This is a genomic window from Sporolactobacillus sp. STSJ-5 (genome assembly GCF_024385605.1).
In the GTDB taxonomy this organism is placed as follows: domain Bacteria; phylum Bacillota; class Bacilli; order Bacillales; family Sporolactobacillaceae; genus Sporolactobacillus.
In genome coordinates this window covers 1-47,000 of the sequence record NZ_JANFOJ010000022.1, presented here as the reverse complement: position 1 = coordinate 47,000, position 47,000 = coordinate 1, and the positions used below count along the sequence as shown (strand labels likewise).

General features: G+C 41.2%; 42 protein-coding genes and 1 riboswitch. Of the genes, 28 read left to right on the top strand and 14 right to left on the bottom strand.

Annotation, left to right across the window (positions count from 1 at the left end; translation table 11 throughout):
* The first annotated feature begins 78 nt into the window (after window positions 1-78).
* Together NOM01_RS15425 and NOM01_RS15420 are read left to right on the top strand one after the other, a co-directional pair.
* Entirely contained in the window at window positions 79-216 is a 138-nt protein-coding gene (locus NOM01_RS15425) for a hypothetical protein (RefSeq protein WP_255749415.1), read from the top strand.
* Between the two features lie 27 nt (window positions 217-243).
* Window positions 244-669, top strand: a complete 426-nt coding sequence (locus tag NOM01_RS15420) for a GNAT family N-acetyltransferase (protein WP_255749413.1) — start codon at window positions 244-246, stop codon at window positions 667-669.
* Window positions 670-719: 50 nt separating this feature from the next.
* Here NOM01_RS15420 and NOM01_RS15415 read toward each other — a convergent pair whose 3' ends face one another.
* From NOM01_RS15415 to NOM01_RS15405, 3 genes are all read right to left on the bottom strand, one after another.
* Complete coding sequence (locus NOM01_RS15415) at window positions 720-3,947, bottom strand: MMPL family transporter (RefSeq protein ID WP_255749411.1); 3,228 nt, start codon at window positions 3,945-3,947, stop codon at window positions 720-722.
* Window positions 3,944-4,393 carry a MarR family winged helix-turn-helix transcriptional regulator gene (locus NOM01_RS15410; RefSeq protein ID WP_255749409.1) on the bottom strand — a complete coding sequence of 150 codons (450 nt, stop codon included), beginning with the start codon at window positions 4,391-4,393 and terminating at the stop codon, window positions 3,944-3,946. The genes NOM01_RS15415 and NOM01_RS15410 overlap by 4 nt, the downstream gene beginning before the upstream one ends.
* Before the next feature lie 342 nt (window positions 4,394-4,735).
* Entirely contained in the window at window positions 4,736-5,734 is a 999-nt protein-coding gene (locus NOM01_RS15405) for an acrylyl-CoA reductase family protein (protein WP_255749407.1), read from the bottom strand.
* Between the two features lie 160 nt (window positions 5,735-5,894).
* On the opposite strand from NOM01_RS15405, the gene NOM01_RS15400 reads away from it, so the two are divergent.
* Complete coding sequence (locus tag NOM01_RS15400) at window positions 5,895-6,380, top strand: Dps family protein (RefSeq protein ID WP_255749406.1); 486 nt, start codon at window positions 5,895-5,897, stop codon at window positions 6,378-6,380.
* 122 nt (window positions 6,381-6,502) lie between these two features.
* On the top strand, window positions 6,503-7,483 hold the full coding sequence (locus tag NOM01_RS15395) for a ketoacyl-ACP synthase III (RefSeq protein WP_255749403.1): 981 nt from the start codon (window positions 6,503-6,505) through the stop codon (window positions 7,481-7,483).
* Between the two features lie 72 nt (window positions 7,484-7,555).
* Here NOM01_RS15395 and NOM01_RS15390 read toward each other — a convergent pair whose 3' ends face one another.
* Entirely contained in the window at window positions 7,556-7,990 is a 435-nt protein-coding gene (locus NOM01_RS15390; protein WP_255749401.1) for an Lrp/AsnC family transcriptional regulator, read from the bottom strand.
* A 73-nt stretch (window positions 7,991-8,063) separates the two neighbouring features.
* On the opposite strand from NOM01_RS15390, the gene NOM01_RS15385 reads away from it, so the two are divergent.
* The 5 genes from NOM01_RS15385 (at window position 8,064) to NOM01_RS15365 (ending at window position 13,399) form a co-directional block, all read left to right on the top strand.
* Window positions 8,064-8,615 (top strand): cysteine hydrolase family protein, encoded by a 552-nt coding sequence (locus NOM01_RS15385; RefSeq protein WP_255749400.1) that lies wholly within the window; start codon window positions 8,064-8,066, stop codon window positions 8,613-8,615.
* Window positions 8,616-8,767: 152 nt separating this feature from the next.
* A complete protein-coding gene (locus NOM01_RS15380; protein WP_255749398.1) occupies window positions 8,768-9,292 on the top strand; it encodes a PadR family transcriptional regulator in 525 nt (174 codons plus the stop codon).
* Window positions 9,282-10,604, top strand: a complete 1,323-nt coding sequence (locus tag NOM01_RS15375) for an MFS transporter (RefSeq protein ID WP_255749396.1) — start codon at window positions 9,282-9,284, stop codon at window positions 10,602-10,604. The genes NOM01_RS15380 and NOM01_RS15375 overlap by 11 nt, the downstream gene beginning before the upstream one ends.
* Window positions 10,605-10,665: 61 nt before the next feature.
* A complete protein-coding gene (locus tag NOM01_RS15370; protein WP_255749394.1) occupies window positions 10,666-11,661 on the top strand; it encodes an NAD-dependent epimerase/dehydratase family protein in 996 nt (331 codons plus the stop codon).
* A 115-nt stretch (window positions 11,662-11,776) separates the two neighbouring features.
* Window positions 11,777-13,399, top strand: coding sequence for a M20/M25/M40 family metallo-hydrolase (locus NOM01_RS15365; RefSeq protein WP_255749391.1), 1,623 nt, complete (start codon window positions 11,777-11,779; stop codon window positions 13,397-13,399).
* 135 nt (window positions 13,400-13,534) lie between these two features.
* Here the strand turns inward: NOM01_RS15365 and NOM01_RS15360 are convergent, their stop codons facing one another.
* The gene (locus NOM01_RS15360; RefSeq protein ID WP_255749389.1) at window positions 13,535-14,419 is read right to left on the bottom strand and encodes a helix-turn-helix domain-containing protein; all 885 of its coding nucleotides are present in this window, start codon (window positions 14,417-14,419) and stop codon (window positions 13,535-13,537) included.
* Window positions 14,420-14,874: 455 nt separating this feature from the next.
* Between NOM01_RS15360 and NOM01_RS15355 the strand changes: the two genes are divergently transcribed.
* The 3 genes from NOM01_RS15355 to NOM01_RS15345 all read left to right on the top strand — a co-directional run bounded on the left by NOM01_RS15355 (window position 14,875) and on the right by NOM01_RS15345 (window position 17,473).
* Window positions 14,875-16,320, top strand: coding sequence for a glycoside hydrolase family 68 protein (locus NOM01_RS15355; RefSeq protein ID WP_255749387.1), 1,446 nt, complete (start codon window positions 14,875-14,877; stop codon window positions 16,318-16,320).
* A 186-nt stretch (window positions 16,321-16,506) separates the two neighbouring features.
* Window positions 16,507-17,031 (top strand): YcxB family protein, encoded by a 525-nt coding sequence (locus tag NOM01_RS15350; protein ID WP_255749385.1) that lies wholly within the window; start codon window positions 16,507-16,509, stop codon window positions 17,029-17,031.
* Window positions 17,032-17,065: 34 nt separating this feature from the next.
* Window positions 17,066-17,473 (top strand): DUF4064 domain-containing protein, encoded by a 408-nt coding sequence (locus NOM01_RS15345; RefSeq protein WP_255749383.1) that lies wholly within the window; start codon window positions 17,066-17,068, stop codon window positions 17,471-17,473.
* 69 nt (window positions 17,474-17,542) lie between these two features.
* Here the strand turns inward: NOM01_RS15345 and NOM01_RS15340 are convergent, their stop codons facing one another.
* A complete protein-coding gene (locus NOM01_RS15340) occupies window positions 17,543-17,905 on the bottom strand; it encodes a winged helix-turn-helix transcriptional regulator (RefSeq protein WP_370646163.1) in 363 nt (120 codons plus the stop codon).
* A 96-nt stretch (window positions 17,906-18,001) separates the two neighbouring features.
* Here NOM01_RS15340 and NOM01_RS15335 point away from each other — a divergent pair, with 96 nt between their 5' ends.
* Complete coding sequence (locus tag NOM01_RS15335; protein ID WP_255749380.1) at window positions 18,002-19,228, top strand: MFS transporter; 1,227 nt, start codon at window positions 18,002-18,004, stop codon at window positions 19,226-19,228.
* 229 nt (window positions 19,229-19,457) lie between these two features.
* On the top strand, window positions 19,458-20,891 hold the full coding sequence (locus NOM01_RS15330) for a transposase (protein WP_255749378.1): 1,434 nt from the start codon (window positions 19,458-19,460) through the stop codon (window positions 20,889-20,891).
* Window positions 20,892-20,997: 106 nt separating this feature from the next.
* Here the strand turns inward: NOM01_RS15330 and yidA are convergent, their stop codons facing one another.
* Both yidA and NOM01_RS15320 read right to left on the bottom strand, forming a co-directional pair.
* A complete protein-coding gene (gene yidA / locus NOM01_RS15325; RefSeq protein ID WP_255749377.1) occupies window positions 20,998-21,807 on the bottom strand; it encodes a sugar-phosphatase in 810 nt (269 codons plus the stop codon).
* 439 nt (window positions 21,808-22,246) lie between these two features.
* Window positions 22,247-22,777, bottom strand: a complete 531-nt coding sequence (locus tag NOM01_RS15320) for a phosphatase PAP2 family protein (RefSeq protein ID WP_255749417.1) — start codon at window positions 22,775-22,777, stop codon at window positions 22,247-22,249.
* A gap of 336 nt (window positions 22,778-23,113) precedes the next feature.
* On the opposite strand from NOM01_RS15320, the gene NOM01_RS15315 reads away from it, so the two are divergent.
* A complete protein-coding gene (locus NOM01_RS15315) occupies window positions 23,114-24,586 on the top strand; it encodes a nicotinate phosphoribosyltransferase (protein ID WP_255749375.1) in 1,473 nt (490 codons plus the stop codon).
* 139 nt (window positions 24,587-24,725) lie between these two features.
* Here NOM01_RS15315 and NOM01_RS15310 read toward each other — a convergent pair whose 3' ends face one another.
* Together NOM01_RS15310 and NOM01_RS15305 are read right to left on the bottom strand one after the other, a co-directional pair.
* The gene (locus NOM01_RS15310; RefSeq protein WP_255749373.1) at window positions 24,726-25,283 is read right to left on the bottom strand and encodes a DEAD/DEAH box helicase family protein; all 558 of its coding nucleotides are present in this window, start codon (window positions 25,281-25,283) and stop codon (window positions 24,726-24,728) included.
* Between the two features lie 25 nt (window positions 25,284-25,308).
* Window positions 25,309-26,565, bottom strand: coding sequence for an MDR family MFS transporter (locus tag NOM01_RS15305; RefSeq protein WP_255749371.1), 1,257 nt, complete (start codon window positions 26,563-26,565; stop codon window positions 25,309-25,311).
* Between the two features lie 155 nt (window positions 26,566-26,720).
* Between NOM01_RS15305 and NOM01_RS15300 the strand changes: the two genes are divergently transcribed.
* The 3 genes from NOM01_RS15300 (at window position 26,721) to NOM01_RS15290 (ending at window position 30,494) form a co-directional block, all read left to right on the top strand.
* Complete coding sequence (locus NOM01_RS15300) at window positions 26,721-28,493, top strand: ABC transporter substrate-binding protein (protein WP_255749369.1); 1,773 nt, start codon at window positions 26,721-26,723, stop codon at window positions 28,491-28,493.
* An 18-nt stretch (window positions 28,494-28,511) separates the two neighbouring features.
* Window positions 28,512-29,270: an exodeoxyribonuclease III gene (locus NOM01_RS15295; protein WP_255749368.1), complete on the top strand. Its 759-nt coding sequence runs from the start codon at window positions 28,512-28,514 to the stop codon at window positions 29,268-29,270.
* 93 nt (window positions 29,271-29,363) lie between these two features.
* Window positions 29,364-30,494 carry an NADH-dependent flavin oxidoreductase gene (locus NOM01_RS15290; protein WP_255749366.1) on the top strand — a complete coding sequence of 377 codons (1,131 nt, stop codon included), beginning with the start codon at window positions 29,364-29,366 and terminating at the stop codon, window positions 30,492-30,494.
* 122 nt (window positions 30,495-30,616) lie between these two features.
* Here the strand turns inward: NOM01_RS15290 and NOM01_RS15285 are convergent, their stop codons facing one another.
* The gene (locus tag NOM01_RS15285) at window positions 30,617-31,726 is read right to left on the bottom strand and encodes an iron-containing alcohol dehydrogenase family protein (RefSeq protein WP_255749365.1); all 1,110 of its coding nucleotides are present in this window, start codon (window positions 31,724-31,726) and stop codon (window positions 30,617-30,619) included.
* Between the two features lie 362 nt (window positions 31,727-32,088).
* Between NOM01_RS15285 and NOM01_RS15280 the strand changes: the two genes are divergently transcribed.
* The 6 genes from NOM01_RS15280 to comGB all read left to right on the top strand — a co-directional run bounded on the left by NOM01_RS15280 (window position 32,089) and on the right by comGB (window position 39,008).
* Window positions 32,089-33,078, top strand: a complete 990-nt coding sequence (locus NOM01_RS15280; protein ID WP_255749362.1) for a D-2-hydroxyacid dehydrogenase — start codon at window positions 32,089-32,091, stop codon at window positions 33,076-33,078.
* A 366-nt stretch (window positions 33,079-33,444) separates the two neighbouring features.
* The gene (locus NOM01_RS15275; protein ID WP_255749361.1) at window positions 33,445-34,815 is read left to right on the top strand and encodes a murein hydrolase activator EnvC family protein; all 1,371 of its coding nucleotides are present in this window, start codon (window positions 33,445-33,447) and stop codon (window positions 34,813-34,815) included.
* Between the two features lie 276 nt (window positions 34,816-35,091).
* Window positions 35,092-36,228: a glucose-1-phosphate adenylyltransferase subunit GlgD gene (glgD, locus tag NOM01_RS15270; protein ID WP_255749359.1), complete on the top strand. Its 1,137-nt coding sequence runs from the start codon at window positions 35,092-35,094 to the stop codon at window positions 36,226-36,228.
* A 142-nt stretch (window positions 36,229-36,370) separates the two neighbouring features.
* On the top strand, window positions 36,371-36,757 hold the full coding sequence (locus tag NOM01_RS15265) for a Spx/MgsR family RNA polymerase-binding regulatory protein (protein ID WP_255749358.1): 387 nt from the start codon (window positions 36,371-36,373) through the stop codon (window positions 36,755-36,757).
* A 156-nt stretch (window positions 36,758-36,913) separates the two neighbouring features.
* Window positions 36,914-38,002, top strand: coding sequence for a competence type IV pilus ATPase ComGA (gene comGA / locus NOM01_RS15260; RefSeq protein WP_255749357.1), 1,089 nt, complete (start codon window positions 36,914-36,916; stop codon window positions 38,000-38,002).
* Window positions 37,977-39,008 carry a competence type IV pilus assembly protein ComGB gene (comGB, locus tag NOM01_RS15255; RefSeq protein ID WP_255749356.1) on the top strand — a complete coding sequence of 344 codons (1,032 nt, stop codon included), beginning with the start codon at window positions 37,977-37,979 and terminating at the stop codon, window positions 39,006-39,008. The genes comGA and comGB overlap by 26 nt, the downstream gene beginning before the upstream one ends.
* On the opposite strand, the gene NOM01_RS15250 is transcribed toward comGB, so the two are convergent.
* Window positions 38,995-39,798, bottom strand: a complete 804-nt coding sequence (locus NOM01_RS15250; RefSeq protein ID WP_255749355.1) for a YqhG family protein — start codon at window positions 39,796-39,798, stop codon at window positions 38,995-38,997. The genes comGB and NOM01_RS15250 overlap by 14 nt on opposite strands.
* A complete protein-coding gene (locus NOM01_RS15245) occupies window positions 39,776-41,452 on the bottom strand; it encodes a DEAD/DEAH box helicase (RefSeq protein WP_255749354.1) in 1,677 nt (558 codons plus the stop codon). Before NOM01_RS15245 ends, NOM01_RS15250 begins: the two co-directional genes overlap by 23 nt.
* A gap of 136 nt (window positions 41,453-41,588) precedes the next feature.
* Window positions 41,589-41,679: riboswitch (glycine riboswitch) on the top strand.
* 182 nt (window positions 41,680-41,861) lie between these two features.
* Between NOM01_RS15245 and gcvT the strand changes: the two genes are divergently transcribed.
* The 3 genes from gcvT to gcvPB are packed head-to-tail and all read left to right on the top strand — an operon-like array spanning window position 41,862 to window position 45,783.
* Window positions 41,862-42,959 (top strand): glycine cleavage system aminomethyltransferase GcvT, encoded by a 1,098-nt coding sequence (gene gcvT, locus NOM01_RS15240; protein WP_255749353.1) that lies wholly within the window; start codon window positions 41,862-41,864, stop codon window positions 42,957-42,959.
* Window positions 42,960-42,971: 12 nt separating this feature from the next.
* Complete coding sequence (gene gcvPA, locus NOM01_RS15235) at window positions 42,972-44,327, top strand: aminomethyl-transferring glycine dehydrogenase subunit GcvPA (RefSeq protein WP_255749352.1); 1,356 nt, start codon at window positions 42,972-42,974, stop codon at window positions 44,325-44,327.
* Window positions 44,320-45,783: an aminomethyl-transferring glycine dehydrogenase subunit GcvPB gene (gene gcvPB, locus NOM01_RS15230; RefSeq protein ID WP_255749350.1), complete on the top strand. Its 1,464-nt coding sequence runs from the start codon at window positions 44,320-44,322 to the stop codon at window positions 45,781-45,783. The genes gcvPA and gcvPB overlap by 8 nt, the downstream gene beginning before the upstream one ends.
* Before the next feature lie 79 nt (window positions 45,784-45,862).
* On the opposite strand, the gene NOM01_RS15225 is transcribed toward gcvPB, so the two are convergent.
* Entirely contained in the window at window positions 45,863-46,240 is a 378-nt protein-coding gene (locus tag NOM01_RS15225; RefSeq protein WP_255749349.1) for a rhodanese-like domain-containing protein, read from the bottom strand.
* A gap of 193 nt (window positions 46,241-46,433) precedes the next feature.
* On the opposite strand from NOM01_RS15225, the gene mntR reads away from it, so the two are divergent.
* On the top strand, window positions 46,434-46,862 hold the full coding sequence (gene mntR, locus NOM01_RS15220) for a transcriptional regulator MntR (protein ID WP_255749348.1): 429 nt from the start codon (window positions 46,434-46,436) through the stop codon (window positions 46,860-46,862).
* The last annotated feature ends 138 nt before the right edge of the window (window positions 46,863-47,000 follow it).

Below are 47,000 nucleotides of genomic sequence, written 5' to 3'. Positions count from 1 at the left end.
ACTCATTGAGAACACACAGCTATTAATAAAGAAATGTGATAAAATAAAGCAATATGATGCAAGTCGGAGGGCGGACAAATGGACAAGAAAGAAGCAAAGCCAAGTGCTGAAAAGACAAAAAGAAGCAAGGTGGTAACGATTATCGCGGTTGTGTGTGCAATCGACGTGATTGCGACATTAATTTACTACTATGCGTCAGGCGCATTTAAGTTTTGATTTTATTTAATGCTGGAGGAATTTTGAGTGGAAATTAAGAAAGCCGATTATGATGAAATCAAGGATTGGGTCGATCATGAATTGCAAGTGAATACGGAAGAGAAACGGCCTGCCTTCGCAGACAGGAAGCTCCGAAAAATTAGTTATGCAATGTATGATGATCAGGGACAAGTGATAGGCGGAGCGGCGGCTGAATTTCATTGGAACGCACTTCACGTCAGCCTGCTGGCAGTGAGTGAAGTGTATCGGATAAAAGGAGTCGGGACAAAGCTGATTGAACGAATCGAGCAGGAGGCACGCGAGCACCATTGCGATATGGTTCTGCTGGAGACCATGAGCTATCAGGCACCGCTGTTTTATCAAAAACTTGGTTTTCAAGTGATTGGAAGAATAGGGGATTATCCAGGTAAAGGCGAATGCCAGTACATATTGCAAAAAATGCTCAATTACTAAAAAAAGCCTCGTACAGTTTATGATCACTGTATGAGGCCTTATTTTTTTATTTATATTGAATGTGAATCGTTTGAATCAATCAACTTTGTTTTATTCGGTATAAAAGGCCACCAATTGCCACGGCCGAACAATTTGACCATCACCGGAACAAAGAATGGGATAATCACCACTGCATAAAGGATCAAGCCAATAATGACGACGCTGGCAATTTCAACAAGCGAGAGCATTCCGGAAGGCATCATTGCTGCGAAGGTTCCGCTCAGAATGAGCACAGCTGAGAAGATTACGCTGCCCATATGCCACAGCGTCAGCAGCATACGTTCTCGTATTGCCCGATTTGCGTACTCGTTGAATCGCTCCATGACAAAGATTGAGTAATCAATGCCAAGTGCGACGAGTACAATAAATCCGAAAAATTGCGTTGTCCACGTTAGTCCGGAGAAATGGAACAGTTTTGAGAAAATTAATTCCGAAAAACCCATTGCCGAGAAGTAGGTCAAAAGGAGAGATGCCATTAAATAAATCGGCATAGTCAATGACCGCAAGACAATGACGAGTGCGATGAACACACCAATGATGACAAAGGTAACGGCTTTTTGATAATCTGAACTTGAGAGCTGCTTTAAGTCACTATTAAAACTAGAGATGCCGCTGATCCCCACATGTGCATTTTCGAGCTTCGTTCCTTTCAAAATAGACGGAAGTTCCTTTTTGAATTCTTGAAAATGAGCAATCCCTTTATTTGAGTAAGGATCATCTTTCAAAGTCACTTGAATGCTTGTGATTTTGCCATCTTTACTCATATATTGATCAAGGGCATCTTTAAAACTCTTATTTGTGAAGATTTGATCCGGCACATAGATCCCTGACTGTTCATAGGAAACCTTGGTCCAGTTGCCGATAAAATCATTCGCTGAATTAACACCGTTCTTAATTTTCTTTGCACCATTTGCACCTTTTGCAAGCCCACCGGACAGTGTCTGCATTTGATCTTGCACATCACTGAAGCCGCTCCTTAACTGCTTTTGCCCGGAAGCAATTTGTGTGAGTGCATTGGTCAACTGTGGTGTGTTTTGGATGACTTGGTCTTGACCGCTGCTTGCCTGATTTAATCCGTTTCCCAATTTGCCAAGACCGTCGTTTAGTTGAGTGAGCCCGGATTGAAAGCTGCTGATTCCCTGCGACACTTTTGCGGACTGAGCGTTCAATTGCTTCATCGCATCAGCCAATTGTTGAATGCTGCTGTTCAGCTGAGTGATTTGCGCTTTAGCTGTTTTCGTTTGATTGGTAATCTCAGTTTGGATATTGTTCTGAAGATTTTCCATAACGGTCGGTAACTGCTTTAATCCGGTTGCTAATTGAACAAAATTCGGATCCTGCATCGCTTCCGGATGGGATTTGATGTACACCTGCAAATTTATTTGAATCTGACCAAGTGTCTTTTCCAAATCGCTTGTGTCGATTGCTGGCTGGCTGCCGGATCCTGATGATGAGAATTGGCCAAGTTGGTCTGAGACTTTTTGCAAGTTGTCAGCCACCTGTTGATAGCCATTCTGAATTTGTTCTTGACCGGTTTGGAGCTGTTTCAGCTGTTTCTGAGCATCTTGAACATTTTTTCTGATTTCCGCTGTTCCGGCTGAACCGGACTTAATTCCATCCGAGATCTGCGCCAGTACGGTTTGTATTTTCTGAACTCCGTCTTTTGTAGCGGATGTTCCGGTTTGCAGTTTGTCGATGCCGGTTATTGCAGAATTCAATTGTGGCTGAGACTTATCAATTTTCTTACTTGCTGTTTGCAGACTGTTTTGCAAGGTTCCTAATCCGCCGGAGGCACTTTTCAGCCCCTTATGAACGGTATCCGATTGTTTGGTTACATAGATGTCATTCAGTCGTTTTCCGAGCGGACGTGAAACGCTCATCACTTTATCAACATTCGGATCTTTTTTTATTGCCAGGGAGATGCGTTCAATCAGCGCAACATAATCCGATGAGCGCATGTTGTCATCATTTTGCAAATAGATTGTCGCCGGAGACATATTACCGGCACCGAAATCTTTGGAAATGACATTAAAGCCTGCTTTTGCTCCATAGGAATTTGGCAATTCTTCAGGTGAATTAAAGGAAAGCTGCCCACTATAAGTAATGATCGGCGGTATCGTAAATAAAGCAACGATTAACAGGGCAACGATCGGGCGTGCAAAAGCAAGCTTGCCGGCAGCTGCCCAAAGATCGCTTTTTGGTTCCTTTATTTTTCCACTCATCGGCCAGAAAAGGTGTTTTCCAAGTGTGGTCATGAAAAGAGGGAGCAGCGTAAAGAGGGCAAGCAACAGGAAGATGACACCAACCCCGACAGCAATCGCGCTTCGGTAGAGGTTAAATTCAACGAATGCAAGTGAGAGAAAGGCGATAAAAACAGGAATTCCGCTTTTCAGTACAGTCAGCCCGGCCGTTCGAAACGTTGCCAGTGTCGCCTGATATTTATCATTTCCCTTTGCAAGTTCCTCTCTAAATCGGCTTAAAAGGAGAATACAGTAATCGGTTCCGATACCGAACAGGACAGCGATCATAAATGTTTGCGTAAAGTTTGAAATTGGGAAATTGAAATAGTTTACAAGAAATGAAACCACAAATTGTGCAACGATATAGCTGATGCCAACGGTAATGAGTGGCACAAACGGTGCGACAACAGAACGAAAGACAAGGAAAAGAACAACGAGGATGAAGATGAGTGTAAGACCCTCTGTTCTTTTTACGCCTGCCTCAGCTGCTGAATTCATGTCATCATTAATCAATTCTTGACCTGTTAAGTAGGTTTTGACACCGTCTGTTTTAATTTCAGCATCGATTTTATTTCGAAGTGAGTGAACGGCTGTCGGATTTACGTTCTGTACTTGAAAGGCAGCCATTAACGTTTTATTGTTTTTTGAAACCAGCTGATCTTTTAAATCTTTATGATCAAAGACATCGATGACGCTCTCAATTTTGAGATCCTTTTTGTTGTCTTTAACACGGTTTAACGTCTTTTCAATCGCATTTAAGTCTTTTCGAGAAAAGCCCTTGTTGGAATGGAAAGCAGCGATATAAGCGGTTGTATCTTTATTTTCGCTGAATTTTTTCTCTAGTTTACTGGCTTGCTGTGTCGAATAATTATCGGGCAATGAGTAACCGCCTTTATCACGAACAAGCGCATTAAAATTCGGAGCCGTAAACATAAGGACTGCAAGGCCAAGTACCCAAATACCAAGCAGTACCCACCGCAATGTGATCATTTTTTTCATTTGTCCGCCTTCTGTCTCATAATGATTTCGTTGATCTTCAAATAGATACGAACAAATTCCTTGCTGTCCTGTTCGCCGACTTCTTCGATCCATTTACCTACAAGCTCATGAATCTTACGTTCTCCTTCAAGAAAAATAGCCTTTCCTGTGTTTGTGTTGTACAATCCGAAGCTGCGATTATCAATCATCCGCTTTTCAATATAACCTTTATCCACTAACCGACTGACGCGAATACTAACGCCGCTTTTATTTATATCGAGCAGATTCGCAATTTGAATCGGGCTGAGTCCCGGCTTCTTCTCTAGCATCCGGAGCAAGCAAAGCTGTTCAAATGTGATGCCATGGGCTTTAATGAGATCTTCAACAGCTTCGTGAACGATATTTGATGTATAAATAGAGACATCTTCATAAGCACTAATCAAGGATTTAACCGAATCTAATTCCAATTGAGCACTTCCTCCTTAAATAGATAACTGTGTTAACCATTTTTTATAATAACAACATTTGGTTTATACAGTCAACTAAAATTGATAATTTTTCTATAATCACATTCAACTAATAAATATATTTTTTTATTCGTCTAAAATCACTTCTCGTCCGTCTAATAAATGAAGAATCAAAAAGGAGGGAGTAAAGGATTAAAATGATCAGGAGCGCAGATCCTTTATTTTAAAAATGCATTACTACGACAACTGATCAATAACAAATCGGCTGAGGTATCGAAAGCGACTATATTGATGAAAAAGCAGCGAATCCATTTTTTAATGGTTCACTGCTTTTCGTTCTTCTTATTCATTTATGTTCACAATGATTCTTCCGACAGTACTTCCTTCCAGTAATTTTGGCAGAATATCCGGCAGTGCTTGAAACGCTATTTCTTTTTTTATCATAGAAAGCTTTTGACTGTCTTTTAATTCGCTTGCCATTCGTTTCCAGATTGTTTTTCTCAGTGGCATCGGACAATACACTGAGTCAATGCCTAGTAGATTAATTCCACGAAGGATAAACGGGAAAACTGTGGTCGGAATCTTACTGCCTCCGGTTAATCCGCAGACAGCGACGGTACCACCATAAGCAATTTTACTGATAAGTGAGGCGAGCTGCGCTCCTCCCACAGGGTCAATGGCAGCAGCAAATTGTGTTTTATCTAATGCTTTAATCTTTCCATCGTAAATAGCACTTCGTGGTTTGACGGCAGTTGCGCCTAGTTGTTTCAGATACTCTGTTTGCGAGGATTTACCTGTACTTGCAGTAACATCGTAACCTAGCTTAGAAAGCATGGCTACAGCTGTTGTTCCGACACCACCGGTTGCTCCGGTAACAAGCACGGGTCCCTTTTCTGGTGTCATACCATTTTGTTCAAGCTTGTTTATGGCGAGTGCGGCCGTAAATCCGGCGGTTCCATAAATCATTGCTTCTTTAAAGGTAAGCTCATCGGGCAGTGGTACAATCCAGTCACCAGGAATTGATGCGTACTCGCAAAAACCGCCGTAATGATTGACGCCGATACCATAGCCGGTTGCAATGACTTGGTCTCCTTGCTTGAATCGATCATCTGCAGATGATACAACGACACCAGCCAAATCAATGCCTGGAATAAAAGGGTATGTGTTCACGATCTTTCCGTCAGGCATGCACGCAAGCGCATCCTTATAATTTATACTGGAGTAATGCACTTTAACAACCACATCGTCCTTAGGCAGTTGATCCATAGTAATGTTTTTCATTGCGACTGAAAAATGTTCTTTGTTTTTATTGACCACTAAAGCTCGAAGTATTGATTCCACAGCAATTCCTCCTTCCTTTATCTATTGTAAATGTAAACGGTTAAAATGAACACTGAAAAAATCAATGCATTTTGCGGAATTTTTAAGACTAGACAGTAGTAATGAATTATATTATAATAATTATAGTTAAATAATTAATATAAATAAAGGAGAGATTGTTATGGCAGTTGCGCAAGGCACAACAACCAAAACTTTTCTAAATCAGCAGGTAGCAAATTTCGGTTTGTTCTACACAAAGATTCATCAACTACATTGGTACGTGAAAGGTCCAAGTTTCTTCACATTGCATATTAAATTTGAAGAATTATATGATCAAGTAACTGCGATTCTTGATGAAGTGGCAGAACGACTGATTCAAATCGATGGTCAACCCTATTCGACACTTCAGGAATTCTTAGAGCATGCGACGATTAAAGAAAAACCATACACGAATCCATTGAATGAGAACGAAATGGTACAGGTCGCTATTGATGATCTGGTACAGTTGCGTGACGAATTGGCAGAAGGCATTGTCTTATCAGATCAAGAAGGCGATGCCGTAACCAATGATATGCTGATTGCTGTAAAAAATAAAATTGACAAAGACATTTGGTTTTATTCTTCGTTCCTGGGTAAAGACCCGGTACCTCAGAACAATCCTAAATGAGAATAATTATTTAAAGATGAAAACCGAATTATTTCGGTTTTCATTTTTTTATATAAATATTAGCACCTAGTACTAATATCTGATATAATATAAAGGCTAGAAATAAGGAGGACGGATATCGATTGGAATCAAAAGCGACAATAACGGCCATTGGGGCATATGTTCCGGAACGCCGAATGACGAATCACGATTTAGAACAACTTGTCGATACATCGGATGAATGGATCGTTCGACGGACTGGGATGAAAGAACGCCGAATTGCAGGTCCTGAAGAATTTTCCAGTGATTTGGCCTGCGGAGCGGTACGTAATCTCGTTTACCGTTATGAAAGTGACCTTACTGATGTGGATTTGGTCATTGTTTCGACCACCACACCGGATTATGGATTTCCAAGTGTCTCCGCGAGAGTTCAAGCAGCCTTTCAACTCAAACATGCAGGTGTGATTGATTTAAGTTCCGCTTGTTCGGGTTTTGAATATGCACTGCACGTTGCGAACGGTCTTGTTACAAGCGGATTGAATAAGAAAGTGCTCGTGATTGCTGCTGAAACAATGTCAAAGGTAACGGATTATACGGATCGAACCACATGCATTCTTCTTGGTGATGGAGCAGGTGCCGCGCTTGTTGAACATACGGATGAAAGAGGCAATTTTCTCGGCTCTTATATGGGTGCTGACGGAAGTCTCGGTAAAGCCCTTTATCGTACAGGATTATCGTCAACTATGGATGGAGAAAAGCTCATTGATACAGGAAAAATGATTCAGAACGGCCGTGAAGTGTTCAAATGGGCAGTTAAGACAGTAACCGCCGGAATCCCGGCACTGCTGGAAAACAGCGGATTACAAATTTCGGATATTGATTGGTTCATTCCGCATAGCGCAAACTTGCGATTAATTGAAGCCATATTTGAACGATTAGCGATTCCGATGGATAAAGTTCTTTACAGCTTAGAGTATTACGGCAACACTTCATCGGCTTCGATTGCTCTGGCGATATCAGAAGCCGTCAAGACAGGAAAAATTAAGAAAAATGATCGTTTACTTTTATACGGATTTGGCGGGGGACTTTGCCACTGCGGTCAAATTATTGAATGGAGCATCTAAAAAGATGTTCTAAAAATTATGGATCAGGAAGAAAACATCTTTGTTTTCTTCCTGATCCATTTTTCTATACGGTTAGTGGCAATCAAGCTGCCTTATTGAACTGTTCACCTTATACCTGCCAAACCGCAAAAGCTGCGTGCAGAACTCATCAAGATTTTGCACATCCGGAAAGCAGGCTTTCAACAGATAACATCCGTCACCGGAAATATTATGGGCCTCAATGCAACTCGGATTTTCAGCGATCATCTGTTCAAATCCTCTGTAATCGGACGAAGACTTATAAATGGTTATAAACTGAATGGAATCATAGTGCTGGTCAATAGTAAAACGGCGAATGATTCCTTGGTCGATTAATTTCTGAACGCGCTGACCTGTTGCTTGTCCCGTCATATGAATGTTCTCACCAAGTTGTTTCCAAGTTAGCCGGCTGTTTTTAGTTAATAATCGGGTCGAGTTCGTCCATCGTTGATTTCCTTTCACATTGAAAAAATGGAAGAGTGATTTCATTCATCCGCTACTGTAAAACACTACTTCCATTCATGTACAATCACCATATCAGATCTTTTGGAGGGTGACAATCATGACTGAAGCTTTACTTATTATTGATGTCCAGAATGATTATTTTGCTGGGGGAACGATGCAGCTTGAAAAACCCGAGGTTGCGCTCAATCAGATTGAGCGAGTACTCAACCGTTTTCGTAAGACAGGAAAAACCATTGTATTTATTCAGCATGTCGCAAAAATTGCGAACGCCACTTTTTTTCTTGAAAATACATTTGGGGCAGCGATACATTCTGCACTCACTCCCAAAAATCATGGAAATGAATTTATTGTACAGAAAAATTTTCCAAATAGTTTTCTTCAGACGCGTTTGCAGGAGGTACTAAAAAGTAATCAAATCGATTCGTTAGTAATCTGCGGCATGATGACCCATATGTGTGTGGATTCAACAACACGGCAAGCGGCTGAACTTAGTTATCGTTGTACGCTGCTTGGTGATGGCTGTGCAACAAAAGATTTGGTCATAGAAGATGACACCATACAAGCAGATCAAGTACAAACTTCATTTCTTGCCGCTTTGCAAAGCTTTGCTAAGGTGAGAACGACGAGTGACTATCTACAGGAACAATGAAGTGAATCGTACAAAAATCTTTAATATGGCTGGAAATTCAATAATAGGATTTCCAGCCATTTTTAAAAGATGCATCTTGCCTTTCGCCGAAACAACTATATAATTATGGTAATTAAATCTATATTAACAATGTGAATATGAAGGTGATAACTATGAAGGGCAGAGATGTTATTCTTGGACTGCTGCTGGATATGCCGCGAACAGGCTATGACATCAATGAGATGTTTCAAACAGTTTTTTCACATTTTTTCTCCGGAGGATATGGGATGATTTACCCTACCTTGAAGAAACTTGAGATTGAGGGAAAGGTGAGAAAAGAAATTGTCACTCAAGAAGGGAAGCCCAATAAGCATGTGTTCTACATTACCCAAGAAGGAGAAATGGAATTCCAGAATTACTTGCGGTCGGAAGTTCAAACGGATGTGTTTCAATCCGATTTCTTGGTTCGTCTCTATTTTGGAAGGCATGTTTCTGAAGATGGATTGAAGGGATGGTTAAAGGAAGAAAAACAGCGCATCGCAGTGCTTGCCGACAGGCTTGACCAAACGAATGCGAAGTGGAAAAACAACATGAGTGATACACAAAAAATAGCGTATGCATTTGGTGCGGAAATGTACAAAGCACAGATGAATGTTGTTGAACGCTATTTGAAAGAAGACAACACGCATGTCAAATAAATTAAATCTAATGGGACGATTGAATAATTTATTTAATCATTTTGGAAAAAATGTTCGCATTCGCTTTTGCGTTGATTTTCTAATGAATGCATCGTTTACCATGGTTGTGCCTTATTTACCAATCTATTTCTCTCAGAGAGTGGGTACATCCTTAACAGGAATCATGTTTGCCGGCGTGATTCTTGCTGGAATCATTGGCGGTATTACCGGAGGAATGCTTGATGATCGTATCGGAAGACGAAAGATCATGTTAATCGCCGAGGGTACGACAATTGTAACGTACACGTTAATCGCTTTTTGCAATTCACCGTGGTGGAATAATGTTTATCTGACCTTCCTTCTTTACGTAATCAGTATGCTTTTTTTCGGCATGTTATCGCCTGCAGTTTCTGCACTTCTCATTGATTCGAGTCAGCCTGAATATAGAAAATATATGTACCAGTTTCAGTATTGGCTGGTCAATCTTGCATTAGCTTCAGGTTCATTAATTGGCGGTTTTTTCTTTCAAAAGTATTATTTTGTTCTCTTTCTGCTCGTTGCACTATCTGATGTTATCGCTTTTTTGTCGACGCTTTTATTAATCACCGATGATTTTGAACCTGTTCGGAAGTCAAAGGATGGAGAGGACAATGAAGATCCAGCAATAAAAAAGGTTGGAATGATGCAAACCCTTTTCGGATTAATTAAAGATCGCTTATTTGTCATGTATTTTCTTGCTTCTTTTAGTTTGGCAACTATTTCGTGTCAAATGACGAACTATATAGCGATTCATATGACTGAAGCGATACCTCGTCAACAATTGATTGGCAGCTTTTATCTGAATGGGATGAACTTGCTTGGCATGCTTCAATCTGAAAATACACTTTTAGTCATTTGCTGTACATTCATGGTCACTTTTTTAGTCCAAAAGATTAGTCAGCGAGTCACGGTTGTTGCAGGAGTTATGTTGTTCGCTTTAGGCTATGTTTATATGATGGTTGGTACGGTCCCATTGCTTTTCTTTTTAGCGATGCTGATTACGACAGTAGGCGAACTATTATATGTTCCGATTGGGCAGAATTTTCTTGCCGATCTTGCCCCTGATCGTCAAAGAGGGTTATACATGGGAATCGCTGGTTTGAGTGGTTCTTTTGGGATGATCTTAGCTAGTTTGATGATCACATTCGTCAACATTTTGCCATCAGCAGTGATTGTAGTGATTGTCAGCCTTTTCGGTATCTTAGCAGCTTTCTTGTATGCTCGTCTTGATATCGGAATTAAAGAAAAATTAAAGATACCTGCTGAATCATCGCCTAAATTCAAGACACGGTGAACGATTTGTAACGAAATGCTGCTTAAATTCGTTCTATTTAATAAAGTGGGGTGAGAGATACATGAATCTATTAATTTTAGGTGGTACTGTCTTTTTAGGAAGACATCTTGCAGAGCTTGCACTCAAAAGGGGTCATTCTGTTACGTTATTCAATCGAGGCAGTCATTCTGATGTTTTGCCTGACATAGAACAGTTACATGGTGAACGCGATGGTGATCTGGAGGTTTTGAAAGGCAGAAAATGGGACGCAGTGATTGATACATCAGGCTACGTCCCAAGAGTTGTCCGTAAGTCGGCAAGCCTGCTCGCTCATTTGACCGATCACTATACATTCATATCGAGTATTTCTGTTTATGAAGATTTCAGCAAGCAAAATCTAGACGAGGAGGCGGTCAGAGGCAAGTTGAAGGATGAAAGCGTCGAGGATATTGGCGATGGAAACTATGGTCCTCTCAAAGCACTTTGTGAATCGGCAGTTCAAGAGAAGTTTCCAGGTCATTCACTTATTGTTCGGCCAGGGTTAATCGTAGGTCCTTATGATCCGACCGACCGCTTCTCCTATTGGCCTTGGCGTATGAAAAAAGGTGGCAACGTGCTTGCACCAGGAAATCCGCAGGCGCACGTTCAATGGATTGATGTGCGAGATTTAGCTTCATTTGTTCTTGATCTTGTGGAGAAAAAACAAACCGGTGTGTATCATGCGACCGGTCCGAGCTCACCACTCACCATGAAGCAGTTCCTTGAAGCATGTAGAGACACTTTAAATCCGGCAGCACGTCTTCAATGGATTCCTGAGGAATTTTTGCTGAATCAAGGCGTTGCGTATTGGTCGGAGGTGCCGCTTTGGATCCCAAAAGAAGCGAATATGGATGGATTCCTAGCTGTAGATAATAGGAAAGCAATCAAAGCAGGACTTACATTTCGACCGATTCAGGAAACTATCCGAGATACTGCTGAATGGCTTAAGACACGTCCAACAAATCATGAATGGAAAGCGGGAATGGACGCGAATCGTGAAAAGGAACTTTTGACACTACATTGCGATAAGAATGAGTAGTTTAAGATGATTGTATTCAATGAATCAATGAAATAAATAGTTTTTGCAAAGTTGCAATTCATTGTATAATAAAGATTAATTCTGATCTCATTTTAAGCATTAGGGCGGTGTTCTGGTGAGTAAGTGGCAGACGAAAGAAGCATTAACTGAACTATTGAGTGACCTGGTTCATGTTCCGAGTGTTTCCGGTTCACAAGCCGAAAAGAAGTTTCCTAAGCTGGTTTTACATAAGCTATCTGAGCTGAATTATTTTCAAACACATCCTGAATGCTTAAATGAAATACCTACAGATGATGGACGATCATTTATATCTGCACTTGTTCGTGCACCGAAGCCTACTGCTAAAACGGTTATACTGTTCAGCCATTTTGATGTCGTCGATGTGCAGGATTACGGACAATGGAAAAAATTTGCTTTTGATATTAATAAATTGACCGATCTTTTTTATGCGAAGAAGGATGATCTTCCAAATGAGGTTCGCAATGATCTCGGTTCTGGCAATTGGCTGTTCGGCAGAGGAGCGATGGACATGAAGAGCGGACTTGCACTTCATATGTCTTTGATCGAGTCAGCATGCGAGGGCGTGTTTGACGGTAACCTCTTACTTATTTCTGTGCCAGACGAGGAAGTGAATTCCGTCGGCATGCGTGCAGCAGTACCTCATTTACTACACTTACAAAAGCAGCATAAACTGGACTACTGCACAGCTCTCAATTCCGAACCAATGTTTTCACTCTATCCTGGAGATCACAATAATTATATCTATACCGGATCAATAGGCAAGGTTATGCCCGGTTTTTTGTGCTATGGAAAAGAAACGCATGTTGGCGAGCCTTTTTCCGGTTTAAACGGCAATTTGATGGCCTCGCTGATAACAGAGGAGATCGAATTAAGCACTGAATTGTGTGATGAAGATGAAGGCAAAGCTGCTCCACCACCTACGAATTTAATCCAAAAAGGACTGAAGGATTCTTATTCTGTTCAAATTCCACATCGGTCTGTGACCTTGTTCAATCTGTTTTTATTGGAGCGATCGATTGAAGATATAACCGAAATGTTGCTCAAAAAAGCAAACCGAGCGGCGAGAAAAATCGAAGCGCTGTATCAAAAGGAAGCAGAGCAGTATGCACATTTTACCGGCTCCACCGCAGCAGAACGGAAGGTGCGTGTGCTCACATTTGAAGAATTAATTCATGAAGCACGACTGTCATTGGGAGACAAACACGTTGATACGCTTATTGATGCTTTGGTTGCCGAACGCGGTGATAAAGATGATCGGGAAATTTCCATTCAGATTGTAGATCAACTGGCCATCCGTTGCAAAGCGCTGGCACCAATGATTGTACTGTTCTATGCGCCTCCTTTTTATCCGGCAGTCCAATCGCATCATCGCCGGCTGATTCAAGAGACGGTTGAAAAAATTCAGTATCGCGCCTATACAGATTATCAAGTCGAGTTAAAGGAACAACATTATTTTAGCGGAATTTCGGATCTAAGTTATATCGGTATGCCTGCCAAACAGTCGTCAATGAATCAACTGATTCACAATATGCCGATCTGGAATCGCGGTTATTCTATTCCTTTTGAAGCGATGGAGCAGCTATCTGTACCCGTCTTGAATCTCGGTCCGATCGGGCGCGACGCGCATCAATGGACCGAGCGCCTTGATGCGGACTTTGCATTTGGTCCATTAAAGGATCTGTTGACTTATGCTATTTGTGAACTATTAACTTTTTAAAGTGTTTGAGAATAATTTTGTATTTTGGTCTAAATTAAATTAACAAATGACGAAAAATGCCAAAATTCAGTCTTCTATGGTTGGGGAAATAACATAGGGGAGATGAGAAAGAGAAGGGTCCATTTTTTTGTGAGATCAAATTTTTAGTTCAATATCAATTGAGGTTAATTCATGAACTTCTTGTGTAAGCGCATTAAGCATTGAGGCTAGATCGAGAACTTGGCAAATGGATAATCCTTTTTTAATTAATACAAGCCCATCTTTTTGTTGTTCCATTTTGACCAAGATCATTCCTTTTCTTGCATAAGCTACAGCTAAAGCTTCAAATCTTTTGATTCGCATGCATTCATCGATAGATTTATTGGCATATAGATAGGCTTGATCATATTTGTTGTTTTTAATCAGAAGAATAGTTAGGTTTAGTAAATATGATGATTTTAGTTCATCGCTTCTAATAATATAGGAACAACGATCAATTTCTTTTAGTGCACGTTTTCCTATGGATATACCAGTTTCTAAGGGAAAGAAGAAGAAAATATTATTAATTAGTTTCAATTCTACTGAGTACCAATTGTCCAGTTTGGACAAACGTTCCCATACTTTTTTGGCATATGGAAATGCATGATCAAAGGTCTTTTCAAAATGAATGGAAGAAATTGCACTACATACATAATGAATGTCTTGAACGACACTATCAGAATACTGTTTTAAATACTTTTCGCACTTTGCATTGAGATTAATGACTTTTTGTATGTCTTCACTGGAGGTAAGTTTAAAAAAATCATGAACGATTTCATCCTTGCCGTTAAGACTATAAGAATTCTGTATGTAAGTTAATTCCTCATAGGATATATCAAGTTTTTTTAAAATGTGCATAAATTTACCTACTGTTGGCTGCATGTCACAAGCCTCTATTTTAGCATAGGTTGCGCGGGACATTTGGTCACCGGCGATATATTTTTGTGTGTAGCGTTTCGATTGCCGAACTCTTTTTAAAACCTCTCCTAATTGATATTCCATAAGTCGTTCCTCCTATATATGTGAGTATATGATACATTTTAATACATTTATGTCGAATCATGCTACGATTAATCCATCAAGAGGAGGTGTCGACCATGTTCAGACCTGATATTATATGGTTTTGCTCAATTGCGTAGTAAGTTGTGTTGCTTAGCTATTATTGATGCTCCCCTTAATGATAGCATACCTATTTGGACTGCCTTGCAGTCTTCCAATGCCGTTTTTTTATCGCATTGTGAATTATACACTTGCGAAAAAGAGGTATTGGTGGCAGTTGAGGATTGATCGTTGGGCGGATGTGGCTCGATCAGATTCTCAGCTCATTTTTTAACATTAAATTTACATTATTTGTATAAAAAGATAAAAAATAGCAATGTACGGGACCTTTTTATCAAATGATGGGCAAACGAAACACCGAAAAAGACAGAATATTAGGATAAAAAGGAGACAGAGAAATGACAATTCAAACAACCTTAAAAAAAGCGACGGTTGCAGTCGCAGCTGCAGCACTTTTTCTAGGAGTAGGCACAACTCAAACTTATGCAAAGCATGCAAGTCAAAACTATCAAGACTATGGATTTTCGCATATCACACGTTATGATATGCTGAAAGTTGCGAAACAGCAGGGAAGCAGCCAATTTGAAGTTCCTGCATTTAATTCTTCAACGGTTAAAAATTTGGACTCCGTCGCAGGATTGGATGTATGGGACAGCTGGCCTCTACAGAATGCTGATGGCACGACAGCAAACTATCATGGCTATCATGTCGTTTTCGCACTTGCTGGCGCCCCGAATGATGGAAATGATACGACCATCTATCTCTTCTATCAAAAGATTGGTGACAACTCGATTGATAGTTGGAAGAGCGCGGGTCGCGTGTTCAAAAACAGCGACAAGAATGTGCCTAATGACCCGTATTTAAGCCACCAAACACAAGAATGGTCGGGATCTGCGACACTGACTAATGATGGTAAAGTGCGATTGTTCTATACAGACTTCTCCGGAGCGCCGGAAGTCGGGGGAACAGGGGACAGCAATCAGGTGCTCACAACCGCGCAAATTAATGTCAGTCAAGTAGGACAAGATAACCTTAAAGTGGACGGCATTCAAGATTATAAGTCGATCTTTGACGGCGGCGATGGCACAATCTATCAAAATATTCAACAGTTCCATGATGAAGGCTTGTTTGGATCAGGAGACAATCACACACTGCGCGACCCTCACTACGTTGAAGACAACGGTCATAAGTATCTTGTTTTCGAATCGAATACAGGAACGGAAACCGGATATCAAGGCGATGATCAATTTGACAACCCTGCTTATTATGGCGGGAGCTATGAATTCTACAAAATTGAAAAAGAGAGTCTTTTGAACAGTTCGAAAAAACAGCTGGCGTCGCTGGCAAATGGCGCACTCGGCATCATCGAATTGAATAATGACTTTACATTAAAGAAGGTCTTGAAGCCGCTGATCGCCTCTAACACTGTTACCGATGAAATCGAACGAGCTAATGTTTTCAAAATGAATGGTAAATGGTATCTGTTCACCGATTCACGCGGTGCTAAAATGACGATTAACGGGATTGCCGATAAAGATATTTACATGCTTGGATTTGTGTCAAATTCATTGACCGGACCATATAAGCCACTCAATAAGAGCGGACTTGTGCTTCACACGGACCTTGATCCACAAGATCTGACCTTTACTTATTCGCATTTTGCGGTTCCTCAAAATAAAGGAAACAAAGTGGTTATTACAAGTTATATGACAAATAGAGGATTCTTTACGGATCATCAATCAACATTTGCACCAAGTTTCTTGCTTAGCATTGATGGTTCAAACACCTCAGTTGTGAAAAACAGCATTCTTGAACAAGGGCAGTTAACAATCGGCAAACATTGATAAATGCAACAGCTGTATCATTGATGAATAACAAGCAAGATTCCAAAGAGAAATAACTCTGAGGAGTCTTGTTTTTCTTTACGAAAATTTAAAACAATATCAAGATAGAAACTTCGTGAACGAGCGTGAAAATTAGTGTATAGTTTTAGTGAGGTACAATTTTCCATTTTGAAGAGGTGTAGATGCTTGGATTTACGCTATCAGCTGACAAAGGAAGACTACATTGCTTTTAATCTGAAAGCTTACGAACATTCACAGGCAATGAGCCGATCGTTATGGACAGCACGTCTTTGTTCACTTATTTTTGTTCTCTTTCCACTGATCGTTCCCATGGTAGGCGGTGATTTTATGCCGGGATTATTTATCTTCTTCTGTATTCTCGCTATTGTGTGGTTCTTCATTACCCCTAAGTTCTTTTTCCGAAGCGTTCGACGCAACCTTTCAAAAATGATTGATGAAAAAATGGGGAATCAATTGCCCCTTGATGAGCGGCTTGAATTGACAGAAGAAGGTCTTCTCGAAGGTGCAGGTTCGGATCGAGAATACAGGACTTCATGGGCAGGTATTGTCAAGATCACGGAAACGTCAGACTATCTTTTCTTTTATATCAATCCAATGGCAGCGATCATTTTGCCGAAAAAAGTGATTGGAGAACGTGAACTAGATAAACTTTTTGAAAAAATTGTTCCTAATTCTGTTTTAAAAGAATAAACGGGATTAACGACGACTTCGAGGAGGGTCTATTTTGAGAAGAACTGGTGAAATTGCTTTAACGATTATTGGCGGATGCATCAACCTTTTATTTTTACTAATCGGAATACGCTTGCTTACAGCAGACTATTCGGCATTTCAGATGCAGTTGAAAGCGGCAAGTGAAGAGCAAAATTTAACGCCGCAACAGATTAATGAAATTGTGCATTTTGCACAAATCTTCGGTAATATGATTTTGGTGTTTACAATCATTATCTTTTTGTTGACGGCCATTGGATTATTTTTATTATTAAAGCTAAAAATGGCGAAAACTGCTGGTGTACTCATTCTTATAGCAGGCGTGCTTAGTCTTCCGGAATTGCTGATTCCGGGCATCTTGTTGATTATTGCAGGTGTTATGGCACTTGTAAGAAAGTCTAAGCAGCCTATTGATTCTTATTAATTTTTCGATCTAAGCCATATGAGTCTATTACAAAAGCCGTCCGGGGCAATTTCTCGGACGGCTTTTGTATTACCGGTTAAGTACGCTGTCTTCTAGATAATCCTTTGTGGTTCCGTATGTTTTTTCAATGTGGTGTTCGCCCCATTTACAGAGTGAACTAAGAATCTCTCTCAGTGAATCTCCATATTCGCTTAACTCATATTCGACTTTTGGGGGCACTTGATTATAGACAATTCGATTTATAATGCCATCATGTTCCAGTTCACGCAGTTGTTGCGTGAGCATCTTTTGAGTAATATTTGGTATTAATCGTTTCAGTTCACCGGTTCTTTTCTTCCCGTGGATCAAATGACAAAGGATCACCGGTTTCCATTTCCCACCAATCACTTCAAGTGTCGCTTCAACGGATATGTTATATTTTTTCGTCATTATAAACCTCCATTTGTTACTAAAAAGTACCTACCATACAAAAAAGTGCGTACTTGTCGAAATGGGATGCACCTTCCATAATAGCATATGCACTCAGTAATGAACATTATTTTTGGAAGGAGATCTCTTATGTCTTCAAAAGGTAGTTTGTTTTCACTAATCTCATTAGCGATTAGCGCGTTCGCAATTGGAACGACTGAATTTATCAGCGTGGGGCTTCTCCCACTCATTATGAATGAATTTCATGTGTCCTATTCGCTTGCAGGTTTGACTGTAACGCTCTACGCACTGGGGGTTACAGTAGGCGCTCCGGTACTGACTTCTCTAACCATAAAAATACCAAAAAAGCAATTGCTGATGCTGATCATGATCGTGTTTCTCATTGCAAACTCACTTGCAGCAGGAGCAACATCGATCTTTGTACTTCTTGCAGCCAGAATTCTTTCTTCATTTTCACATGGAGTTTTTATGTCGATCGGTTCGACAATAGCAGCAGATATCGTTGCACCGAACAAAAGAGCGAGTGCAATTGCGATTATGTTTACAGGTGTCACGCTTGCGACTGTAACCGGGGTTCCGATCGGCACGTTTATAGGGCAGATCCTTGGCTGGCGGGCAGCATTTGTAATTATCGTTGCTATTGGGCTGATCGCATTGATTGCGAACAGCATTCTTATTCCATCAAATCTTAAAAAGTCGACTAAGATAAAGTTTACAGATCAATTCAAGTTAATTAAAACTGGTCCATTGCTTCTCGTATTCGTAATCACGGCTCTTGGATATGGCGGTACATTTGTCGTATTTACTTATTTATCGCCTTTGTTGGAGAAAATCTCTGGATATTCACCGAGTGCAGTTGCCCTTATTTTGTTTATTTACGGAATAGCGATTGCGGTTGGGAATACAGTCGGGGGAAAGGTATCAAATGCTAATCCGATGAAAGCTCTAATTTATATGTTTTTATTTCAAACAGCTTCAATTTTCTTTTTGTATTTTACGGCATCAAACAAATGGATTGGATTATTAACGGTTGTATTTATGGGATTGTTCGCGTTTATGAACGTGCCAGGATTGCAGCTCTACGCGGTTCTGCTTGCCGAGCGCTTCGTTCCGGAAGGCGTAGCGGTTGCATCAGCAGTGAATATTGCCGCGTTTAATGGCGGCGTTGCATTAGGGTCATTCATCGGCGGGCTCGTTGTCGAACATATTGGACTCATCAACACAACTTGGATTGGGGCATTGATGGTTCTCTCGGCTGCCATTCTTAGTATTTGGAGTTACAAATTGGAGCGACTATCCAATGAGCGAATTACTTGTTCAGAGTAATATAATCAGTAAACGATGTCATATAAAAAACGTTCCCCGTTTCTGGCGAACGTTTTTTATTACGTGACCTACTTACTGGAGAGTGAAAAGTTCTGTGTAAATAAAACAAAAGGATAACCCTTAAATGGGATTTTATGGTATCCTCTAATTCACCACAAATAGAGAGGAAAAATCGCCAAGGGTTATCGTTCTTCTAGTTTATCCTGTTCCTTCGCGATTGACTAGTGCCATGTTAAAATTTATCGATTCTATACTTCTGTTATTCCGTTCTTGTTTCCATAGATTCGCCGCATTCAAATGGTTTGTTGTGATCATTACCGGTTTGATGATTCGCTCCGATTCTCTTGGGGTCACTTCCGTGATTCGTGACTTGACCCTCAATCCTAGAGGTTATGAATCGATGATTCATTTTTTTCGCTCCTCTGCTTGGTCACTGGATGATTTACGTCAGAAATGGCTGCACATTGTGCTCCAGTTTGCGCCACTTAAGCGTGAAGGAGAAGCCGTGATTCTCGTTGGCGATGGGGTCAAACAGGCGAAAGAAGCGCGACACATGCCGGGCGTAAAGAAGCTTTATCAAGAGTCCGAGGATGTGTCCAAATCTGCTTTCATCTTTGGTCATCTCTGGGGCGCCGTCGGCGTCCTGATGGGAACCACAGGCAAAGTCCTTTGCCTACCTCTATTCCTTAACCTTCAAGACGGGGTCAAAAGCATCTTTAGCTGGGAGGACGGTCACAAAGCGTGTGACGATTCGCATGTGGTTCAGATGATCGATCAAGGCTATGCCGCAGCTAAAGTTCTGGGGCATGCGCTGTTTCTCCTTGATCGTTATTTTTTATCGGTGCCGGCGCTTCAACGACTCGATCTGCGGAATCAGGAAGGGACGGTGAAACTGGATCTGGTAACCCGAGCCAAAGCTTCCGCAGCGGCCTATGAGTATCCCGTTCAAACGGGGCGAAGGGGGCGGCCAAGAAAGAAAGGGGCGAAGGTCAAGCTGAACACCCTGTTTGCTTCCCGAAGCGACGCGTTTCAGGCGGTCACACTTCCGTTGTATGGTAAAGAAGAACCCGTGTCGTATCTCTGTCGGGATCTGCTTTGGGGTACGGGGATGTATCACGAACTGCGCTTTGTACTGGTTAAGATGTGCGGGCGGCAGGACATTCTGGTAAGCACGGATCTGACCTTGTCTCCCGAAGCGATCATACGTCTCTATGCTCGGCGTTTTACCATCGAAACCACCTTTCGGACAATGAAACAGTCGTTGGGAGCCTTCACGTATCATTTTTGGAGTCGATCCATGCCGAAACTGAAACGTTACCTTAAAAAGGATGAATCTCAGCCGGTGGATCAGGTGGTCGACCGGAACGCCCGGAAACAAATCCTACAAGCGGTGAACGCCATGGAAGGATACATGATGTGCAGTTGTATCGCGCTGGGACTTCTTCAGATGGTGGCCTTACGCTACTCAAAGAGAGTGCCACAACTGTTTTTTCGTTATTTGCGCACGCCATCGAAAGGTATTGTCTCTGAAGCGACCGTTATGGTCTATTTGCGCCGTTCGATTTTTTGCCTGTTTGCCCGAAACCCACGTTTAACCATAACGCAAATAATTCGAGAAAAGCAGGAAACACCTGAAGTACAGGACGAATTACGAATTTCTTAGCAGCTTAGAACTTTTGACTGTCGAGCTACTTATTGGTGCAAATAAATGATGAAAAAAGAGGTTCTCAAAAGGTAAACCACCGTAACCGAATCATTTAGAATAGGTTTTAATTAAGAACAAATTTTTCAATGGCGTACGCGACGCCGTCTTCTCGGTTTGTTTTGGTCACAAACTGCGCTTCATTTTTTAATTGCTCAATAGCATTTCCCATTGCGACGCCGAGTCCGGCATATTTAATCATGGCCAGATCGTTCGCTTCATCACCCAGCGTCATCATTTCTTCAGGGGCAATGTCAAGGAAGTTTCCAAGTGCTTGCAGTCCTTTACCCTTGTCTACCTCTTTATTTAGAATCTCAAGTAAAAAGGGTCTTGATTTCATCATGGTAAAATTTTCAAAATAGCGCTTCGGTATTTTTTCTATAGCGGGATCTAGTAGATTCTGGCTGATACAGAAAATCGCTTTGTTCGCCTTAAATGATTCTGGAATTTGCTCCATATTGGTTTGTTCAAAAGGAAGCGCCTTCATAATTTGACTGTATAATGAAGGCATTCCCTCAGGATAAGGGGGACAGTAAACACGATGCAAATCGATAAAATTCATCGGTACCTTGAGTGATTGACTGAGCTCATAAATCGAAAGAAGCTGGTCACGAGTCAATACTTTTTCCGAGATCACATCGCCTGTATCCGCATGCTGCACAAGTCCGCCATTATACGTAATTGCGTAGTCTCCCTGATCAGTCAAGCCGAGAAGATTTAAAAATTCTTTGATCCCAAGGAGTGGGCGACCCGTGCATAAAACCACCTTAACTCCTTGATCTTTAGCCGTTTTTAACACTTTTTGCGTTCGCATCGATATTTGCTTATTTTCATTCAGCAGTGTTCCGTCCATGTCAATGGCAATTAGTTTTATCACAGTTTTCCCTCCGTTACTTGGTCTTTTTTTAGTATACAGCGAATGTTGCACGAAAAGAATGTTTTATGAATCAGGCAATAATTTTTTTCTGATGGAGAACAGCGTTTATTCAGCATTAATTTGGAATTAAAGTGGGTGCAGGTTCCTAAACGTTGTTGTAAATTCGGTTATAGTGAGTATGGTTTAATAAATGATCATCCAAAGGGATTCAGCCAGCATTTTTTTCAAAAAAGAATATGAAATATTAGAAAACATGGCTTCGCCAAGCCTCTGGCAAAGGCGAAGACTTGGTTGCGACGGCCATGGACGGCCTAGCGTCCGGTGAGCCGCAGGACGCGGCGTTTTGCCGGACCGCATTACTATACTCCACTGAATTTTAAACTTTTTTATAGTACAAAAAAAACAGCCGATTGATTTATCGACTGCTTTTTCCGCAGAATTAGAAGGGAATGACGATTTTTAAAAAGCAAACATATCCTGTGACGCTGCCAAGCAGCATACCGGCCAAGACGTCTGACGGATAATGTAGTCCAAGAAATATCCGTGAAACAGCGACACTGAAACCAATAGGAAGCAAAATAAGACTGAGTGTCGGATGAAATAAAATAAGCGGTATAATAACTGAGAAAATGGCAGTAGTATGACCTGACGGGAATGAATGATCCTGCAAGGGATTGATTGGATGATTCGTCCCATCAAGAATTAAATAAGGGCGTTTTCTTGGGAAACACAGCTTAAATACTTGGACAACAATATGGCTGATCGTCAAGGATACAGCGCATGCTAATGCGGTCAAGCGCAATTGCCCGTGTGCAAAGATGAGTAGAAAAAGGACAAGCAGAATCTCCAATACAGCGCCACCGATATTGGTGATTGTGCGAAAATAAGCATTCCATAGTTTACGTTCAAAGTGACGGTTTATTTTTTTGAATAGACGGCATTCCATTTCGTAAAGTACATTAAAGGGCAGCAATCGACTTCACCTCCCAATAGCGCATCATGCTGATTTTATAGAGGGTCAACTTTGAAATATACTATTCGGGGAAGCTCCTCATTTTCTGATCAGTATGTGCACCTAATCTTATTATATAATAAATGAACGATATTGAGAAAACTTTAACCTATATTTAAGGCTTTGTGAACACTCGTTTTTAATACAGTGAAGAAACGAGCAAATTATATTATATGCTGCAGTGCTCGAATGATTTGAATTAAGTCACAGTTTACAAGATTGTTTCCCAATAGTATACTCGATTCAACATCTACCTTTAAACTACATAAATGATATATTGGAGGAAATTAGACGATGGAATCCAGGTTTGACGTGAGGAATGACAGAGATCTCACGATGCTGGTTGATTTTTACGAACTAACGATGGGGAACAGCTATCTCGCTGAAGGGGTAGGTGACCAGATTGTTTATTTCGACATGTATTTTCGCAGGGTTCCGGATGGCGGAGGCTATTGTATCATGTCCGGTGTGGAACAACTGATTGAATATCTCGAAAATCTTCGGTTTACAGAAGATGATATTAACTATTTGCGTTCAACCAAGGCTTTCTCGGAAAAATTTCTTGATTATCTTTCAACATTCACATTTTCTTGTGATGTTTGGGCAATTCCTGAAGGCTATCCGGTGTTCCCTAACGAACCGCTCGTAACAGTTCGAGGACCTGCAATTCAAGCGCAGCTTCTTGAGACGATGATTCTTGTCACAATTAATCACCAGACCTTAATCGCCACAAAAGCGAGCCGTATCTGCCGTGTTGCCGGCAATCGTCCTGTTATGGAATTCGGTTCGAGACGTGCACAAGGTTATGATGGTGCAATTTATGGTGCACGTGCAGCAGTGATTGGCGGATGCTCGGCGACTGCCAACACATTGGCTGGAATGATGTTTGATATCCCCGTATCCGGTACGATGGCTCACAGCTGGGTCCAATTGTTTGACAGCGAATTGGAAGCGTTTCGAGCATGGGCAAATGCTTATCCGGATCAATGTCTGGTGCTGATTGACACGTTCAATGTTCTGAAATCTGGACTTCCGAATGCCATTAAAGTCTTCAAAGAATTGCGTGCGAAAGGTCATGAACCGTTGGGGATACGAATTGATTCCGGCGATATTACTTACTTAACAAAAAAAGTGAGAAAAGCGTTAGATGATGCAGGATTTCCTAAAGCGATCATTGTCATTTCCAATTCCCTTGATGAACATATAATAAAAGATGTACTTGCCGAAGGTGCGCAAATTAATTCGTTCGGCGTTGGCGAACGGTTGATTACCGCACGTTCAGAACCAGTGTTCGGCGGTGTATACAAACTTGTTGCTGTTGAAAAAAATGGGGAAGTTGTCCCAAGAATTAAGATTAGTGAAAATGAAGAAAAAATAACGAACCCGGGTTTTAAGAAAATTTATCGTATTTATGATAAAGATGCAGATAAGGCGATTGCAGATCTCATTTGTGACGAATCGGAGACGATCGATGAATCAAAGCCGTTGACGTTGTTTGATCCGGTGTTTACATGGAAGAAGAAAAAATTAAAACGCTACAAGGCTGAGTTGCTACGCAAACAGATCTTTAAAGGCGGGACGCTTTGCTATAAGAGTCCTTCTGTAAAGGAAATTCGCAAATTTGCCCAAGAGCAGGTTCAGCGCCAGTGGGCTGAAGTGCTCCGATTTGAAAATCCGCATAATTATTTTGTGGATCTGTCGTGGAAGGTTTGGAATGCAAAACATGATCTCTTAAACAGCTATTCAGAGGAATTCAGCGGTAAATAATGAGTAAAGTCAATAAAGAACCGAGAGACAGCAAACTGTCTTTCGGTTCTTTTACGTTTCAGTTCTGCATTAACTCTCGGTTTCAGATGCAGGTATATCAAATCTTTGATGCGAATCATTAAAGAAGCGCAAACCATTTTTATAAATGGAATGTCTGCTTTATTTTTAAGGCGACTTGCTCGGCGTTTAAATAAGTATTATTAATCCGTAAATAATTTTTTTCTTTTATTTCACCTTGACGTGAGTTCAGACGATCCGTTTTCACTGATTCAAGCAAGTTTTGCTCGGATTGTTCAATGTTTCTTTTCGTTGGTTTTTCAGCGAGTCGATGCGGGGTTCGATTACGCTGAAGCCGAATATCGGTACATGCCTCTAATTCGACAAAATAGATATCTGCCCCTTTTGCTCTAAAAAGTTGGCAAATTTCATTTATATTCATCCAATCCTCTTTCTTGTTAAAAGCCCATACGGTTGTGAAAATAATGCCGTACATATTACTGCAGACTGCTGATTTGAATATCTCTTTTCGGAACATATGACACAGTCGCCACATTTCAGGTGTAAAACCGAATAAAGGCACAAGTGGATCAATAGTCATGTGATTATGGAGCAATTTCAAATGGGTTATCTTAGCAAGTTCTTGCCCAACGGTCATCTTTCCAACCGCTTGCGGTCCGAATATGAGTACGAATCTCATAGGCAGTTCCTCCATGTTTTTTAATTTATGTGTTTATCATTTTACTGATGATTTTCTGTTGCTTCATGTGGATTGACCAGTAAAAGCAATAGATACCGGCACAACTGAGTAGCGAAAAAAGAATAGCCATCCCGAACGATGGAAGAAAAGCACCAATAATGACACCAAGCGACCCAATGATTTTTGCACCTTGGAAAACAAGTCCGTACACAGCCATGTATGCACCGCGTACATGTTCCTGTGCCATGGAGGCGAGCATCGTTTGGCAATTTGGAACATACATCAGCTCCCCCAATGAAGACACAATAATCATGAAGAACAGAAGCAGCCAGTGATTACTAAACGCGAGTATTATATAGCCGGAACTATAAAGGACGAGTCCGGTAAAAAGAACATAATGAGGACGATAATGCTTCATCCATTGGTTGACAAGTAATGTAAATAAAACGATGAGTACAGTGTTCTCAACACGCAGCCAACTCAGTAAGGTCAAGCCGTCTACACTTCTGTTCCAGATCAATGAATGAAACTCGCGCGACAGGCGTATCGCTATATAGTTGTTCATTTGAAATTCGAGTGAAAGAATCAGTAAATGAGCGAGACAAAAAACGAGAAAGCGATGGTCGGTCATGACTGTTTGGTAGCTCTTGCTCATATCTCGAATGAACCGATTGATGTTCGCCGTTTGATCCTTTGAAGTACTCTGTGTGTTACTTTCATTCATAAAGAATGCGAGTAGACTGAAAACAAATAGCGAGGTTACAGTCAGAATGATAAAAAGCGTGAACCGATGGCTGTTAAAATACAAGCCTCCGATAATGGTCCCGGCAGCAATTGAAAGATTCACCGACCAGTAATTGACACTGTACATAAATTGCCGATTCTCTTTTGTGCTTACATCAATCAACATTGCTTCAGCGGCGGGATTCATGAAACCGCTGCTGATACTTTGAAGGAGCATCATCACAAACGTAATTTCCGGTGACAAGAACCAAGGAGAATTTGCTGCTGCCATTAATGAAAAAGCGACGATTTGTATCAGTTGAGCGATGATCATAATTCGTTTTCTGCCGAAGCGGTCGGAAGTATAACCTCCGAAGAAACTTACGCTCAATGAAGCCATCACATTGAGTAAAAGAAGAAAGCCAGTTGTCGCGGTACCGAACTCTTTTGCAAAGTATATGGCCATAAATGGGAAAACCATATTCCCGACAAATCGTGAAATAAAGGAAGTGAGCAGTCGAATTTTAATATTCCTGTGCAAACTTAGAAATGTGTTCATGCGTTCAGCCCCTGTCGTTGTTGCAATTGGTATACTTCATTGTTGTATAAACGTAACAATGAAAAAAGTGTAAAATGAAATAAATCATTTCCCCTTTTTTGCAGAGGAAATCGCGTACAATGAAATGAGGAAGGGAAAGGGAAGCGGGGAATTGGATGAATGCATTTGATTATTACACAGAATTCTATTTGGCTAAAGCTCATGCATCTCATAAACAAGTGGAGACAAGTATCAGTGAGTGTGCACGGATTTTTTATTGCTCCGAGCGCAATGCAAAACTGATTATTCATAAACTAGAAAATAACCATTGGATTCATTGGGTGAGCGGGCGAGGGAGGGGCAATAAATCGCAGGTAGCTTTTCTCAAACCTTTGAGTTCATTCGTTGAGGAGCAGATTGATCAATTTATTAAGTCGCATCAATTAGACAAGGCACTCGCTTTTATTCAATCGCATTCACTGCCTGATTCCTTATCAGAGAAATGCTATAAAACAATGAAACAAGAATTCGGCTATCGAACGGAAAATAAGAAGTCTAAGGAAATGGATATTTTACGTATTCCAATGAGACGTCAGCTCGCGACATTGGATCCCGCGTTTGCCGCAATAACGAGTGAATCGCATATTGCCCGGCAGCTGTTTGATTGTTTAATAAACTATAATATAGATTCAGATACTTTCGTACCTCATCTGGCTCATTCTTGGGAAGCATCATCAGATCAGAAGAAGTGGACATTCTATCTGCGAAAAGGAGTCACCTTTCACCATGGGAGAGAGTTGACTTCAGAGGATGTTCTGTTCACCATTAGGCGTATATGCGACCCGTCGAATCAGGTACCGTGCCGTTGGTTTTTTCAATCATTGAGTCATGTTTCTGCTCATCATCCCTATGCGCTAACGTTAATCTTTACCAAACCGACACCGGCTCTGCTTTTTTTCAGTTCCTTAAATCTAGCCATTCTTTCTGCCGATGTTGGATTCAATCCGAGTCACATTATTGGAACAGGTCCCTTTAGAATCGTAAAATACAATAGTAAACAACTTGTACTCGAACGTTTCGGAGATTATTTCAGCCTGTGTGCATTACTGAATCGAGTGGAACTCTATTATGCGCCGAATCTGATCAGCCAGCAGAAAATTTATGATGTACCTAACACACAGCGTCAATCTTCCGCTCATGAAGAGATTCATGAGGAAATCGGCAGCAATTATATTATGTTCAATTTTAAGAAAGCCGGACCGCAACAGGATTACTGGTTTAGAAAAACGATAGATTTGATTATTGATCGTCAAGCGATGATTTGTGAACTCGGAGGAGATCGCATTCGAATCTCAAATAGTTTTCTTGAAACGCAATCTGGAGATTCACTGCAAGTTTCTGTTACGGATGGTCAAATGAAACACTACCTTTCTTTAAGTAATTATGGTGGACAAAAGCTTAAATTCTATTATTTTGATCACCCGCCAGTGAAAGCAGATGCACAGTGGATTCAGGAACGAGCGAAACAAATAGGAATGAACCTTGAACTCTATCCATTGTCGATGAGCGATTTCTATAATGAGAAGCTAACCCATGAAGCGGATATGGTACTTGGCGGAGAAGTGATGGAAGAAAATCTCGAACTTGGTATTGCTCATCTATTTCGAGATGAAAGCAGCTTAATTCGACGATTGATCAATCAAAAACAGGCATGTAGGATTGACCTTTTAATCGACCAATTTCTTCAAGCAGGGAACAGGGCTGCAAGATACCGAGTCTTCCATCTGATTGAAAATTATGTGAGAAATGAAAGACTACTCATCTATACATATCACAGCCGCCGAGAAGTAACCTTTCATTCGGCTCTAGAAGGTATTAAACTAAATGCGTTTGGTTGGGCTGATTTCAGCAAATTATGGATTAAACCTGACTTATCCGCGGAAACATGACTAATTAAGGAGAATATGATGAAATTTATCTCATGGAATGTAAATGGTTTTCGCGCCTTGCAGCGGAAAATGGATGTGTACGCTTGGCTGCAAGAAACCGGAGTCGATGCACTTTGCATTCAAGAAACGAAAATGCATCGAGATCAAGTTCAATTTGAAACGCCGGGATATTTTCAATATTGGAATGATGCTGTGCGCAAAGGTTACTCCGGAACGGCAATTTTCACTAAAAAAGAACCCATGAATGTTACCTATGGAATGGGTATCGAAGCACATGATCAAGAGGGAAGACTGATTACACTTGAGTATGAAAGCTACTATTTGATGACGGTTTATACACCTAATGCAAAACGTGATTTAACTCGACTAAACTATCGGCTTCAGTGGGGTGCGGCATTTACAAACTATATTAAAAAATTAGATCGGATTAAGCCGGTCATCTTTTGCGGAGACTTGAATGTTGCTCATCAGGAAATAGACCTGACATATCCGCGGAATAACAGTGGAAACTCAGGCTTTACTCAGGAAGAACGTGCAGATTTTTCTGCTTTGCTGAGCAATGGATTTATTGACACCTATCGGACGCTTTATCCGGATCAGACCGGTGCTTATTCATGGTGGTCGTTCCAATTTAACGCAAGACAAAGGAATATCGGTTGGCGTATTGACTATTTTGTCACATCACAACGATTGAAAGAACACATCATTGATGCCAAAATTCTCCGAGATGTAATCGGATCTGATCATTGCCCTGTCGAACTTGAACTTACTGAATAAGATGGTTGGCGCGGAGCTCTTGTCGAAGTAGTGAGACTATTAATTCATACTTTTGTGATGACGTGCAGTTATATAGAAAGGATGTTTATTAAAGTGAATAATTATGATCCTTTGTTCCAACCTTTAACATTACCGAATGGTATAAAATTGAAAAACCGGCTTGCGATTGCTCCAATGACGACTTGGTCGGGAAATATAAATGGTACGGTGTCTGACCAGGAGATTGCTTATTATGAACGGCGGGCGCGACTAGCTGGTTTATTTATATCTGCTTGCATTGCTGTCTCACCTACTGGTGTGGCTTTTGACCGACAATTTATTGCCTTTGACGATGCCGTTTTGCCTCGGTTGAAGAAGATGGCTGATGCGATGAAATCTGGCGGGGCCAAGGCTATTCTCCAAATTCATCATGGGGGAAGCGAAGCAAAAAGAGCGTACACGTTATTCGGTCAACTATATAGTGCAAGTGCCGTTCCTTCCTATTCCGAACCGAATGAAGTTCCGGTGGCTATGAGCGATGAGCAGATCGAAACAGTCATTCGGGAATATGGAATCGCAGTTCGTCAGGCAATCAGAGCTGGATTTGATGGTGTAGAAATTCATGGCGCAAATCATTATTTGATCCAACAATTTGTTTCGGCACATTTCAATAGAAGAAATGATCAATGGGGCGGTAGCTTAGAACACCGCTTGAAATTCCCACTTTCAGTTCTTGAAGAAGTAAACGCTATTGCTAAGAAGTATGGAGATGATTCATTCATTGTCGGGTATCGTCTGTCTCCGGAAGAAATGTTCCATGATCGAGGATATGACCTAAATGATACGCTTCAATTAATAGATGAACTCATGAAACGAGGTATTCATTACATTCATGTGTCTCAAGGTGATAGTTCTTCTCGACCTAATGGGAGCGAAGAAGATGCACCAACAATTATTCATCGAATTGCGCAGCATATAGATGGAAAAGTTCCTTTGATCGCGGTAGGAGGTATTCATTTTCCTGAGCAAGCTGTAGCCGGATTACGTGATGGTGCTGATCTGATTGCATTGGGACGTCAAGCAATCATGGACCCAGACTGGTCGGATAAGGTGAGAAACGGTAAGACGAATCAAATTAAAACTGCCCTTAATTTAGATCAACAAAGCGAACTGGTTGTTCCGGACTGCCTATGGTCGATTATCACGAAACGGAAAGGCTGGTTTCCAATTACTCAAAGAGAATAAAAAATAGGAGTGAATCACTAATAGTGGTTCACTCCTATTTCGTTTATATACAATAAACAGGGATTCGTGAAAGCTACCGCTTTGCCGAAGCAAATTCTGTGGTGAACACGAAGCCTTTTAAATTACTTTACAGCATTTTGTGCTGACCATTTTTCCAGTTCGATCATCGCGTTATACACGGTATCAACTGTGCACTTCATCGGATGCATATGGATCAGTGAAGTCGGTTTTAGAACAGAGACAGCAATCTCTCGAATTTCATTGTTGGTTAAATTACCTAATGAGAGATCGGCTAGAGACAGAGGGAGTCCGAGCGCACGGTAAAAGGGCAACAGACGCTGCATTTCTTTCGGCTTGTTCTCAATAACCAATTCCACTAAAAGACCATAAGATACCTTTATTCCATGGAGCAGATGATGTGTTTCCGGCCTGATGGTGAGTGCATCATGAACTGCGTGAGCCGCCGTTGCTCTGCCGTATTCATCACCGAATCCTGCAACCAATCCGCTTGCCATAATATTTGTTTCCATGACTTGAGTCCAATCGTCGGTAAGCTTGCCGTCTCGCATATCCTGAATAGCTTTTTCTGCGTGATTCAGAGGAATTTCAAGACATTGACGTGCAGCTTCTCGAGCGAAGAAGAGTGCGAGGCTTCTTCGAGTTGCTTGCTGAAGCAACAGATCAGATTCATACCATTTCGCAATGGTATCTGCCACACCGGCGATAAAATAATCAATTGGCGAGTCCAAGATCACTCGTGGTTCAACAAGAACGAGACTGGTTTGTGACGGATAGATTTCATGACCGATACATTCGCCGTTGTCTTTATAGAGCACAGAAAGACAGGACCACGCGGCACAATTGCTGGCCATTGTTGGGAGCAGGATGACTGGGACCGATCCGGCTTTATATCCGGCAGCTTTCGCTGTATCTAATACCTTTCCACCGCCAAGTCCGATGATTGCGTCAATTTTATCGTTTTTGACCAAATCAATTATTCTCTGAATTTCATTGTTCGAGCACTCGCCATTAAATTGAACATCGATGACCTGGAAACCTTTTTTCGTTAGATCCGGCAGATAGCTAGACGCCTTTTTCAGAGATTTTGTGCCATGAAGAAAAAGTACACGTTTGATAAAACGTGCTTCGAGTGCCGACGCTAGCCGATCGTAAGCACCAACTTCCGAAATATATTCTTGCGGGGCAATTCTTGAGATTAATTGCAATGTCATGTGTCTTCTCTCCTTAAAAAGATCCTGTTCATTTGTTTTGATTTTTGTTTGTGCTCTCTTGTGTCATTCAAAATGAAGGTAATGAGCTGATAAAAATATTGAATACAAAATGGTACATCGCTTATGATTTATGGATAAAACCAACAGTGTGAACTTTATACTAGTCGCTTGCTAATGAAGCGTCAATCCAAAAGCGTTTGAAAAACCAATCTTTTTTATTGTACTTTATAATGCAAATATAGCATAATTTTAATTCGATAGCCCATAGAGCCTTTTTATGGCTTCATCACGCCGATTTTACTATACTTATGAATGAAATGATTAGTTTAGAAAGATGAGTTTTCTATAAAGTGCTCAAGACTTTGGAAACAGAAAGACGGGTGAACAAGTTGGAGAAGATCCTATTTGGTTTTGATGAAGAATTCAATTTGCCTGAAATTGACGTTGAAGAATTGAAAAAAGAGTACGCGGATCGATTTGAGTTTATCACTGTATGGAATGAAGAGGTTCCTAGCGATGTCTCTATCGAGGATGCTGTGGCATTTATCGGCGGTCCCTCAGCTAAATTGCTCCGAGCAATGCCTTCGCTGCGCTGGCTGCAGTTGCCGAGTGCAGGCGCAAATCAAATGGCGCAGCATCCGGATCTGGCACGAGATGTGACGCTCACCAATGCCAGCGGTGTGTTCGGGGTGTTAGGGGCGGAACATACGATGGCGCTTCTTCTTGCACTCACAAGAGAAATTCCACTTTATGTAAAGCAAACGGAGAGGCGAATCTGGAACTCAGGAAATCAGTGTCTGCAGATTGACGGTTCAACGGTCGCAATCATCGGTTACGGCGACATAGGGTCGGAAATTGCTCATCGGTTAAAAGCATTCGGCGCTCAAATTCTTGCTGTAAAAAGAACGGCAGGAAAGGTTCCGGAGGATGCAGATGAAGTTTTCACAATGGACGATCTTAATAAGGTGCTTGCTGCTTCGGATTTTGTTATCAATGTACTTCCTTTAACTAAGGAAACCGAGCATGTATTCAACAACAAAAGCTTTGAGTCAATGAAGAACGGCGCAATTTTCATCAATGTTGGGCGAGGGGGCACCGTTGACGAACGTGCTTTGATTCATGCGCTGAGTTCGGGAGAAATTGGTGGTGCAGGTCTTGATGTGACCGAAAATGAGCCGCTGCCCGAGAATAACCAACTGTGGGATCTCCCTAATTTGCTGATCACCTCTCACTCATTGGGAGTAGGACCTGGCAAGTATAGTAAAAGGGCATCATTGATTAAGAGAAATATAGATAAATTCAGCAAGAACAAACCCCTGGAAAATATTGTGAATCGTAATCTCGGCTATTAATGCTTTGATTGCATCATACTAATTGACGAATAGGCTTAACAAAGGGATCTCCAAATTAAAGGGGATCCCTTTATTACATTAACAAGTAAGGATAAAGATTTAGAGAACTTCAGTGTTGATGCAACAAATGGTTTGCCAGCGGATTGGCGAAGCCGAGTTTTCTAATATGACTTACAATCTATTAATCTTTTTTTATCAATCGAAACAAAGATGTAATCAAATTTTGTCGGAAAAACGCGCAATGTGTTGTTATAATAGAACTAGGCAAATAAGTTTCTAGTAAGATAATCTCATAGCAAGCAGAGCAGGCTTTTTCAAATAAGATAAATTGTACGTGCTTTCTTGATGTGCGTAAGGAGTAGAGTTATGTTCAAACCAACGAAAATTAAAATGATAACGACGATATGTCTTTCTTGCTCCTTGATATTGGGAATTAACAGTGGAACTGTATTCGCGGATACGCAAACGAAACTTAACAATAAGCTAAATGATATTCAAAATCAAAAACAACAAAATAAGGATAAACTAGCTGCTTCGAAAAAGAATCTTTCTGAGAATCAGAAGAAGCAAGATACAGTGATCAAAAATATTAAAGAATCAGATAAAAAGATTGCCTCCATGAGTAACAAAATCGACAATACCAAAGAAAGAGTTCGTCAAAACAAAGCAAGTGTGGTTCAACTAAAGAAAGAAATAAAAAAAATTGATGCACGTATTGATACACGTACCGAGCTGCTTAAAGGCAGATTGCGATCCATTTATATAAGCGGCGGCGCGGTCAGCTATCTAGATGTTTTAATGGGCTCGAAGAGTTTCGGTAATTTTCTTGATCGGCTGCTTGTTTTGAAAATGATTACCGATCAAGATAATAAAATAATTAATGATCAGAAACAAGATAAGCAGGCACAGGTTACAAAACGCAAAAGGCTTCAAACGGTTCTCGATCAAACAACGAACGATCTACATAATCTTCAAACAATGAAGACTAGTATTAAGCAAGAAAATGAACATAAGCAGAATTTGCTTGGAGAATTGAAAAATCAGGCATCAGATATTGAAAAGACAGTGATGTCGTCCAATGAGCAAACAGGTATTTTGAGTGCTCAAGAATCGGTCATTAAGCAGCAATTAGCGGATTTTGCCGCACAGCAGGCAAAGGCGAAAGAGCGGGCGGCTGCTGAAGCGAAAGCGAAGCAAGAGGCACAGGAAAAACAGAACGAGAAGGCGAAGACAGAGACAGCTTCAGCAAAATCGGTTACTGTTTCGAATAACACCCAGACGGCTGCTGAGACGGTTACTTCTACGTCTTCAAGTGATTCAGAAGAAAAAAGCAGCAGTCAGTTCATTATGCCGGCAGCGGGTTATATTTCTTCCGGTTTTGGCTATCGATCATTTGACGGTGAATTTCATCCTGGAATCGACATTGCGAACAGCACCGGTACTCCGATTCACGCCGCTGCAGACGGCACGGTGTTCAAGGCATATACTTCGTCAAGTTACGGAAATTGTGTCATGATCTCACATGTCATCAATGGACAGCTTTATACTACTGTTTATGCACATTTGTCAGCAATTTACGTTTCCGATGGTCAAAGTGTGTCACAGGGTCAGTCAATCGGAGCAATGGGCAATACAGGCGAATCATTTGGTACGCATCTTCATTTTGAACTTTACAATGGCCGCTGGACTCCGCCACCGCACAATGGAGCTGTTAATCCATTGAATTTTATCCACTGATGTAAATTCTTTAGTGTAAAAAAACAAATAAATAGAAAATGCAGAATGCCGGAGTGAACCAACCACTTCGGTTTTTCTAATATAAAATTGTTTGGTATTGCTCATTCGTATTACAAGGTCGGAGAAGAATTTCCCATATTCAAAGCGGGTTATATTATTCTGACAGGAGGTGCTGAACGTTCGGTCATCTGCCTTATGATATTGTGAAACATACTGTATTCATTTATGAATATATTTATCTATATCATAAGAGGCACATGTGCGGGGGTGACCACAATGAATCACTATAAAATTTGCGGTATCTTAAATCTGTCCGAATCGAAACAGTTAACGAATCCGCTTACTAGGTATCGACCAGTTGCTGGATTGCCATTTTGCAGCAGATATCGACTCATCGATTTTCCCTTATCCAATCTTGTATCTGCTGGTGTAGAATCAATTGGTATCTTTATGAATGGGCAATATCGATCCATTTATGACCATGTTTTAAGCGGCAGTGATTGGGATCTGGACAGCCTCAATGGAGGAATATTCTTTTTTGATTCAGGTACTGAGCAGGTCAATGGACTGATTCGCGATAATCTTGAGGCTTTCCATAATAATTTGGAATTTATTGAAAAATCAAGATCTGATTTTGTTGTGATTATGGGTTCACGTGCTTTATGCACAATTGATATTCAAGCGATTTTGCGTCATCATTTAGAACAAAAAGCTGAAATCACATTAGTCTACAAAACGGTTTCTGGTTTTGACACAGACGATCAACCAGTGACTTGCATTGAATTGGATGAAAATAACTGCGTTCGTAAAATGAAATCCTGTTTGCTTAACCAGGATGGCCCATCTGCAGTGAATATGGAAATCTATGTCATGAGGTGTTCGCTTTTTACGAAACTAATTAGACGGTTCATGGCATGGAATGAGGTTTACAGTTTGCGCGATGCGCTCCATCAATCCGTAAAAAAAATTAAGACAAATGGTTACGAATATACCGGCTATCTTAAAAACATTCATTCGATCAAATCCTATTATGATGCCCACATGGATATGATTGAAGAGTCAAATCGGAGTGCACTTTTTGGAGGTGAGTATCGAATTCATACAAAGATAAAAAATGAAGTGCCTTCATATTATGGAAAAAACGCTGCTGTATCGAATTCACTTGTAGCCAATGGTTGCATGATTAACGGAATGATCAGCCATTCACTTCTTTCACGCAATGTTACTATTGATATGGAATCGAAAATCATTGGATCAATTCTTATGAAAGGTTGCGTTGTTGGTAAAGGCGTTTATTTGAGAAATGTAATTATGGACAAAGAAGTTCATATTGAACCGGGATCAAGAATCATTGGCTCGGTTGAGCATCCAATCGTCATTGAAAAGAAATCAACGATCTATTTAGGAACATAACGAGTGTCGGATAAACAATCTTCTAAAACCACAAAAAATAATTAATAAAATTTCGTGTCGTATGGTGATGATTAATGGTTTCAATTCGTTAAAAAAGGGTAATAGATTAATAAGGGCTAAATTAATTCAAGGAGGGAAGCTAATGAGCAAACTGATTTTCTACACATACCCAAGTTGTACATCTTGCAGAAAAACAAAAGGATGGTTTAAAGATCATCATGTGAGCTATGAAGAACGCCATCTTTTTCGCAATCGACCTGATGCAAACGAGTTGATGGAGCTGATCAAATTATCAAAATCGGGAATTGATGATTTACTCGCAACACGTAGCGAAACGTATAAGCGATTGAATGTAAATTTGAATGATTTGCCGCTGAGTAAGGCTCTTCAACTTCTCTCTGATGAGCCAAAACTATTAAAACGGCCAATCATTACCGATGGGAAGCATCTGATTGTGGGTTACCATCAAGAGGATCTGCAACGGCTTGCATTTAATAAGACGCTCCAAAAGGAAAAATCAATTGGATAGGATTGTTTGCGGTCGGCATCTGTGATGCCGGCCGCTTGAATGATTAATTTTCTTATGGAAAAGAAGGAAAATCAAGGTTGATTGTGGAAAGCTTATTTAACCCTCTGAAAACTGGAAACAAGCCTGTTTTTATTTCAAAATGAAAGCAGGTGACCTATGGATCATTTAGAGAAAAATACAGTAAAACAAAGCCGGAACTTGCTGAATGATGCGTGCAGCGCTGGCGCCTCAGATATCCATTTTACCCCGCGAATTGACAACACACTGGTAGAGTTCAGGATTAATGGATATCTTTTCGAACACGAAATTTTTGATACGTTATCCGCCGAACGCATGATCAACCATTTTAAGTTTTGTTCAGGAATGGATATAGGCGAGCATCGTCTTCCTCAAAGCGGTGCGATGCAAACAGTCATTAATCATGTCCCCGTCTCATTGCGTATGTCTGTGCTGCCTACACCGAACAAAGAAAGTCTTGTGATTCGAATCCTACCCCAAAGAAATGAACTTCCTATTGAAGAATTAACCGTCTTTGATGAAGCGAAACGCGGACTCGCTTCCTTACTGACTTATGAGAACGGTCTGATTCTCATTTCCGGTCCAACAGGTTCCGGAAAGACGACAACTCTCTATGCATTGCTTTCTACGTTGCAAAGAAGATACCGCGCACGAGTAATTACCATTGAAGATCCTATTGAAAAGAAAAACGACTCTTTTGTCCAAATGGAAGTGAATGAAAAGGCGAAATTTACTTATGCCAAAGGATTTCGTGCGATTTTACGGCATGATCCGGATATTATTATGATCGGGGAAATCCGTGACGAAGAAACTGCAAAAATTGCGGTTCGTGCAGCGTTAACGGGACATCTGGTGCTTTCGACTGTCCATGCTTCGAATGCGTTGTCCACACTGCAGAGAATGTTTGAATTGGGAATACCTAAATTTGATCTGAAGGAAACTCTTACGGCGGTTATTGCCGAGAGACTGGTGACCATTCAATGCCCTGACTGCGGCAAAGCTTGTGATCGTAATTGTCCGCATCGTCATCATCCGAAACGCACAGGTGTATACGAGATTCTCGCAGGTATGCCGCTTCACGATTATTTGTCTGGGCAGCTGTCGCGCCCCGCAGCGTCAGCATATAAAACAATTGAGGACTATCTGGAAGAAGGTATTGAAACAGGCTGGATTCCCAAAAATACAGCAGGGAGGAATTCAGATGGCTTTTCAAAAAAATTGGACTAAGAAAGAGCAGGCACAGTTGTTAGTTGATCTAGGTGAAAGCTTGAAAAACGGCTATCCATTGAATATCGCATTGGCATTACAGGCGGGTCGGAAGCAGAAATTTTTTCGTTTAAAGATAGAAAGGATGATTGATCGTTTGAAAGCAGGAAGTAAGCTGCATGAGATCCTTCGCGATGATAAATTTCCACAAGATGTAGCGAGTGTCATTTATTTTGCGGAAGCGACCGGTGCATTACCGGAGGCGCTGATTGAGAACGGCACGATGATCCTGCGCCGCGAGCTCTATGCTCAGACTTTGCGTCGTTTAATGCGCTATCCGCTTTTTCTCCTATGGTTTCTCTCACTTGTTCTGTATGTAGTCGGTAAGTTTCTTCTCCCTAACTTTATTCAGCTCTATCAGTCGCTCTCGCTCGAACTTCCTGCCATCACTCGAATGATGCTCTATCTTGCGGCCCACATGATGACCATACTGGTGATCATTGCCTGTTTGATCTTTGCCATCCTATTAGGCTTGTATGTATATCGGCGCTGCGCACTTTTGAAGAGAATCTCATTTGCAGCGCGGGTTCCGTTTCTTAACGAGTTTGTTCGGATACATTTTACCCATCAATTAGCCTTTCAATTAAGCGGACTGCTTCGTTCAGGGCTGACAATAAAACAGGGTATCGACATTCTCTCTAAAAAAGGGGCTTCACCATTTTTGAAATTAGAATCCAAAAGAATCGAAGAACTATTAATCCAAGGTCATCCCTTTGAATCGTCGATCGAAGGCATTATTTACTATTTGCCTGAATTTCAAATGATAATCAAACAAGGCTGTGAACAAGGTTCTTTTGGAAATGCACTGTATCGTCTAAGCGGCGAGCTTATGAAACGAATGGAACAAAAGACACAATGGCTGCTTTCGATCACTCAGCCCATCGTTCTGATCATTATCGGCGGATTTGTACTCGTTTTATTTCTTTCTATTTTGTTGCCGGTTTTTCAAATGATTAACGGTCTTTAATAAATTGAGGCATGAACGTTGATGATTGCAAATAGAAAAGACCGGCGTTGATCAATCTGACGTTTATTCTCGGTTTATATTGCTCCTCTAATGCTTTTTTTTCCTGATTATATCGTTCCGGTTTTTTCTCTGCCTGTTCATAAAAAGCATCAAGCAAATCTTCATCTTTCTTCCATCGTTCGCTCGCCTGATCCGCCCATTCAAACGGTTCCGTTTCCAATTCAGATGCGATAAATCGTTCAATTCGCTGAATGCCGCTTTTGACAGTGATCAACGGACTCAAAGTGTAGCAATAATCCGGGAGTCTCGCAATGAGTTCAAGTTTGCCTAGCATGGATTGAAAGCCTTCAATGAGTGTTCCGTTTACCATTTGAAGGCCAATAGAAATCAAACGATCTTTTTTTAAATCGCATTGATAACTGATTTTCATATTTATTCCAAGCCAAGGTTCCAAAGCGGGAGAGGCTTGTGAAGAGACAACTTGATAAAGACGGATATAGCGTCCCATTTGTTCCGCTGTATTGAAAATTTGATGGAGGCGCGGGGAACCGAAATGGATGAATTCTCCTTCATCGCTTTGATCATTGAACCTGAAAGTAAGGGTCGCTGTTTCCGCATCGGCACCGATTTGTTCAATGTAATGCCAGTAAAAGGGTCGATTCATTAGCAATTTGTCCATTTGTTTTGTTAATTTGACCTTAAGTTGAGATTGGTTTTGGACAGGAAGCAACGAACAGTCCGAACTTGAGAAAAAACGGATGAGAAAATCACGAATTTCCGCTTGCTGCATGGTGATCCCCCGTTTCTAATTGATTCTGTTCAAAATTTATGACACTGCTGAGATTATCTAACTTTACCTTTATTTCCCCATCAGACTCAGATTCTTCGAAAATACGGCTGACCTGTTGATCGACATTTTTTAAATCAATGTGAGATAGGATTTTATCCAGGTCACCGATCACTTGCTCAAACAAGTGAATTTTGTTATACAACAAATGTAGAATGTGGCTTTCAACAGTTCCACGAGTAGCAAAATTATAAATATGTACATCGTTTTCTTGACCAAGTCGATGAATTCGCCCGATTCTCTGTTCAATGCGCATCGGGTTCCAAGGCAGATCATAATTAATCAAGTGACTTGCAAATTGCAAATTAATGCCCTCTCCGCCTGCTTCTGTCGCAACCAATACTTGAACTTTGTTTTGAAAGAGCATGCGCATCCAATCTTTTTTGTTTCTCCTGAAGCCTCCGCTAAAAGGAACGGAAGAAATATCGTTTTTTTTCAGAAACCATTGCAGGTAAAGCTGAGTAGCACGATATTCCGTAAAAATAATAACTTTATCGTTAATCTGCTTGATTAATTCCAGAGCCTTATTTGCTTTAGCATTTTGATTCACACGGTTTAATTTATCAAAAAGATTGTGCCACAACCGTTCGTTCATCGGCGTGGCTGTAGATTTGTATATTTTATTCAAAGTGACAAAAGCGGCTTCACGACTGCTGCATGCTTCCCGTTGAAGAGTAAGCAGTGAAAAGGGCTGAATGACACCGTTTTGTTTTAGTTCGCTTAAACTTTCATAGAAAGTCTGCTCTGCTTCTGAGAACGGGATATCGAAGGATTTGATAATGCGTTTCGGCCAGTGAAGTCCCGTATCCTCCCTGCGATTACGAACCATAACCTGATTAACGAGTGCTTTCAGTTTGTCTTCATTTTTTACAGAACGAATTCCCGATTTGTAGTTTTTCGAGAAACTCTCAGCATCTCCAAGGTAACCGGGTTTCAAAAGTGACACAAGATAAAAAATTTCACTTAAACGGTTTTGGATTGGTGTTGCCGTAAGCAATAGACAAAACTTTTTCTTTAGCGATTGGACAAATTGGTAGTTTTTTGTTTTATGGTTTTTCAGTTTATGCGCTTCATCAATAATAATTAAGTCATAATCCTGCTCCATAATGATGTCGTGATGCGGTTGCCTTTTTGCTGTATCAATTGATGAGACAACAATATCACACTGACTCCAGACATAGGCTTTGCGCTGGGGGACAGCGGGTATGTAGAATTTTGTATTTAGTTCGGTTACCCATTGAAGGACTAAGGAAGCGGGGACTAGAATTAGCACCTTTTTAACGAGTCCACGTATCATATATTCTTTAATGATTAATCCTGCTTCAATGGTTTTGCCAAGTCCGACTTCATCCGCGAGAATGGCTTTGCCATGCATTTCTTCAATGACTATTCGCGCTGTCTCAATTTGGTGGGCATGCAACTTAAGTTGCGGAAGTCGTCCAGGAGCAATCAGTCCATGGAATGAAGGAACATTTCGTTCTCTTTCAGCAAGATAAGCAAGTGAAAAGAGTTCTGATTTTGCCCAAGGTCCGTCTTCATTTATTCGTTTGAAGAATGAGTCGTGCCAGGTTCTGTCAAATTGGATAAGAGGCTTCATCGAAAACACCTTTATATGTTAAAATTTTGTGAACAAAGTATTGCTAACTTCACTGATAAAATGGTAGGATAACATTGTTAGTATGTACGACATTGCCTTGAGTTAAACGATTTTTATTCAATTGAATGGATTGCGGATGACGTTGTGGGGAGAGATCGCTTCAATGCGGTCGCCGAAGGAGCAAACGAACAGTGAATCTCTCAGGCAAACAGGACTTACAATGGACGCACCTCTGGAGAGTGCCACGGGGCTACCAAAGGGGATACCGCTTTTGTGAGCGATAAACTTTCAGGTATAAGGACAGGGGAAGACATGCATAGTGTCTTCTGCTGTCCTTTTTTGCTTTCATTCATTTTATTTCTATTTATCGATTAATTCACAAATTTACCTTATCGGGAGGAATAACGGAATGCCGGAATTGAAAACAACGCCATTGTATGATTATTACAAAAGCCATGATGTAAAACTGATTGACTTCGGCGGCTTTCTGTTGCCTGTACAAATTACGGGAATCAAGAACGAGCATAATGCAGTACGAAAAGCAGCAGGTATTTTCGATGTGTCCCATATGGGCGAATTTTTGGTTTGCGGCGAAGAAGCTGAACAATTTCTTCAAAAGATGGTCACGAATGACGTCTCCAAGGCGCAACCGGGTGACGCACTCTACACTGCGATGTGCTACGAGAATGGCGGAACTGTCGATGACTTATTGATCTACTGCTTGGATCAAAACAAATACCAACTCGTTGTCAATGCGGCGAACATAGAAAAGGATTTCAACTGGCTCTCCGAACATGCTCCGGAAAAATTAAAAGTGATCAATCAATCAGATAAAATAGCGTTGCTTGCTGTGCAAGGACCGCTCGCCATATCAATTGTTCAAAAAATTACCAATTATGACTTATCAACCATTAAACATTTTAAATTTGCCACCCAAGTTCCGCTACAGGACGTACCTTGCTTGGTCTCAAGAACAGGCTACACTGGTGAGGATGGCCTTGAAATCTACTGCCCTTGGGAAAAAGCATCTATGCTTTGGGATCTGCTGCTTGCTGCAGGTGATGCGGATGGATTGATTCCCTGTGGATTAGGCGCACGCGATACATTGCGTTTCGAAGCGCGACTGCCATTATATGGTCAAGAATTAAGCTCATCTATAACTCCGCTGGAAGCCGGAATAGGCTTTGCTGTAAAAACAGGAAAGCCTGGAGAGTTTATAGGGAAGGCAGCATTGAAACAGCAAAAAGACGAAGGATTGACACGTAAAGTCATCGGTCTTGAAATGATTGACCGCGCAATCCCGCGTACACATTACAGTGTTTACGCAGGTGATACTAAAGTTGGCGAAGTAACGACAGGAACACAATCTCCAACCCTTGGCAAGAACTTAGGGCTTGCTTTAGTCGCTGTTGAATGGACTCAATTAGGAACCTTGCTTGATGTAGATATTCGAGGAAAACGGAAAAAGGCAAAGGTTGTTAAAGCACCTTTCTATAAAAGATCCTGAGGAGGAAATCAAATGTCAGAGTTTCGCTATCTTCCGGTAACGGAGGATGATCGCCGGGAGATGCTTGATGTCATTGGCGTTCAATCAGACGAAGATTTATTTTCAGATGTACCGGAAAAGATCCGCTTTAAAGGGGAATTAAAACTTGAACCGAAGCTCTCCGAACCTGAACTGGTTCGCTTTCTTACAGGACTTGCAAAGAAAAATGTGAGCTCAAGTGATTATCCGTCTTTTTTAGGCGCCGGTATCTATGACCACTATATTCCATCCGTTGTGGACAGCGTTATTTCGCGGGGGGAATTTTATACGGCGTACACACCTTATCAAGCGGAAGTGTCGCAGGGTGAATTACAAGCAATTTTTGAATTCCAAACACTTATTTGTGAATTGACTGGTATGGAGGCTGCAAACTCTTCGATGTATGACGGTTCAACCTCACTTGCTGAAGCGGCGCTGCTCTCAAGCGGTGTAACACGCAACAAAAAGATCGTTGTATCGGAAACCGTTCATCCTGAATACCGTCAGGTTCTGGCGACCTATGCACATGGACGAAGATTAGACGTTGTTACCATTCCTGAAAAAGATGGTGGTACGGATTTGCAGGCATTAGAAGCAGCAGTTGATGACAGCACAGCATGTGTCATCGTACAGTATCCGAATTTCTTTGGACAGATTGAGCCGCTGAAAGAAATTGAGACTATTGCTCATGGTGTGAAGAAAACTCAACTCATTGTTGCAAGCAATCCACTGTCGCTTGGCTTGCTTACTCCTCCTGGAGAATTCAACGCGGACATTGTGGTCGGTGATTGCCAAACTCTAGGTATATCTGAATCGTTTGGCGGACCGCATTGCGGCTATTTCGCGGTTTCTAAGAAATTGATCCGTAAAGTACCGGGCCGTTTGGTTGGCGAAACAGTCGATGAGAAAGGCCAGCGCGGCTACGTTCTGACGCTGCAGGCACGTGAGCAGCATATCCGTCGAGAAAAAGCGACATCCAACATCTGTTCCAACCAAGCATTAAATGCCTTGGCATCTTCTGTCGCCATGAATGCTTTTGGTAAGAAAGGAATTCGTGAATTGGCTGAACAGAACATTCAAAAGGCGCATTACGCTGTAAAGCAATTGAAAGGAAATGGTATTAGCGTCAGTTCTGACCATTCGTATTTCAATGAATTTGTCATCGAATGCGGAAAACCTGTGTCAGAGGTCAACAATGCGCTCTTGGAAAAAGGGATCATTGGCGGATATGACTTAGGCAAGTCCTATGCTCAATGTAAAAATAAAATGCTTGTTGCGGTCACTGAGATGCGATCGAAAAGTGAAATCGATCAATTTGCAGAAGCGCTAGGAGGGATTATAGGTGGATAATCAAAATCAGCCGCTCATTTTCGAGCAAAGCAAACAAGGAAGAACTGCTTACAGTCTGCCTGTGCTTGACGTTCCAGCAGTACCATTGGCTGAAATGGTAGGCAAGGATTATTTACGTGAAAAAGAACCAAACTGGCCAGAAGTTTCGGAGCTGGAGTTAGTTCGGCATTATATGGCTTTATCACGTAGAAATTTCGGCGTTGACAATGGTTTCTATCCGCTAGGATCCTGTACCATGAAATATAATCCAAAAGTTAATGAAGTCGTTGCCCGCCTGGACGGATTGACTCACATCCATCCTTATCAGGATGAAAAATCAGTACAAGGCGCTCTCGAACTGCTCTATCGTCTCCAAGAAAACCTACAAGAAATAACGGGCATGGACGCAGTCACGTTGCAGCCTGCAGCTGGTGCACATGGTGAATGGACAGGTTTGATGATTATTCGTGCGTTCCATGAAGCGAATGGCGACCTGAAACGTACCAAGGTCATTGTTCCGGATACTGCTCACGGAACGAACCCTGCTTCAGCAGCTGTAGCAGGATTTGATGCTGTCACTGTTAAGTCTGATGAAAACGGACTTGTTGATTTGGAGGATTTGAAACGCGTTGCCGATGAAACAACTGCCGCGCTGATGCTTACGAATCCCAATACTTTAGGTCTGTTTGAAACGCACATTCAGGAAATCGCAGAAATCATTCATGCAGAAGGCGGAAAAGTCTATTATGACGGAGCAAATATGAACGCTATCATGGGTGTGACGCGTCCTGGAGACATGGGTTATGATGTGGTTCATCTTAATTTGCATAAAACATTTACCGGTCCTCACGGAGGCGGTGGACCAGGATCAGGTCCTGTAGGCGTTAAAGCAGAACTGGAACCGTTTCTGCCTAAGCCGCTGATTGTGAAAAAAGAAGACGGTACCTTTGGATTCGATAATGACCGACCGCAATCCATTGGCCGTGTCAAGGCATTTTACGGAAATTTCGGGATTAATGTACGCGCTTATGCCTACATCCGTACAATGGGCAGCAAAGGGCTGTTCCAGGTATCCAAAGATGCTGTCCTGAATGCAAACTATTTGTTGAAACGGCTTTCTGATCATTTTGAAACACCTTTTAAACAGATGTGTAAGCATGAATTTGTGCTCTCGGGAAGCAGACAGAAGGAGTTAGGGGTGCGTACGCTTGATATGGCAAAGCGCCTGCTTGATTTTGGCTATTATCCACCAACGATTTATTTCCCACTCCTCGTTGACGAAGCTTTGATGATTGAACCTACAGAGACAGAGTCAAAGGAAACTCTGGATGCGTTTGCGGATCATTTGATTGAGATTACAAAAGAAGCAATAAACACACCTGAACTCGTCCAAGAAGCGCCGCATCAAACAGTGATCGGCAGACTTGATGAAACACAGGCAGCCCGCCATCCGGTTCTGCGTTATGTAAATCAATAACAGTCATATGAATGATAAAAAGCACCTTCTCTGAAGGTGCTTTTTTGTGCGATGAAATTCTACAAATGAAGTGCTTGTCTTATCCTTTTTTAATTCGCCCGTTCCATTTTTTGAATCCGCCGTCAAGATGATACAAATTAGTGTATTTCATTCGTTTCAGAACTGCAGCCGCGCGAGCGCTGCGTGTGCCATTGCTGTCGTACAGGTAGATCGGCATATCATGCCGAACTTCCGTATGGCGCATTTTTAATTGTGTTAATGGGATGTTTCTTGCGCCAAGAATGTGACCGTTTTTAAATTCGTCGGGTTCTCGCACATCGATCAATTGTGCTTTGCGGTAACCGGCCCGAAAATCAACTTCTGATAGTGTGGTAAGATAGCGCCGCTGTAAATATCTGGCAATAAAAAAATAACCAAAATATGCGGCAACCATCGCAAGTAAAAAGATCCAGCCCATGACTCGTTGTCCTCCTAATTCATTTCAATTCTCATTATAACGATTTGTGCCATTTTATGAAAGGCTTGGAATCGCTTTAATTATTGAATTGCAGAATAGGCTATGTTGATAATAAAAGGTATTTCCTTGTTTTTTAAGCGCTGTTATAGTAACATGAGGTAGTGAAAATGGGAAGTTGTTAGGGGGAGACACGATGTCGCCTACTCCGAGTATGGAAGACTACATTGAGCGAATTTACTGGTTAATTCAAGATAAAGGCTATGCACGCGTTTCTGATATTGCCGAGGCATTGGACGTTCACTCGTCATCGGTTACGAAAATGGTGCAAAAATTAGACAAAGACCAGTACTTAATTTATGAAAAATACCGTGGATTTATTTTAACCCCAAAAGGAAAGAAAATGGGCAAGCGGCTGGTATATAGACATGAACTGCTGGAGGATTTTCTGAAACTGATTGGCGTTCATGAAGAAAATGTCTATAAAGATGTTGAGGGGATTGAGCATCATCTCAGTTGGGATTCCATTGACCGAATTGGTGATGTTGTCCAGTACTTTGAAGAAGACCCGAAACGAGTAAGCCAATTGTTTGAAATAAAAGAACGAAGCGACGAAGAAGAATAATTAAAAGAGATCGGGAGAATAAAACTTCCGGTCTCTTTTTTATATTATAAGAAAGTTTAAAATTCAGCTGAGTATAGTATAAGTACAACTAAGTCTTCGCCTTCGTCAGAAGCTTGGCGAAACCAAGTTTTCTAACAT

Bases quoted from the DNA above. Each gene is read 5' to 3' on its own strand.
- NOM01_RS15415 (WP_255749411.1), bottom strand. From the start codon at position 3,947: ATGAAAAAAATGATCACATTGCGGTGGGTACTGCTTGGTATTTGGGTA.
- NOM01_RS15330 (WP_255749378.1), top strand. From the start codon at position 19,458: ATGTTAAAATTTATCGATTCTATACTTCTGTTATTCCGTTCTTGTTTC.
- NOM01_RS15315 (WP_255749375.1), top strand. From the start codon at position 23,114: ATGGAATCCAGGTTTGACGTGAGGAATGACAGAGATCTCACGATGCTG.
- NOM01_RS15385 (WP_255749400.1), top strand. From the start codon at position 8,064: ATGACTGAAGCTTTACTTATTATTGATGTCCAGAATGATTATTTTGCT.
- NOM01_RS15265 (WP_255749358.1), top strand. From the start codon at position 36,371: ATGAGCAAACTGATTTTCTACACATACCCAAGTTGTACATCTTGCAGA.
- comGB (WP_255749356.1), top strand. From the start codon at position 37,977: ATGGCTTTTCAAAAAAATTGGACTAAGAAAGAGCAGGCACAGTTGTTA.
- NOM01_RS15425 (WP_255749415.1), top strand. From the start codon at position 79: ATGGACAAGAAAGAAGCAAAGCCAAGTGCTGAAAAGACAAAAAGAAGC.
- NOM01_RS15400 (WP_255749406.1), top strand. From the start codon at position 5,895: ATGGCAGTTGCGCAAGGCACAACAACCAAAACTTTTCTAAATCAGCAG.
- NOM01_RS15355 (WP_255749387.1), top strand. From the start codon at position 14,875: ATGACAATTCAAACAACCTTAAAAAAAGCGACGGTTGCAGTCGCAGCT.
- NOM01_RS15375 (WP_255749396.1), top strand. From the start codon at position 9,282: ATGTCAAATAAATTAAATCTAATGGGACGATTGAATAATTTATTTAAT.
- NOM01_RS15370 (WP_255749394.1), top strand. From the start codon at position 10,666: ATGAATCTATTAATTTTAGGTGGTACTGTCTTTTTAGGAAGACATCTT.
- NOM01_RS15225 (WP_255749349.1), bottom strand. From the start codon at position 46,240: ATGGGCTGGATCTTTTTACTTGCGATGGTTGCCGCATATTTTGGTTAT.
- NOM01_RS15380 (WP_255749398.1), top strand. From the start codon at position 8,768: ATGAAGGGCAGAGATGTTATTCTTGGACTGCTGCTGGATATGCCGCGA.
- NOM01_RS15245 (WP_255749354.1), bottom strand. From the start codon at position 41,452: ATGAAGCCTCTTATCCAATTTGACAGAACCTGGCACGACTCATTCTTC.
- NOM01_RS15310 (WP_255749373.1), bottom strand. From the start codon at position 25,283: ATGAGATTCGTACTCATATTCGGACCGCAAGCGGTTGGAAAGATGACC.
- NOM01_RS15275 (WP_255749361.1), top strand. From the start codon at position 33,445: ATGTTCAAACCAACGAAAATTAAAATGATAACGACGATATGTCTTTCT.
- comGA (WP_255749357.1), top strand. From the start codon at position 36,914: ATGGATCATTTAGAGAAAAATACAGTAAAACAAAGCCGGAACTTGCTG.
- NOM01_RS15285 (WP_255749365.1), bottom strand. From the start codon at position 31,726: ATGACATTGCAATTAATCTCAAGAATTGCCCCGCAAGAATATATTTCG.
- mntR (WP_255749348.1), top strand. From the start codon at position 46,434: ATGTCGCCTACTCCGAGTATGGAAGACTACATTGAGCGAATTTACTGG.
- NOM01_RS15390 (WP_255749401.1), bottom strand. From the start codon at position 7,990: ATGAAATCACTCTTCCATTTTTTCAATGTGAAAGGAAATCAACGATGG.
- glgD (WP_255749359.1), top strand. From the start codon at position 35,092: ATGAATCACTATAAAATTTGCGGTATCTTAAATCTGTCCGAATCGAAA.
- gcvT (WP_255749353.1), top strand. From the start codon at position 41,862: ATGCCGGAATTGAAAACAACGCCATTGTATGATTATTACAAAAGCCAT.
- gcvPA (WP_255749352.1), top strand. From the start codon at position 42,972: ATGTCAGAGTTTCGCTATCTTCCGGTAACGGAGGATGATCGCCGGGAG.
- NOM01_RS15300 (WP_255749369.1), top strand. From the start codon at position 26,721: ATGAATGCATTTGATTATTACACAGAATTCTATTTGGCTAAAGCTCAT.
- NOM01_RS15360 (WP_255749389.1), bottom strand. From the start codon at position 14,419: ATGGAATATCAATTAGGAGAGGTTTTAAAAAGAGTTCGGCAATCGAAA.
- NOM01_RS15295 (WP_255749368.1), top strand. From the start codon at position 28,512: ATGAAATTTATCTCATGGAATGTAAATGGTTTTCGCGCCTTGCAGCGG.
- NOM01_RS15250 (WP_255749355.1), bottom strand. From the start codon at position 39,798: ATGCAGCAAGCGGAAATTCGTGATTTTCTCATCCGTTTTTTCTCAAGT.
- NOM01_RS15305 (WP_255749371.1), bottom strand. From the start codon at position 26,565: ATGAACACATTTCTAAGTTTGCACAGGAATATTAAAATTCGACTGCTC.
- NOM01_RS15335 (WP_255749380.1), top strand. From the start codon at position 18,002: ATGAACATTATTTTTGGAAGGAGATCTCTTATGTCTTCAAAAGGTAGT.